48 protein-coding genes, 1 other RNA gene and 3 pseudogenes (2 of these 52 cut by a window edge) are annotated in these 57671 nt (G+C 49.7%); 30 read left to right on the top strand and 22 right to left on the bottom strand.

The window, feature by feature from the left end:
• A protein-coding gene (locus MJO52_RS17325; protein WP_252083210.1) for a dienelactone hydrolase family protein crosses the window boundary here: on the top strand, positions 1-472 show its 3' portion. Its footprint begins 254 nt before the window's first position; 472 of the gene's 726 nt are visible here — the last part of the coding sequence; its start codon lies beyond the left edge, outside the window; its stop codon occupies positions 470-472.
• Between the two features lie 52 nt (positions 473-524).
• Here MJO52_RS17325 and soxR read toward each other — a convergent pair whose 3' ends face one another.
• On the bottom strand, positions 525-1013 hold the full coding sequence (gene soxR / locus MJO52_RS17330; protein WP_286036981.1) for a redox-sensitive transcriptional activator SoxR: 489 nt from the start codon (positions 1011-1013) through the stop codon (positions 525-527).
• A 262-nt stretch (positions 1014-1275) separates the two neighbouring features.
• Here soxR and MJO52_RS17335 point away from each other — a divergent pair, with 262 nt between their 5' ends.
• The 4 genes from MJO52_RS17335 (at position 1276) to MJO52_RS17350 (ending at position 4734) form a co-directional block, all read left to right on the top strand.
• The gene (locus tag MJO52_RS17335) at positions 1276-2505 is read left to right on the top strand and encodes an MFS transporter (RefSeq protein ID WP_252083211.1); all 1230 of its coding nucleotides are present in this window, start codon (positions 1276-1278) and stop codon (positions 2503-2505) included.
• Between the two features lie 62 nt (positions 2506-2567).
• Positions 2568-3530, top strand: coding sequence for an ABC transporter ATP-binding protein (locus MJO52_RS17340; RefSeq protein ID WP_252083212.1), 963 nt, complete (start codon positions 2568-2570; stop codon positions 3528-3530).
• A complete protein-coding gene (locus MJO52_RS17345) occupies positions 3530-4291 on the top strand; it encodes an ABC transporter permease (RefSeq protein ID WP_252083213.1) in 762 nt (253 codons plus the stop codon). The genes MJO52_RS17340 and MJO52_RS17345 overlap by 1 nt, the downstream gene beginning before the upstream one ends.
• 17 nt (positions 4292-4308) lie before the next feature.
• Positions 4309-4734: a GFA family protein gene (locus tag MJO52_RS17350; RefSeq protein ID WP_252083214.1), complete on the top strand. Its 426-nt coding sequence runs from the start codon at positions 4309-4311 to the stop codon at positions 4732-4734.
• Between the two features lie 4 nt (positions 4735-4738).
• Here the strand turns inward: MJO52_RS17350 and MJO52_RS17355 are convergent, their stop codons facing one another.
• Positions 4739-5371 (bottom strand): TetR/AcrR family transcriptional regulator, encoded by a 633-nt coding sequence (locus MJO52_RS17355; RefSeq protein WP_252083215.1) that lies wholly within the window; start codon positions 5369-5371, stop codon positions 4739-4741.
• Between the two features lie 134 nt (positions 5372-5505).
• On the opposite strand from MJO52_RS17355, the gene MJO52_RS17360 reads away from it, so the two are divergent.
• Both MJO52_RS17360 and MJO52_RS17365 read left to right on the top strand, forming a co-directional pair.
• Positions 5506-6624, top strand: a complete 1119-nt coding sequence (locus MJO52_RS17360; protein ID WP_252083216.1) for an efflux RND transporter periplasmic adaptor subunit — start codon at positions 5506-5508, stop codon at positions 6622-6624.
• Between the two features lie 111 nt (positions 6625-6735).
• Entirely contained in the window at positions 6736-9846 is a 3111-nt protein-coding gene (locus tag MJO52_RS17365; protein WP_252083217.1) for an efflux RND transporter permease subunit, read from the top strand.
• Between the two features lie 116 nt (positions 9847-9962).
• Here the strand turns inward: MJO52_RS17365 and MJO52_RS17370 are convergent, their stop codons facing one another.
• From MJO52_RS17370 to MJO52_RS17380, 3 genes are all read right to left on the bottom strand, one after another.
• Complete coding sequence (locus tag MJO52_RS17370) at positions 9963-10874, bottom strand: MBL fold metallo-hydrolase (protein ID WP_252083218.1); 912 nt, start codon at positions 10872-10874, stop codon at positions 9963-9965.
• A 50-nt stretch (positions 10875-10924) separates the two neighbouring features.
• Positions 10925-11728 (bottom strand): glycerophosphodiester phosphodiesterase, encoded by an 804-nt coding sequence (locus MJO52_RS17375; RefSeq protein WP_252083219.1) that lies wholly within the window; start codon positions 11726-11728, stop codon positions 10925-10927.
• 184 nt (positions 11729-11912) lie between these two features.
• A complete protein-coding gene (locus tag MJO52_RS17380; protein WP_252083220.1) occupies positions 11913-13355 on the bottom strand; it encodes a hypothetical protein in 1443 nt (480 codons plus the stop codon).
• 842 nt (positions 13356-14197) lie between these two features.
• Between MJO52_RS17380 and MJO52_RS17385 the strand changes: the two genes are divergently transcribed.
• The 8 genes from MJO52_RS17385 (at position 14198) to MJO52_RS17420 (ending at position 22384) form a co-directional block, all read left to right on the top strand.
• Entirely contained in the window at positions 14198-14791 is a 594-nt protein-coding gene (locus MJO52_RS17385) for a helix-turn-helix transcriptional regulator (RefSeq protein WP_252083221.1), read from the top strand.
• Positions 14788-15216, top strand: coding sequence for a curli production assembly/transport protein CsgE (locus tag MJO52_RS17390; RefSeq protein WP_252083222.1), 429 nt, complete (start codon positions 14788-14790; stop codon positions 15214-15216). The genes MJO52_RS17385 and MJO52_RS17390 overlap by 4 nt, the downstream gene beginning before the upstream one ends.
• On the top strand, positions 15216-15635 hold the full coding sequence (locus MJO52_RS17395) for a curli assembly protein CsgF (RefSeq protein ID WP_252083223.1): 420 nt from the start codon (positions 15216-15218) through the stop codon (positions 15633-15635). The genes MJO52_RS17390 and MJO52_RS17395 overlap by 1 nt, the downstream gene beginning before the upstream one ends.
• 30 nt (positions 15636-15665) lie before the next feature.
• Positions 15666-16538, top strand: coding sequence for a CsgG/HfaB family protein (locus MJO52_RS17400; RefSeq protein WP_252083224.1), 873 nt, complete (start codon positions 15666-15668; stop codon positions 16536-16538).
• Positions 16539-16580: 42 nt separating this feature from the next.
• Positions 16581-17132, top strand: a complete 552-nt coding sequence (locus MJO52_RS17405) for a hypothetical protein (protein ID WP_252083225.1) — start codon at positions 16581-16583, stop codon at positions 17130-17132.
• A 692-nt stretch (positions 17133-17824) separates the two neighbouring features.
• Positions 17825-19237, top strand: a complete 1413-nt coding sequence (locus MJO52_RS17410; protein ID WP_252083226.1) for a beta strand repeat-containing protein — start codon at positions 17825-17827, stop codon at positions 19235-19237.
• Positions 19238-19717: 480 nt separating this feature from the next.
• Positions 19718-19999 carry a hypothetical protein gene (locus MJO52_RS17415; RefSeq protein WP_252083227.1) on the top strand — a complete coding sequence of 94 codons (282 nt, stop codon included), beginning with the start codon at positions 19718-19720 and terminating at the stop codon, positions 19997-19999.
• 1365 nt (positions 20000-21364) lie between these two features.
• Positions 21365-22384, top strand: a complete 1020-nt coding sequence (locus MJO52_RS17420; RefSeq protein ID WP_252083228.1) for a hypothetical protein — start codon at positions 21365-21367, stop codon at positions 22382-22384.
• A 1626-nt stretch (positions 22385-24010) separates the two neighbouring features.
• Here MJO52_RS17420 and MJO52_RS17425 read toward each other — a convergent pair.
• A pseudogene (locus MJO52_RS17425) lies at positions 24011-24442 on the bottom strand (IS5 family transposase); the annotation flags it as partial.
• Positions 24340-24807: a transposase gene (locus tag MJO52_RS21540; protein WP_353505443.1), complete on the bottom strand. Its 468-nt coding sequence runs from the start codon at positions 24805-24807 to the stop codon at positions 24340-24342. The pseudogene MJO52_RS17425 and the gene MJO52_RS21540, both read right to left, overlap by 103 nt.
• 525 nt (positions 24808-25332) lie before the next feature.
• Here MJO52_RS21540 and MJO52_RS17430 point away from each other — a divergent pair.
• Both MJO52_RS17430 and MJO52_RS17435 read left to right on the top strand, forming a co-directional pair.
• Positions 25333-26223: a hypothetical protein gene (locus tag MJO52_RS17430; RefSeq protein WP_252083230.1), complete on the top strand. Its 891-nt coding sequence runs from the start codon at positions 25333-25335 to the stop codon at positions 26221-26223.
• Positions 26224-26724: 501 nt separating this feature from the next.
• On the top strand, positions 26725-27603 hold the full coding sequence (locus tag MJO52_RS17435; RefSeq protein WP_252083231.1) for a hypothetical protein: 879 nt from the start codon (positions 26725-26727) through the stop codon (positions 27601-27603).
• 64 nt (positions 27604-27667) lie between these two features.
• Here the strand turns inward: MJO52_RS17435 and greA are convergent, their stop codons facing one another.
• From greA to dapB, 7 genes and pseudogenes are all read right to left on the bottom strand, one after another.
• Positions 27668-28144: a transcription elongation factor GreA gene (greA, locus tag MJO52_RS17440; RefSeq protein ID WP_252083232.1), complete on the bottom strand. Its 477-nt coding sequence runs from the start codon at positions 28142-28144 to the stop codon at positions 27668-27670.
• Positions 28145-28230: 86 nt separating this feature from the next.
• On the bottom strand, positions 28231-31458 hold the full coding sequence (carB, locus tag MJO52_RS17445) for a carbamoyl-phosphate synthase large subunit (protein WP_252083233.1): 3228 nt from the start codon (positions 31456-31458) through the stop codon (positions 28231-28233).
• 112 nt (positions 31459-31570) lie between these two features.
• Positions 31571-32719 carry a glutamine-hydrolyzing carbamoyl-phosphate synthase small subunit gene (gene carA, locus MJO52_RS17450; protein WP_252083234.1) on the bottom strand — a complete coding sequence of 383 codons (1149 nt, stop codon included), beginning with the start codon at positions 32717-32719 and terminating at the stop codon, positions 31571-31573.
• Between the two features lie 333 nt (positions 32720-33052).
• Positions 33053-33766: a YfiR family protein gene (locus MJO52_RS17455; RefSeq protein ID WP_252083235.1), complete on the bottom strand. Its 714-nt coding sequence runs from the start codon at positions 33764-33766 to the stop codon at positions 33053-33055.
• Positions 33767-33820: 54 nt separating this feature from the next.
• Positions 33821-34759: a 30S ribosomal protein S6--L-glutamate ligase gene (rimK, locus tag MJO52_RS17460; RefSeq protein WP_252086023.1), complete on the bottom strand. Its 939-nt coding sequence runs from the start codon at positions 34757-34759 to the stop codon at positions 33821-33823.
• A gap of 129 nt (positions 34760-34888) precedes the next feature.
• Positions 34889-35173: pseudogene (locus MJO52_RS17465) on the bottom strand (ATP-dependent zinc protease family protein); the annotation flags it as partial.
• A 236-nt stretch (positions 35174-35409) separates the two neighbouring features.
• The gene (gene dapB, locus MJO52_RS17470) at positions 35410-36225 is read right to left on the bottom strand and encodes a 4-hydroxy-tetrahydrodipicolinate reductase (protein WP_252083236.1); all 816 of its coding nucleotides are present in this window, start codon (positions 36223-36225) and stop codon (positions 35410-35412) included.
• 238 nt (positions 36226-36463) lie between these two features.
• Between dapB and MJO52_RS17475 the strand changes: the two genes are divergently transcribed.
• On the top strand, positions 36464-36919 hold the full coding sequence (locus MJO52_RS17475; protein WP_252083237.1) for a hypothetical protein: 456 nt from the start codon (positions 36464-36466) through the stop codon (positions 36917-36919).
• Between the two features lie 133 nt (positions 36920-37052).
• Here the strand turns inward: MJO52_RS17475 and dnaJ are convergent, their stop codons facing one another.
• The 3 genes from dnaJ to grpE all read right to left on the bottom strand — a co-directional run bounded on the left by dnaJ (position 37053) and on the right by grpE (position 41120).
• The gene (gene dnaJ / locus MJO52_RS17480; protein WP_252083238.1) at positions 37053-38177 is read right to left on the bottom strand and encodes a molecular chaperone DnaJ; all 1125 of its coding nucleotides are present in this window, start codon (positions 38175-38177) and stop codon (positions 37053-37055) included.
• Between the two features lie 225 nt (positions 38178-38402).
• Complete coding sequence (gene dnaK / locus MJO52_RS17485) at positions 38403-40355, bottom strand: molecular chaperone DnaK (protein WP_252083239.1); 1953 nt, start codon at positions 40353-40355, stop codon at positions 38403-38405.
• A 123-nt stretch (positions 40356-40478) separates the two neighbouring features.
• On the bottom strand, positions 40479-41120 hold the full coding sequence (grpE, locus tag MJO52_RS17490) for a nucleotide exchange factor GrpE (protein ID WP_252083240.1): 642 nt from the start codon (positions 41118-41120) through the stop codon (positions 40479-40481).
• Positions 41121-41352: 232 nt separating this feature from the next.
• On the opposite strand from grpE, the gene recN reads away from it, so the two are divergent.
• Positions 41353-43023, top strand: a complete 1671-nt coding sequence (recN, locus tag MJO52_RS17495; protein ID WP_252083241.1) for a DNA repair protein RecN — start codon at positions 41353-41355, stop codon at positions 43021-43023.
• 265 nt (positions 43024-43288) lie between these two features.
• Entirely contained in the window at positions 43289-43894 is a 606-nt protein-coding gene (locus MJO52_RS17500) for a 1-acyl-sn-glycerol-3-phosphate acyltransferase (protein ID WP_252083242.1), read from the top strand.
• Between the two features lie 42 nt (positions 43895-43936).
• Here MJO52_RS17500 and fur read toward each other — a convergent pair whose 3' ends face one another.
• Positions 43937-44347, bottom strand: a complete 411-nt coding sequence (gene fur, locus MJO52_RS17505; protein WP_252083243.1) for a ferric iron uptake transcriptional regulator — start codon at positions 44345-44347, stop codon at positions 43937-43939.
• 277 nt (positions 44348-44624) lie between these two features.
• Here fur and MJO52_RS17510 point away from each other — a divergent pair, with 277 nt between their 5' ends.
• Positions 44625-44969, top strand: coding sequence for an outer membrane protein assembly factor BamE (locus MJO52_RS17510; RefSeq protein ID WP_252083244.1), 345 nt, complete (start codon positions 44625-44627; stop codon positions 44967-44969).
• A 2-nt stretch (positions 44970-44971) separates the two neighbouring features.
• Here the strand turns inward: MJO52_RS17510 and MJO52_RS17515 are convergent, their stop codons facing one another.
• Entirely contained in the window at positions 44972-45319 is a 348-nt protein-coding gene (locus MJO52_RS17515) for an RnfH family protein (RefSeq protein WP_252083245.1), read from the bottom strand.
• Positions 45316-45756, bottom strand: a complete 441-nt coding sequence (locus MJO52_RS17520; protein ID WP_252083246.1) for a type II toxin-antitoxin system RatA family toxin — start codon at positions 45754-45756, stop codon at positions 45316-45318. The genes MJO52_RS17515 and MJO52_RS17520 overlap by 4 nt, the downstream gene beginning before the upstream one ends.
• A 192-nt stretch (positions 45757-45948) precedes the next feature.
• Here MJO52_RS17520 and MJO52_RS17525 point away from each other — a divergent pair, with 192 nt between their 5' ends.
• From MJO52_RS17525 to MJO52_RS17545, 5 genes are all read left to right on the top strand, one after another.
• Positions 45949-47367 carry a sodium-dependent transporter gene (locus MJO52_RS17525; protein ID WP_252083247.1) on the top strand — a complete coding sequence of 473 codons (1419 nt, stop codon included), beginning with the start codon at positions 45949-45951 and terminating at the stop codon, positions 47365-47367.
• A 15-nt stretch (positions 47368-47382) separates the two neighbouring features.
• Positions 47383-47862 carry an SsrA-binding protein SmpB gene (gene smpB, locus MJO52_RS17530; protein ID WP_152454820.1) on the top strand — a complete coding sequence of 160 codons (480 nt, stop codon included), beginning with the start codon at positions 47383-47385 and terminating at the stop codon, positions 47860-47862.
• A 39-nt stretch (positions 47863-47901) separates the two neighbouring features.
• Positions 47902-49248: a sodium-dependent transporter gene (locus MJO52_RS17535; RefSeq protein ID WP_252083248.1), complete on the top strand. Its 1347-nt coding sequence runs from the start codon at positions 47902-47904 to the stop codon at positions 49246-49248.
• A gap of 155 nt (positions 49249-49403) precedes the next feature.
• Positions 49404-49793: a transfer-messenger RNA gene (gene ssrA / locus MJO52_RS17540) on the top strand.
• A gap of 601 nt (positions 49794-50394) precedes the next feature.
• Entirely contained in the window at positions 50395-50847 is a 453-nt protein-coding gene (locus MJO52_RS17545; RefSeq protein ID WP_252083249.1) for a nucleoside deaminase, read from the top strand.
• 654 nt (positions 50848-51501) lie between these two features.
• Here the strand turns inward: MJO52_RS17545 and MJO52_RS17550 are convergent.
• Complete coding sequence (locus MJO52_RS17550) at positions 51502-51861, bottom strand: hypothetical protein (RefSeq protein WP_252083250.1); 360 nt, start codon at positions 51859-51861, stop codon at positions 51502-51504.
• A 236-nt stretch (positions 51862-52097) separates the two neighbouring features.
• Between MJO52_RS17550 and MJO52_RS17555 the strand changes: the two genes are divergently transcribed.
• Both MJO52_RS17555 and MJO52_RS17560 read left to right on the top strand, forming a co-directional pair.
• Positions 52098-52664 (top strand): tyrosine-type recombinase/integrase, encoded by a 567-nt coding sequence (locus MJO52_RS17555; protein ID WP_252083251.1) that lies wholly within the window; start codon positions 52098-52100, stop codon positions 52662-52664.
• 105 nt (positions 52665-52769) lie between these two features.
• Positions 52770-53363 carry a hypothetical protein gene (locus tag MJO52_RS17560; RefSeq protein ID WP_252083252.1) on the top strand — a complete coding sequence of 198 codons (594 nt, stop codon included), beginning with the start codon at positions 52770-52772 and terminating at the stop codon, positions 53361-53363.
• A 558-nt stretch (positions 53364-53921) separates the two neighbouring features.
• On the opposite strand, the pseudogene MJO52_RS17565 reads toward MJO52_RS17560, so the two are convergent.
• Positions 53922-54993 (bottom strand): annotated as a pseudogene (locus tag MJO52_RS17565) (IS3 family transposase).
• A 1236-nt stretch (positions 54994-56229) separates the two neighbouring features.
• On the opposite strand from MJO52_RS17565, the gene MJO52_RS17570 reads away from it, so the two are divergent.
• Both MJO52_RS17570 and MJO52_RS17575 read left to right on the top strand, forming a co-directional pair.
• A complete protein-coding gene (locus tag MJO52_RS17570) occupies positions 56230-56412 on the top strand; it encodes a hypothetical protein (protein ID WP_252083253.1) in 183 nt (60 codons plus the stop codon).
• 198 nt (positions 56413-56610) lie between these two features.
• Positions 56611-57671 carry the beginning of a S8 family peptidase gene (locus tag MJO52_RS17575; RefSeq protein WP_252083254.1) on the top strand. It continues 2623 nt past the right edge of the window, so the window shows 1061 of its 3684 coding nt (coding positions 1-1061); it begins with the start codon at positions 56611-56613; the stop codon falls past the right edge of the window.

The raw sequence follows: 57671 nt of genomic DNA on the forward strand, positions 1-57671 counted from the left end.
TGAGAATCCTGTATCCCTCGAGGCATGTTTCCGCACCGCCCTCACCCTGCTTCAACAGCATAAAGTTGTCGAGGAAACTCAAGTCGCTGCTCAGGGCTATTGCTTTGGTGGTGGCGTAGCCTTGACCATGGCACGCCTCGGTGTGGAACTTCGTGGCGTGGTCAGCTACCACGGAGCCCTGGCCAGCGAGGTTCGTACCAAAAAAGGGGGAGTCCAAGCGGAATTATTGGTTTACACCGGTGGTGCCGATAGCATGATCCCACCGCAACAGGTCGGCGCTTTTGTGGCGGAGATGCAGGAGGCCGAGGCCAAATTTACCCTGGTGAGCTACCCCGGCGTATTGCACGGCTTCACCAATCCTGTTGCAACTGAGCGCGGGCAGAAATTTGGCCTGCCGCTGGCCTATAACCAGGAAGCCGCGCAGGACGCATGGCTGGGCACTCTGGATTTTTATCGGAAAATTTTCCAGTAGTTTCAATCAAATATCTCAGGGGCCGAATAGTTCACCCCGTAAAAATACTCCGCTACTTGCCAATATCCAGATAGCGCGCCCCAGCCCCCAACTCTGCAGCTTGGTCCCCTGGATTGCGGAGCGGGCAGCTCACCATGGAAAGACAGCCGCAGCCGATACAGCCTTCCAAACGGTCGCGCAGCTGGGTAAGCTGGCGAATGCGTTGGTCCAATTCCTCACGCCAGCCGGCGGAAAGCTTGGCCCAATCCTTCGCGGTGGGTGTACGCCCATCAGGAAGATTAGACAGGGCCTCACGAATTTCGGCGAGGGGAATACCAGTGCTCTGTGCCACCTTGATAATGGCCACACGTCGCAATACGTCCCGCGAGTAACGCCGCTGATTGCCGCTGGTGCGCCAGCTGCTGATCAGCCCTTTACTTTCATAAAAATGCAGCGCACTCACCGCCACATCACTACGCTCTGCAACCTCACCTACGGTCATCTCACGACGGCATTTCTTGTTTCCACAAACCGACTCTTTCTTTTCACTGGTATCAGACATCAGATGTCTCCGATAACTATTGACCTCAATATTACTTGAGGTTTTACACTGCGCAGCATTCCATTGCAAGCCCAGACAGAATCATGATGAACCGGAACAGCAAACAAACCTACCCAGTCACAGAAGTACCGGCTACAACTGCCACTTCCCTTTTAGTGGCAGCACAAAGTCAAAGTATCAGCCTGGCGGTGCAAGAGGGGCTATGCCAATCAATCACCTCCATGAGCGTAAAGAATAGAGAAACCGATAGCGGAGGGCGCCGGTGATACTTAACAGCGCAGCACCAACCCGCGAAGTGGCGGAATCAGCTATACCGGTGCCGATGCGATTCACATTACTGTGCCTAGCGGCGCTCACAATTATGTCTGGTGCCACCATAGCGCCATCCTTACCGGCGCTGGAGGCACATTTTGCCCAGCATGAAGATATTGCCCTGCTCAGTCGCCTGATTTTGAGCCTACCGGCATTAATGATCGCTCTATTTGCACCTATCGCCGGGTTTATATCCGACCGTTATGGTCGCAGGAAATTGCTGTTACTGGCGGTAACTGTTTACGCCCTGGCCGGCATCTCTGCACTGTTACAGGAAAGCTTGGTGGGACTTTTGGCCAGTCGCATCCTTCTGGGAATTGCAGTGGCGGGCACAATGACTTCAGTCACCGCCCTGGTAGGTGACTATTTCAGCCCCATTCAAAGGCAAACCTATATGAGTCAGCAGGGCGCCTTTATCAGCCTCGGCGGAGTTGTCTTCCTTTTGACCGGTGGACTCTTGGCAGATTTACATTGGCGCGCGCCCTTTGCTATTTACGCAGTGGCACTACTACTAATCCCTGCCGTGTTGCGTTTTCTGCCAGAACCTAAACGCAATAGTATTGAACCACTCCCCAACAATGTCACGAATGGAAATCCCGATTGGCCAGCATTCGCCTTGTTGCTGGGTGCAGCCTTACTAAACAGTCTTATCTTTTTCCTGATTCCCACACAGCTCCCATTCCTGCTAAAAGAGATTGGAGCAGACACCCCCAGCCTCGCGGGCATTGCCATTGCTGCCAGCAATTTAATGGGTGCCCTGGCTTCACTGGTTTTCTACCCTCTGGCACGTAACTACTTGGGAAAAAGTGGCGTTTTTGTGTTAGGTTTTACTGTTATGGCCTGTGGTATGGGGCTGATCGCCGAGGCAGATTCATTTAATGCAATAATAATGGCCACCGCGATTTACGGCTGCGGTATGGGGACATTGATCCCCCATATTTTCGCCACCGGGCTGGAATCTGCCACTCCCAACATTCGTGGGCGAATATCTGGGGCTCTCGCCGCCAGTGTTTTTATCGGACAATTTATCTCACCATTTATCAGCCAGCCCTGGATAGAACGTTTTGGCCTCGCCAGTGGTTTTTCCGCAGCCAGCACTACGCTGCTACTTTTAGCCTCTCTGGCACTGCTCCTGCATTGGTTAAAACCGAAGCCCTCCGCAAAAATGTTTTTGCAGTAGGATCTATACACACTAAAAATATTTTGGCCGAGCCGCCTGCAAGGCCACGCTTAGGAGAGAAAGTGAAACCGATAATTTCTGTTAGAGGTCTCGACAAGACATATAGTGGTGGGTTTAACGCCCTAAAAGGTATTGACTTAGATATTCAACGGGGTGAGATCTTCGCACTGCTCGGCCCCAATGGTGCCGGTAAAACGACTCTGATCAGTATAATCTGTGGCATCGTCAATCCTGGTCAGGGCAACGTTACAGTCAATGGCTACGATATCCAGCGTGATTACCGCCACGCACGGCGCGAAATTGGCTTGGTCCCCCAGGAAATTGCCACAGATTCCTTTGAGAGCGTGCTTGGCGCAATTCAATTTAGCCGCGGCTTGTTTGGCAAGCCGCCCAACCCCGCTTACCTGGAGAAAATCCTTCGACAGCTTTCCCTATGGGAAAAAAGAGACAACAAAATTGTCACCTTGTCCGGCGGTATGAAACGACGCCTGATGATTGCAAAAGCCTTATCCCATGAGCCCAGCGTGCTCTTCCTGGACGAACCCACCGCCGGGGTCGATGTGGAACTGCGCCAAGATATGTGGGGGATGGTGCGCGGCCTGCGCGACTCCGGCGTAACCGTTATTCTCACCACGCACTATATTGAAGAGGCGGAGGAGATGGCCGACCGGGTCGGTGTTATTAATCGCGGTGAATTAGTATTGGTTGAAGATAAAAAAACTTTGATGCAAAAAATGGGGGAAAAAGAGCTCAGCCTACAATTACCCACGCCTCTGGAAACTATTCCTGACAGCCTCTCCGACCTGCCACTGCGCCTCAATGGAGATGGTAGTGAACTCATCTATCGCTTCGATATCAAGAGTGAAAATACCGGTATTACGGAATTCCTTCGCCGCCTCACCTCTGCAAATATTGAATTTCGCGATTTATATACCAGGGAGAGTTCTCTCGAAGAAATATTTGTCAATCTGGTGCACTCTGCACAGCACCAAGGCGAGGAGCAACTCAGTGGGGAGGCACAATAATGAACTGGTATGGTATTGCGGCAATTTACAAATTTGAAATGTCACGGACTTGGCGCACATTGATACAAAGTGTCGCTTCTCCGGTACTCTCCACATCCCTGTACTTTATTGTTTTTGGTGCCGCTATCGGCTCGCGTATGGGAGACATCGAAGGTGTGAGCTACGGGGCCTTTATTATCCCAGGCTTGTTGATGTTGGCGCTTTTGGGAGAAAGTATTGCCAACGCCGCCTTCGGCATCTTTTTCCCGAAATTTTCAGGCACTATTTATGAAGTGCTATCGGCACCGGTATCCCCCTTTGAAATTGTCGCCGGCTATGTCGGCGCTGCGGCCAGCAAGTCAATTCTGCTCGGGCTACTAATCCTTCTCACCGCGCGATTTTTTGTGGACTATGAAATCCTTCATCCATTCTGGATGGTCACATTTCTGGTGCTAACCGCCGTTAGTTTTAGCTTATTCGGCTTTATTATCGGCATCTGGGCCGATGACTTCCAAAAACTGCAAATTATTCCGCTAATGATTATTACCCCCTTAACCTTTCTCGGTGGGGCTTTTTATTCCATCAGTATGCTGCCGGAGTTCTGGCAAAAAGTGACTCTGTTTAACCCGGTGGTTTATCTGATCAGTGGTTTCCGCTGGGCATTCTACGGTGTGGCCGATGTAAACCTGGGCCTCAGCGTGGGAATGACATTACTCTTCCTTTTTCTATGTTTGGTAACAGTCTGGTGGATTTTCCGCACCGGTTACCGCATTAAAACCTGAACGGTGAGAGTTTAGGGGTGGAGGAATTTCACGAAGGTGGCTGTGCCTGTAGTGTTGTACGATTTCGCGCCACTGGCCAGCCGCGCCGAGTGAGCCTCTGTTCCTGTAGCTGGTGTCGGAAACGCACCGGTAGCTTAATAGGCATATCGGTGTATTTCGAAAAAAACAATGTAGAGTTCATGCGAGGCAAGCTGAAAAGTCACCGGTTAATGTCCGATGCAGGCCGTTGGATAGAGTGCCAATTTTGTGGGCAATGCGGCAGCGCCCTCAGCTGGACACTGGAATTTCTCCCAGAGTTTCGCGGCCTAGCTGGGGGCGCCTTCGACGACCCGGTGTTTATCCGACCAGAGCGTTACGTCTACTACCAAAACAAGCCGGGCTGGCTGGAAATAAGCGGCGATATCAACCGTTGCCCAGCGATGCCGGAAAACCCCAACCAGTAGCCTGTCAGCGGTAACCCCGCATAAAAAGCGCCACTGCCTTGCGCACCCGCTCGCGCCGTTCATCCTCGGCCTGTACCTCACAACAACCGATCAATACCCGCATGTGCCGGCAACCCAGCAGTATGCCCATAAAGTCCTCAGCGGCCTCGGCCGGGTCTGCCACCTGCAACTTGCCCATCTCGGTGGCGCGGCGCAGCAACTGCTCAATATCTCGAAGGATGCGCTGGGGGCCCGCATCGAAAAACAACTGAGCAAGTTTTGATTCCTGCGCCGCCAGAGCACATAAAAGCCGTAACAGGCGGATACTATCCTCGCTATCCACCATGCTTAGAAAAGCCTGACCAATACGCTCCAGTACCTCTGCCACCGAATCCCCCTCTTTCAGATCGAAAATGGGCAGGGGCATCATCATCTCGCAGCGGGAGGTAATCGCAGCACTGAACAGCGTCTCTTTATCGGAGAAATGGCTGTATACCGTCAGTTTCGATACGCCCGCAGCAGAGGCCACCGCATCCACACTGGTAGCGGCAAAGCCTTTGGTCAGAAACAGCTCTTTGGCTGCATCGAGAATAGCCTGGCGTTTGGCCAGATCCTTGGGACGCCCGCGCTGGGCGGCCGTCTGAGTCTGTTCAGACATAGCACTCCATATACTGGACTCGCCAGTTTAATAAATTTACTATACTCGCTAGTATAACATTACCGGCCGCCCGGCCATGACTCGTCCACTTCCGGACTTACCTTGTCGCCTCGCCGCCGAGGAAGGGAGCCCCTATGTACCGATCGCTACTCTTCGCTGCCTTGTCGTTCAGCCTGCTGTTGTCCGCCTGCGCGCCATCAGAGTCCACCGAACAATTAGAAAAACCCCGCCCAGCGGTGATGGTCCAGCCACAAGTGGCCAGTGCCCAACAGGATTTTTATCCCGGCGAGGTGCGAGCCCGCTTCGAACCCGCTTTGGCCTTTCGCATCAGTGGCAAATTACAGCGGCGCCTGGTTAATGTAGGCGACCGTGTTGAGCAGGGCCAACCGCTGGCCGAACTGGATACCGAAGACCTGCTCCTACAACTGGATTCCGCACGCGCACGCCTCACCTCCGCCGTGGCAGACCAGCGCCTGGCCAGCAGCGAGCTGGGGCGCCACCGTAAACTATTGGAGCGCCAGTTGGTCAGCCAATCACAGTTCGATGCGGTGGAGACCCGTTTCGAAGCCAGCGATGCGCGCCTGCAACAAGCCAAGGCGCAATTAGACGTAGCGCGTAATCAGGCCGCCTATGCGGAACTGAAAGCCCCAGAGAGCGGCGTTATTGCCCGCCGCATGGCCGAGGCTGGGCAGGTTGTCGCCGCTGGTCAGGGGATTTTCGAACTTGCCGCCGACGGCGAACGCGAAGTGCGCATCGATTTACCGGAGCAGGCAATTAGCCATTTCCGTGTCGGCCAACCCTTGACTGTAGAACTCTGGTCGCAGCCCGGTAAATCCTTCCCCGCCCAGGTGAGAGAACTCTCCCCCGCCGCAGATCCGGTATCCCGCACCTTTGAAGCACGCGTGGCTTTTACCAATAAGACCACCGGCATTGAAATAGGTCAGAGCGCCCGAGTATTCGTGCCCAAAGCAGTGGCCACCGATGTTTTACAAGTACCCATGTCGGCAGTGAGCGCCGATAACGGCAAAGCCTTTGTCTGGGTACTGAACCGCGAACAGCAAACCCTGCATAAAACCGAAGTCACCATAGGTGCCTATGGCCAGGAATTTGTACCGATTTTCTCCGGCCTGCGCGCCGAGGATTGGATCGTTGCCGCTGGTACGCACTTGTTATTGGAGGGACAACAGATTCGCCCCGTGGACCGTATGAATCGCCCGATCGATCCGGACCGCGCGCTTGCCCAGCAGGACTAACTAAGCACCACCCCAAAATAACAAATGGACTGAACGCTAAAACGCGCTCCGATGAAATTGCCGAAGCACTGTTAGTTCGATCAATCCATGCTTCCATACAGAGAAATAACCATGGGCTTTAACCTTTCCGAATGGGCGCTGAAAAACCGCCCGCTGGTACTCTACGCCATGATCGTGCTGGGATTGCTGGGCGCTGCCTCCTACACACAACTTGGGCAAAGCGAAGACCCTCCCTTCACTTTCAAGGTAATGGTGATCAATACCCTTTGGCCCGGCGCCAGTGCCGAGGAGGTGTCCCGTCAAATTACCGAGCGGGTGGAGAAAAAACTGCTGGAGACTGGTGACTACCAGCGTATCTCCTCTTTCTCCCGTCCCGGCCAATCCCAGGTGTTGTTTGTCGCCCGCGACGATATGCACTCGCGCTACATCCCCGATCTCTGGTATCAGGTACGCAAAAAGGTCAGGGATATCCGCCACACCCTACCACCGGATATCCAGGGCCCGTTTTTTAATGACGAATTCGGCACTACTTTCGGCAATATTTATGCGCTAACCGGCAGCGGTTTCGATTACGCCCTAATGAAAGACTATGCCGAGCGCCTGCAGTTGGCACTGCAGCGGGTCAAGAATGTGGGCAAGGTGGAATTACTGGGGCTGCAAGATGAAAAAATCTGGGTGGAAATTTCCAATACCAAGCTCGCCTCTCTGGGGATTCCCCTCAGTGCAGTGCAAAGCGCACTGCAGTCGCAAAATCAGGTTGCCGATGCGGGCTTTGTAGATACGGTGAGCGACCGCGTGCGAATTCGCGTGAGCGGTCAATTTCACTCGGTCGATGAAATTCGCCGCTTCCCCATCACTGCCGGCGGACGCACCCAGAGGCTGGGTGATATTGCCGAAGTACACCGCGGTTTCAGCGATCCTGCACAACCTCGCATGCGCTTTATGGGCGAGGACGCCATCGGCCTGGCCGTTTCCATGAAAGAAGGCGGTGATATCCTCAAGCTGGGCAAACAGCTGGACGCCACCTTTGCCGAGTTGCAGGAAGATCTGCCGATCGGTATGCAGTTACGCAAGGTGTCCGACCAACCCGCGGCGGTGAAACGCGGTGTGGGGGAATTCCTACAAGTATTGGCGGAGGCGCTGGGCATTGTCCTGCTGGTGAGTTTTTTCTCTCTCGGCAGCCGCCCCGGCTTGATCGTGGCGCTATCGATACCATTGGTGCTGGCCATGACTTTCGCACTGATGAATTACTTCAATATCGGCCTGCACAAGATTTCTCTGGGCGCCCTGGTACTCGCCCTTGGCCTGATGGTGGACGATGCCATTATCGCCGTGGAAATGATGGCTATTAAAATGGAGCAGGGGCTCAGTCGCCTGAAAGCCGCCGGCTTCGCCTGGACCAGTACCGCCTTCCCCATGCTCACCGGTACCTTAATCACCGCCGCCGGTTTCCTACCCATCGCCACGGCGGAGTCCGGCACCGGGGAATACACTCGCTCTATCTTCCAGGTGGTCACACTTTCCCTGGTTGTCTCCTGGATTGCCGCAGTCATATTCGTGCCCTACCTGGGGCATTACCTTTTGCCCAATCTGGCTCGCCACAATCACAGTGGCGAGGTTCAAGACCCCTACCAGAAGCCCTTTTACCAGCGCTTCCGCCGCCTGATTACCTGGTGCCTGCGCCACCGCAAAACTGTCATAGTGGCAACCCTGGCGATCTTTATTGGTTCCCTGGCACTTTTCCGCCTGGTGCCCCAGCAGTTCTTCCCCTCTTCCGGGCGTTTGGAGCTGTTAGTCGATCTCAAGCTGGCCGAAGGCGCTTCGCTGAAGTCCACCGAGTACCAGGCCAAGCGACTGGAATCTCTGCTGGATAAAAACGACCTGGTGGAAAACTATGTGGTGTATGTGGGCACCGGTTCGCCGCGTTTCTATCTGCCATTGGACCAGCAGTTACCCGCGGCCAGCTTTGCCCAGTTTGTAGTGATGACACGTAACGTAGAGGAGCGCGAGCAGGTACGCAGCTGGCTGATCGAAACCATGGAGGAGGAGTTCCCCACTCTGCGCAGCCGGGTATCCCGCCTGGAAAATGGCCCACCGGTTGGCTATCCAGTGCAGTTCCGCGTCTCTGGTGAGCATATTGGTGAAGTGCGCAGCCTGGCCCGTCAGGTTGCCGAGCGCGTGCGGGAAAATGCCAAGGTCACCAACGTCCACCTGGATTGGGAGGAACCCAGTAAAACCGTCAACCTGAATATCGATCAGGACCGCGCCCGCGCTATGGGCGTGAACAGCGCCTCGCTCTCCCGCGCCCTGCAAAGCTCACTTACCGGTATTACCGTTAGCCAATACCGCGAAGACAATGAGCTGATTGACGTGCGTGTGCGCGGCGACGAGCAGGAACGCTACGCCCTCAGCCAACTGGGTAACCTGGCGGTGCAAACCGACAGCAGCCGCAGTGTCCCCCTGAACCAAATTGCCACACTGGAGTACGGCTTCGAGGAAGGGATTATCTGGCACCGCGATCGCCTGCCCACCGTCACAGTACGTGCCGATATTTATGGTGAAGAACTGCCCGCAACCGTGGTGAATGAAGTCTGGCCGCGCCTGCAGAACATTCGAGAGCAACTGCCACCGGGCTACCTGCTGGAAGTTGGTGGCAGTGTAGAGGAATCCGAGCGTGGACAAAAATCAGTGAATGCCGGTATGCCGCTATTTATCTTGGTGGTATTCACCCTACTGATGCTGCAGCTGCGCAGCATGTCCCTGTCCACCATGGTCTTCCTCACCGCGCCTTTGGGACTGATCGGGGTTACCTTGTTCCTGCTGCTGTTCGGCAAACCCTTCGGTTTTGTCGCCATGCTCGGCACCATCGCCCTGGCCGGTATGATTATGCGCAACTCCGTCATTCTGGTGGATCAAATACAGCAGGATATCAGCCAGGGCTTGAGTACCTGGGAGGCAATCATTGAGTCCACTGTGCGGCGTTTCCGGCCGATCGTTTTAACCGCTCTGACTGCGGTTTTGGCGATGATTCCACTGTCGCGCAGTGACTTCTTCGGCCCAATGGCTGTTGCCATTATGGGGGGACTGATCGTTGCTACTGGCTTGACCTTGATCTTCCTACCAGCCCTGTATGCAGCTTGGTTCCGAGTGCGAGAGGAGAAAACAGAGATAGCAGTAGAAACTCCAAAGGAGTTAAATGGTGCTGAACCCCAAGCATCCTGATAACTACAGATGCTTTAATAGCCTGGCTCAAGAAAGCCCCTAAACAAAAAGGCCCAGATAGAAATATCCGGGCCTTTTTATTTCAGCAACTTTTAATAATCATCAACAATATAGGATTAGGACTTCTTGGATTTTGCAGCCAGGGAGTCATACACAATACCGGTCCATATATCTGGTGTCATAAAACCCTGTCCATACTGTTCGTCAAAATCTTTGGTGGGTTTGGCAGCAATGACTTGGTCACGGCTTTGGCCATTATCGACCAGCTTCTGGATACGATCCCTCAGGGTCTGCAACATATCCCGTTGCACTTTTAACTCCGCAGGACTACTCAGAGGGCCATGTCCTGGAATGATTTTGGTGTTTTCGTCAGAAAGCACCAATGCGGTGTCCATCGCTTCAATCATGCCATCCACCGAACCACCAGATGAAAGATCGATAAATGGATAAGTGCCATTAAAATAGATGTCGCCCATATGAATCACATCGGCTTTGGCAAAATGCACAATAGAGTCACCATCGGTATGGGCTGGGCCGACATGCTGTACCTTCACCTCATCGCCATTCCAGTGAAAAGTAGTGGCATCGGTAAAGGTGATTACCGGCAGTGCTGCCGGCGGTGAGGGCTCAACCTTACGCTTAAAAGCCTCAATAAACTGTTCGGTACTCACACGTTTACGCACATTCTCATGGGCAACGATCAGGGCACCGCTTTTACCCAGGTTTTCATTGCCGCCAGTATGATCGCCATGCCAATGGGTATTGATCACAAAGCGCAGCGGCTGATCTGCCAAACCCGCCACCGCTTTCTGTATTTTTGCAGTGAGTGGCGCATATTGGTCATCCACCATAAAGGTGCCGTCCTCTCCGACCAGTACTGCAATATTGCCGCCAGCCCCCTGGAGCATATAAACATTTCCTGCCACCGGCTCACTACTAATTTCTACTTTGGCAAAGCGGTCTTCCGCCAATACCGGGGTGCTAATTAGAGACGCTAACAGCACCCCAATACCTGAAATCTGCTTCATAAACATTTCTCTGTTGTTATTGGCATATTGTTTTTGCGATGTTGCTCAATTTAGGAAGCCCGTTCAAGTAGCTTTGGCTCTACCTTCGGCTCCCGACTGGGCAACATACTCATCAATATATCCGGGCGGTCAGTAACAATACCATTCACTCCCATATCGATATAGCGCTGTAGATCGGCACGCCCATTTACAGTCCACACAGAGACGTGCAGGTTAAGCTTACGCGCCGCACGCATAGTGCCCCTGGAAACCACATTGAGCCCCCAAAATTGCATGGGCAATTGCATAGTTTGATAACGGGGGGCTAGCAGGCTTTCCGCACGCAGTAACTGAGCAAAAAATAGAAGGGTCGCCTCCCAGCTTGTAGAACCGGTCGCCGTCTCCGGGCTCAATCGTCGAAATTCCAGTAGAACCTTGTGATTAAATGAGGAGACGATAACCTGACAGTTCTTGCCAGTATGCTCGAGCAAAGCGCTCAACTGTCGTGCGGCCCGTAACTGTTTACTTTTTATATCCAATATTAGTGGCGTCTTACCCACTATCTTTAATGTCTCTTCCAGGGTAATTATTTTCAAAGGTTTATGTCGATAGGGATAAGATTCTTGATCACGACTCCAGTGGTACGCTGCATTTAAGTTACGCAGTTGAGCCAGGGTAAAGTCCTCTATGAACCCACTCCCATTGGTTGAATCTTCCAGATCAGGATCATGGCGTAAAACCAAATGCCCGTCAGCACTAAGCCAAACATCTATTTCAATAGCATCCACCCCCTGCATCACCATATTTTGCAGAAATTCCTGAGTATTCCCCGGGAAAAGCCCATTGCCACAATCATTGCCATGTGCGATAACCATAGGCCCTTTGCATGAGGGTAGCTTTAATGCTGATTTTGGCGCAATGCCCGAGCGGGCATATAAGAACAACACAAGCAAAAGAAAGAAAAAAATAAGTAACATTGACATCTATTTCAAAAACCTAAGATCAATAAAAAGACGCTAAATTGATTTATCTGGGCAGCAATCATTACTTAAACAGCAGTCAGACACTAGTGGCTCCTCCTGTAGACACTTCTTTCTCAATATTTATTTCTGACTTGGATTGGCTTACTGGTAATTTCGACTTATCCGACGCAACATCTAATTCTGAAGCTTTACGAAACTGCCAATAAGTATGCTGCAACCAAAGAGGCAGAAATATTATTAGGTCATAGATACGATTAAGGAGTGTGCCACAATTTATTGCAATAACCGCCAGAAGACGTAAGCCCACTGATAACACATTCAGGAAAAATACTAAGACACTACCAAACACCGTGCGGGCAGAAGATACAAATTGCTCCAAGGGTATTGCGATAAAGGCCAGGACCAAAGAGAGCGTAAAACCCAACATCATTTGTACGAGCCCAAGAGTCCAGTACGCATTTACCTCAGTAACAGCAGAACCGCTCGTATCGGATAACCCCGTAAGAAACTGATCCTGTTGCAATAGTAACTCCCTTGAGAGTGATAGTCCCGCCTCAATAGAGGCCAAACACAAGAGTAGAAGCATCCCAAACCACAGCAAACGCTTCCGTACTGAATCAGTTAATGCGGAGATCGAGGGAAATAATTGCGTAATCCGCAAACACTCCATAACCACAATACCAGTGACAATTTGTACGAAGATTAAAATCAAAGCTGCAATATCCGCTGTCCCATACCCCCCCAGAAAACTGTTACTTCCAATGATTTCCGCCACTGGCCTGGCAATTAATTGGTGATTCAACCAAATCCCTGCCATTATCAAAAGCAATACCAGTGAAGAGATAAAAAAACGACTAAAAAACGAGGTGGATAGAAGGCGTAAACTACGATCACTCTCCTGTAATATTTCCTCGTAGCGTGACATATGCTCATCCAATACTTTGCTACGGTAAATTACAGATTCCACACTCTTATTCATTCTTCCCAGAGTTTTCAATATGGAACGCCAACCAGGCATCATGCGCTTTAGTAGCTGATGACGCTCCCTTATAGACTCCCGATAAGACTCCAGAGCTTTATTTTCAGCCTTGCGCATAGAGTGATTAATAGTCTCCAACACATCTGCCACAACTGTATCGTCTGGAGTAGGAATTTCCGCCACAGAGCGGATTGCCCGGGCCCAGCTTGATGGCTCTGGAGGAACCTCTGCGCTACGCACATAATCATCATCTATGGTTGTCATCTGCTCACACAAATGACGATGCAACGTAGGATATTGTGCCATATCCCGCTTTAAACTACTTTCTATTCGCTCAAACTCCCTTTCAATTTGCCACTCTGTTACCTCACGACCTCTAGCCAGCAGTACCTCTCGATTGCGTTCACGGAGGCCCTGCCCGGCAAGCTCAACAGCGTTTGCAGAAAACAATAATGAGCGATGAAATAGTCTTGCCAGGGAATAAATACTTCTATGAATAGGCCCTCTAGCTAAGAAAGATGTAATAACTGCCAAACTCACCCATAGCCAGGATGGTAGTGTCTCAAATAGGTGACTCATGACGTTACTTTTCCCTGTGGAACCAAGCGATATCACATCCTAACAGCTGAAGCTTTGACAATCGCCCAAAATGTCACACTTTGTGTTGCTATATTGCGTCACTTGCTAGCAGGCATGATTCACTATCTATTTATTGCTTCCTAATGGTAAAAATTGGACCACAGTCATCCCAGTATCACTACTCACAATATCCCTCCTGGAAACACCATAATCCAGAGCTCATACCAGCACTTTCCCGCCCGTCAAAAACCCCCAACCTCATCTAAAGACTACATCAGTGACATATTCCACAGGTCACTTAAAAAACAATCACTAAGTAACTACCCTCATACGTATATTTTAACTTCAGAGTTAAACTTGCCATATATTCACAAGCAAGCCTTAGAAAGAAAGAATCTTAGAAATCAACGCTAGCACCCAACTGACTATCCCTAACCAACAACCCCCAGCCAACTTTCCCATTCAAAATAGAGACAAACTCAAAAACAAAAAATCAAAACTTAATCAATCACATAAAATTCAACCAATAAAAATTATTGACGACATCATTCACTGCTCCCTTACCGTGAAATAAAAACAGGCATCATATTTTCCAGAATACCTTACACCCACGACTACACTCCAAACTAAATTCTCACGAAATGAGTTATTTTCCCTAAACAAAGAGGTACTTAGCGTTAACAGCAATATTTTTTTGAGGTCTTCAAAGATCAACCAGGAAACTTAAACGACAGGAGTCGACAACGGATTCCGCTCTTCGAATTGAGAGGATTCCATTTGTTTCAAGGAGAGGTACGAGGTATATGCCGGTTCTTTTTTTTAGCAATTCCGGCCTTCAGGGCGATCTTTTATTTTCACTGTTTTCTCAGTCTATTCCCATGCCATGGGAAAAAGCCTGTATAGGAAAACAAAGGCACTGTTTACAACACTACGAGGCGATAATTATTGATTGCTGGCAGATTGGAACAAACAGCTACTCTAAGGATTTTCTTTCTGACTTAAAGAAAATCAGACACTCAAAAGCAATTCTTATTAACTTTCCTGCCGACTTACCAACCCACATCTCAGAAAAACTGCGGCAAAGTGGTTTTTATTTGTTGTGTGACAATAACATCAGCCAGGAAAAACTTATTCAAAGACTCAGTACAGCCATTCACAGCTGTGAAAGCAGTCACGCTGATAATTCGCAATCCCCTCTTCCTCTCACTCGTAGAGAACAGGAAATCCTAGGGCAACTAACAACGGGAGAACCCAATAGCGTCATCGCTACGAAACTACACCTGAGCGAACACACCGTTAAAAATCACATGTATAACATTTTTCGGAAAATCGGCGTGAAGAATCGCTTACAAGCTAGCAACTGGGCAAAACTCAATCTCCAGGAAGAGAGAATATGAGATTAACCCCGCTGATTTTCATTCTTCTCACAACTGTAGGCTTTGCTCAGGATGACACCAGAGTTCCTCCTGCAGACACTGACTCAGGAAGACTTGAGGATGAAATCAGCGGGTTTAATATCGACAGAACAATTACCCGAACAGGCCACGACTTTGCCAGATACCTTAGTGAATATAGAAATCTGAATTATCCAGATGCCAATTACAATTTAACAGTTTACGAGCGACCCTCAGCTCGTTGGGGAAACTTAATATGGGTTACCTACAACGACAAAATTGTATTTCGAAGATTTATCAGCCCAAGTACCAACAATATTCATCGCCTTGCAGATGAAGCAGCCCAATACATTCATCAAACGGTCTTAAAAGATCGGGTGAGCAGTGCCCTAATAGATAATTTTGATTTGGGAAAGGACGAATTCTAATGAACAAAGATTACCTTATTTATCCAGCTAGCCTGGTAGCCACCCTATTCTCGTGTGGCTCTGTGATCGCGACTGAATTAATTTATGAGCCAGTAAACCCAAATTTTGGCGGCAATCCTCTTAATGGAACCTACTTGCTGCAAAGTGCGCAATCTCAGGATAGCCACGAAGACCCCGACAAGCATGACAGTCTCTACGAACAACCAAGTGCCCTGGATCGCTTTACTGACTCATTGGAAACAAGACTACTCAATCAACTGCTAACGGATGTCGGCGACGGCAATAGTGGTGAGTTAATTACCGACGATTTTATCGTACAGATCGTCGATAACGATGGCGTTCTTACGGTACTAATCACCGACAGAAGTACTGGGGACAAAAGTGAGATCGTTGTCAGTGGTCTCAATCCCACAAATTAGATAAGAATCAACACTGAAGGAAAACTGGCAATGCGCAATGCAATAACAAAAGCCCTAGCCTTGCCCGCACTGGCGTTTACTCTCACACTAAGCGGATGCTCAGCATTTAAAAGCCTTGGTGATGCCCTATTTGGCCCTGGGCGGACTGATGCCATGCTAACTCCACGAATGAATACCTATCGGGATTTGGTGAATCTTCCTGAACCTAAAGGAAAGATATTGGCTGCTGTATATAGTTTCCGTGATCAAACCGGACAATACAAGCCAGCACCAAACAGCAGCTTCTCCACTGCGGTTACTCAGGGTGGAGCCGCTATGTTGACCGATGTACTCAATGAATCCGGTTGGTTTATCGCATTGGAGCGTGAAGGCTTACAAAACCTTTTAACCGAGCGAAAAATTATACGTGCCGGGCTCAGTAAACCCGATGCTCCAGCCAATAATAATATTCCTCTACCAACTCTAATTGCAGCTAACGTACTGCTTGAAGGCGGAATTGTCGCCTACGATCAAAATATTCAAACCGGTGGTGCCGGAGCAAGATACTTTGGCATCGGTGCCAATGAGCAATACCGCGTCGATCAGGTGACGGTCAATCTAAGAGCAATCGATATACGCTCGGGCAGAATATTGCACTCTGTATTGACATCAAAAACTGTTTACTCCAAAGCAATCAGTGCCGATGTATTTCGTTATGTTAAATTCCGACGCTTACTAGAGTTGGAAGCCGGGGTAACATATAACGAACCTGCACAACTTGCTATGCTTTCAGCTATGGAATCTGCGGTGATTCACTTGATCAGTGAGGGGATTGTGCATAATTCTTGGGCCTTAGCGAATCCCGATGAAATTAACAATCCCATACTGCAATACTATTTAAACGACAGCACCGTTATTATGTGACGGTGAACTGGGATCAGGCAGTACAACGAAGTAGAGTAAATTATGTTTGGCAGTCAGAAAAATCACCTCTTATTCCTTCCAATAGTCATCGGATTGTGTACCGGGGGATATACAAAAAGTTGTACTGCGTCTGATTTGGATGCCAGCAGTGAACTCGCCTTAAGCAGCGAATTGAGCACAGCTAACCTTCTATCAGTCTCCAATCTCACAGTAATCAACCAAGAAGGTGGCGTGAACAATGTTAACGTACGGCAATCGGGCCGAACCAATTATACTTCTGCTCACCAAGATGGTAATAGAAACAGTCTTTCGGTAACACAGGCAGGAGAGAATAATATTGTACTTTCACGTCAAATAGGTGAACAAAACCTGAGCGGATTAATCCAGGTGGGCTATGAAAATCTGATTAATATAGAGCAATATGGTACAGCTAACTCCGCAGGTATATCCCAATTCGGCACACAAAACAGTGCTCAAGTGGAAGAAATTGGCATGCTACACAAAGTTAATATCTATCAAAGTGGCCATGGCCTACATACTTCTGTAACTGTAATAGGCACCGCGACCACTACCTCTATCCGCCAATTTGACTGAAATTACGCAACTCTGAGCCCCCTTAAACCTAACATCTCAAATATCTGTCAGAATTAGCAGCCTGACAGATTCCCATAAAAACATCTTAACAACAAAAGTAATGCTAAAGAATAACAACCTATTTTTCTTATTAAATTCTTCAACCTTGTGATCCAGAGCAATCTAGCTGCGTAAAAACATAAGTAGTGGCCATTTGAGCAGAAAATCCCTTTATGAAAACTGATGTTATTTGAGAGCCAAATCACACATTAAAAATCAAGCCACAACAAAAGAACTATATTCCTATCTATTAGTGACTTATGTCCTATAGCGTACCTTCGCTTTAGAGACAAAAATCAATACATATCTGATCAAATGTTGTTTTACACCTCTTGGACATTTTGTCATGCAGACTTTAGGTTGTTTAGAGATCAATTTCTCAAAGCCAAACTGGCCCTCTCTCAAGAGTGGTCCCCAATGCAGTATCTGGGAGACAACACGCCTCCACAGTGACAGAAAATCTGTTAAGCAAACCTAGTAAATTAGTAAATTGAAGTACTAATTTCTGATTTATTGTTTCAGCCAGAATTCTACGATGCAGCTATTCCAGGAGTTTAGGAAACCTGTATTGTGAATCCATGACATCTGGAAGATGTCAGTAATTCCAGTACTGTGTGTGCTGGATCAAAACGTCAAGAGTAAAGGAGTATCGCATGAAGGCGTTAACCCCCATCGCAGCCGCTATTCTACTCAGCGCCAGTGGTGCTGTTTTAGCATCAGGTAATATCACTCATCAATCTCAAACTGGCATTGGCAATAGCGCCACATCAACGCAAATAGGACCGGGCAACGATAACAATTATGTAAATCAAACTCAAAACGGATTCTTTAACGACTCTGATGCAACGCAGACTGGTGGCAGCCAAAGTAATAATATCCACCACAATCAAACTGGAACTGGCAACAGTGCATCATCCACTCAAACCGGTGGGCTTCTAAATAAGGCCTCAGTTGTTCAGCAAGGCAGTGGAAACGTCGGTATTACCTCACAAGCCGCTCCAGCACTTATGTCTGAAGCATCTATTAATCAGGCTGGTGAAACAAACTTTGGCTTTATATCGCAAACCGCTTCAGCTGGTGATAAAGCAGCAATTAACCAAGTAGGTGATGCGAACTTTGCCACAGTCACTCAATTTCTGAGTTCTAATAATCATGCTACAGCAAACCAGTTTGGCACGGCAAATATTGCAACAATGACCCAATTTCTCGGGGATCACAATACTGCTGTTGCGAATCAAGTTGGCACCGTGAACATTGCCACCCATACCCAAACCGGTTCATCAAATAACTCAACATCTACGCAAGTAGGCACTTTAAATGGTGCTTTGCATCTCCAAGGCGGTGATAATAATTCTATATTCACATCACAATTCGGCACCCTAAATGGTACGGCAGTTGCTCAGAGTGGCTCTCACAATGGTGTATTGACTACACAAGTAGGTACACTAAATGGTTCCGCTGTTTTTCAGGATGGCACCTTCAATGGTGTAGCAAATACGCAATTAGGCTTGCTTAATGGCGCTGCCGTTCTTCAGGATGGTGCTTTCAATTTGGTGTCAAACGTGCAAGCAGGCATACTAAATGGCTCCGCCGTTCTTCAGGATGGCGCTTTCAACGCCGTATCAACCATACAAACCGGCATTTTAAATGGCTCTGCTGTTCTTCAAGATGGCGCTTTAAACGCCGTATCAACTATACAAACCGGTATTTTAAATGGTTCTGCTGTTCTTCAGGATGGCGCTTTCAACGCCGTATCAACTGTGCAATCAGGCATACTAAATGGTTCCGCCGTTTTTCAGGATGGCGCTCTCAACTTAGTATCAACCGTGCAAACCGGTATTTTGAATGGCTCCGCCGTTCTTCAAGATGGCATTGGTCATACCTCACTGACTGACCAAAACGGTTTATTGAACGCCTCTCTGCAGGCACAATTTGGTTCCGGCCATCATGCGTCAACCACGCAAACTGGTATCGCCAACTTCCACTCCACAGCTCAATTTGGCTCTAATGAAATGGCTTTAGCTATTCAAAATGGAGTAGGAAACGTCGGCACCATTTTGCAGTAGTAACTACTGTAGTTCCTTAGAGAGAAAATATCATTTGGCGGTCATTATTTGATCGCCTTTTTTATTAAAGAAAAGTAACAAAGAATATTCTTAAATATCTATAAGATAACAGCCTTAACAAGAATATTTAAAAGATAAAAAACGATTGTAGCACTACAAGCACGGAACTCCAAATAAACTGACTCCCATTAATTTACTGATGAAAATAACATACTTTCTTCTCAGCTTATCAATACTTACAACCTATGGCAGCTTCTTTTTTTTCTACAAAACTTTAACTAAGGCAAAGTTGATATTCACGAGGCCGCCATGCCCTAACAAAGAAATTTACAACTTCCCCCCCTAATAATCACTTCAATTTAATGCCTCAGGAGTTTTCCATTTAAGGAAAAGGTTAATCCTCAATAATTTTAATTTCTCCTAAACATTTCATCCGACAAATCGTTTTTAGCCAAACCTGATTCCCCAAAGGAGTAACAGATGAACAGGCACATCTCAATCGCTGCTGGCGTAATTATTGCCATCACTAACAGTGGAGCCATAGCTGACACCTACATCCTTTTCCAGAAGGGTACTGGAAATATGTCAACAGCTATCGATAGAAATCCCCCAGAAGCAGACGGCCATGTTAGACAAGTTCAAATTGGTGACAATAACTCCGCATATACCTTACAAGATAAAAATATGGACAACTTATCGATCAAACAGACACAACATGGCAACAATAATACTGATAGATCAATTCATAATTCCCTTTTTTGATTCTGTTATTACCCAGACTGGTGATAACAATTACTCTGAAAGCGTACAACGATAAAGCGCCAACTCATCCACTGAAATTACTCAAAGTTGTTTTGGAACTCAAGATATATTTATTTTTCAATTTGGAGCTTCAAAAAGTACTAAAGTAGCACCCCAAAAAGGTGGCCCCAACCAAGCTACGGTTAACCAATTAGGTTTTAATGCAAACTCTATTACCATCAGCCAAGAAGGATTGGGTTTTGGGAATAATGTTATAGCCGCATTTCAGTCAGCAGTTAACTTTAACTAACTCTATAGAAGCAATTCAAAGAGGCAGCTCTAATCTAACTGCGGCCTCTCAGATATTTTCGTCTGGCGACAAATCTATCTCCCACCAGAAAGGCAGAAATAATGATGCTAAAGTTTCACATGTGGGAGGTAAAATTAACTTTAACGAAATAATACAACTATCGGAGGGCAATAAAGTAGGTTAAATCGCTCATAACAGGGCCACCTCTAACTGGACTGGCCTTCCAAATTCTAATTAAGAAGAATAAAGGAATACTCATAAATTCTAAATAATTTCATTTTTCACAGACAGACCTGGCAGCTAATCACTAAAAAAGATAAGCAAGCTCAAAATAAATACAACCCACCAAGAGAACAAGATCTCCCTATTGGATATACCAAAAAATACTTCCGATTTAACTCTCGACAAAGAAACTTTTTCCTGCCCATCTCTGGATTTTCCAGACAACACCAGAGCTATAAAACTATAGCAGCAAAATAATTACCTAACACCTAAGATCATAAATCATGATGAAAAATTAAATTACAATCAAAACATAGCAGTAGTCTGATCTTATTTTTTTGTCACTTTAATTTATTCTGATTCACGATTAAACATGTCACGATTAAACACGTAAAGAGTGAGCAATCACCCAAGCTTAAACACTTACTGAGAATAATCCCTTACATTCCCCATAGATCATAATTTAAAATGTGCCATGCAGGTAAATTACAGATAATTTTTGAAATAAAGAAAACTCTGACCATAGACCTACGATAATGGCAGTTGAACCCTCCTATCTATTAGAAACACACTTTCTTCCCAATCTATAGAGAATTTTATCCTATAGCAGTTTTTCTTATTCACTACAAAACTCTACTCAGCATCAAGCTGATATTCATATTTAAGAGGTAGAAATGCTTCACCGGAGGATCCAAGGAGGCCTGGCGTCTCTTTTAATTTTTTGGGGTGAATATCTTGAAGAACTTCTCCTACACCAGGAAAAACAATGTTCACTTGCTTTCGATGCTGTTTAGATATTTTCTTTAGTAAAAAATTGCTTTCTAGCAGAACTTGATATCTCTAAGGAGTAACCAATGAAAAAGTACACCCCAATTGCCACAGGAATTTTCTTGGCAATTGCCGCCGGTGGGGCCTTATCCCAGACAGTTATCGTCAATCAAATGGGTAATGGAAATAGCGCACTTCCGGCTGTAGATGCCACTGTTACTGGTAGCGTTATTCTTATTAATCAGAATGGCGACTTTAATTCCTCTGTCCCTCAACAGGTGAACAACACCAGTAATAGCTTGATTAGTCACACTCAAGTCGGTGACTCAAATAGTGCCGTATCTTTACAAGATGACGCCTCAGGTTCATTCGCCTTCATCACCCAGACTTCTGACAGTAACGATGCCACTACGAATCAATGGTCAGCAAACGGCTCATCCGCAGCAATTTCGCAGAGTGGATGGGGAGGCCAAATGGCATGGATCAATCAGCAAACCGTCAACTCAAACTTTGCCACAGTAAACCAAACTAAAAACTCAAATACTGCTACAGTTTGGCAGTTTAACGGAACAGGAAACGTTACTACTGTTAACCAGGAAGGGCATTTCATAGGGAACAATGAAATGCAAACAACACAAGGGAGTGGCCATTTTAACACTATTGATGCCACTCAAGTTGGCAATGCCCAAACTGGATTCGTTTCCCAGATAGGGGGATCAGGAAATTACTCCTTCTCTTACCAGTTCGGTAAATATAATGAACTAAATGTTGCACAGTCGGGTGATGGCAACGACAGCCATGTCGAGCAATACTGGGAGTCTAACCTAGCTGTACATTTTCAGTCTGGCGACGACAACTACGCTTTTACTGAGCAATTAACTCAAAACAATATTGCTCAAACAGTTCAAACTGGTGACATGAATGTGTCCAGCATATCTCAGTTTGGCGGCAATATGAATCAATACTATATCACTCAGACTGGAGACTCTAACGAATTCATTGCAACACAAAACGGAAACTCAAACTTTATTTCTGTAGTGCAAAACGGCGGCTTGGTAATGGGAATAAACCAAATTGGTGACGGTAATTCCTTTATCTTCCCTTAGAATTCTTCTTCAAAGCCTTAAACAAGCTGGCCCATATTGGGCCAGCTTTCAATTTACTAAAAAATTTATAACGTGAAATACTAGCCTTTTTGCAAGCCAAGTATCAAGCATTAAGAACTGCAATCTTCCATATAAAGGACTATACATCACTAATTACAACTTACAATAAAATAAAGTCAGGAGCTAAACATAAACATTCACTATTAACACAAAAATTTATGCTTTCATTTAAGCCTTATTACACCAATCAACCTGCTCACAACAAAAAATTTAATAACCAATCTAACAGTTACATATAACTTTACAGAGCAAAAAAATATTTAAAATTCTTTCCGCCAACTAAAAATCGCTTCGCGGTATTCTGCATCTTGCACACTTTCCAATCATACTTCCGCTGTGTCAACCCGCTAATCTTTAATGAAACCAACGAAATTATACCTAGATTAAGCGCCAATTGCCCTGCCCCCTCATAAGCATGATTAATTATGACTTTAGTGGTATCCCAATCCCAGTTTTAGATTTAGCAAGGCGCTTGGCTAAAGGCTTGATGAAAGCTCGATCAAAGATCCCTGCTTAACTGAGAAGAAGACTTTCAGAAAGAAATTATAGAATTCCTGGATTGACATCCCTCATTGATCATTCTAAAAATGTATGCCGAGCGATCTGAGATAGAATATGACCTTTTTATGGGACTGCAAGATAATCTACTTACAGCATAAAGAAATTTCAGTTATAACTTGAAGTTGAGAAATTAATCTTGCTCTAAAGCTAATACAACTTATTTTTCATTATAAAGATAATAATTTCGCTGTATTTTTATGATCATATTGCAAGTCACCCTCCACAACTTGGATTCGATGCCTCTAAGGAGTAATCCATCAAGAAATATGTCTCGATTAAAGCTGGAGTATTAATAGCCTTTGCTTAAAGTGACCTACTGGCATCTAATAATGTCTTTCTCGCTCAGAATGGTGATTTTAATTAATCTTCTTCTCAACAGATAAATAACAGTAACAATAGCGTTATCATTCATAGACAGACAATGTGAATAAGGTAGAGCCCTTACAGGATAATACTCTCAATTCTTTTGGCGTGATTCGCCAAATAGACAACATGAATGAAATAGCCACAAGCCAAACATCTGTCAACAATTCCGCAGCTGAATTTTTTTCAGAGTGGCTTTGCGCCGCAGTTAGCAACGATAAATCAAACTAACACCAACTTAAGCTTTGCAACCATAACTCAAAGTAAAGGTTCCAATATTTCTCGCATAAATCAGACTGATGGAAACACAAACTAAGCAACTATCACTCATACAGGAGGTACTCTTGGAGGAAATATCTTAGCCTCTGTGCAGATTATCAGTAATTTAAATACTATCAACGCCACCCAATACGGCGACACGAGCAGCGTATTAATTTCTCAAATTGTAGATTCAAGCTATACCTCTCACTCCGATCAAAAACGCTGTAAAACATAATTCACGTTATTCAAGCTCGAAACAATAATGTAAGTGACAACATATTAACCGGAGAAAAATATTATGACTATCAATAAAATAGGAAATATCAACCAATCCGCAGACAATAGATAATTATGCTGCAACTGATAAATCTAGAAGCTGTTTCATAACTTCTTTAGCGTAATTAACATGCAGGCAATATAGAAAAAAGCTCTGTATGAAGATAAGTAGCGATCCCACCTGACGACTAAACGGCGGTAGTTCCCTAGCCATGCAAAAGTTCGCTCAACTTTCCAACGTCGCACATATCTCCTAAGCTTTCTGCCATCTTGTTTCGAAGGTTTTCTTCTATTCCTGCGGTGAGGGCAAATTAGGTCAATTTCACGGCGGGCCAAACTATGGCGTAGTGGATCAGAATCTGCAGCCTTGTCGTACACCAATCGTCGAATTTTTGTATTTTCATAGGTAACATCGAGTAGTGGATGTAATAAATTTACTTCTGCTGGTGAGGCCGAAGTAACGGTGCCTCCCAATGGAATACCTTCGCCATCGACCACCACCATCCACTTTGTACCCTTGCCTCGCTTAGTTTTTCCGACTTCTGCTCCCCTTTTTTTGCTGAAGCAAAGCTACCATCCGAAAAGACTTCTTCCCAATTGAGCAGGGATCTTTGATCGAGCTGTCCGAGAAATTTTCTCCAAGCCTCCAACCAAGCGCCTTGCTCTTCCCAAAACTGGAGCCTTCTCCAGCAAGTACTCGGCGAAGGGTAAGATGGGGGGAGATCCTTCCATCGTGCTCCTGAGCGCAAAATCCACAAGATACCTTCAAAACATGCACGGTTATCAATGGGTTTGGGACCTCCTTTTCCACGTTTTAGCTGGGGAAGGCAAGGCTCAATCAATTTCCACTGAGCGTCGGTTAATTCTGACTTAAATCTACTCACACTTACTGGTCTTATCATTCCATGAGGTCGCAAGAATAACTGATTTCAAGTTATGAAACAGCTTCTAGCAATATTAATGTGTCAACTACATCCCAGTCCGGTGGTAACATGGATACGGCGTTTGTAACTCAAATCGGCAGCACTACTACAATTGATGCGACACAGATTATGTAGTTTCAAACTTATTTTTACAGTACAACAAACTAACGATAATAACATAGCCTCCTCTCAAATTGATGACGTCAATGTCTTTATGCTTGCTCTATAGAACAAGCTAAAAAACTAAAATTTAGCCTCAGGTGATCCAGCCTTAAAGGTGACATCAAACTCATTTCACTCTGCTTTTTTTGAAAAATTTAAACCCAGCCCTTCCTTCATTAAAGTAATACTCACAAATCAAAGCTCCCTACGCCAACAGCCATTTTTCCATACCAGCTAGGCTAAAGTTAAAACAACAAGCTATTAACTTCAAAATGGTGAATGTATAGCTAGTCCAGAAATACACTGAGCCAAAATGGATAAAGAAGTAAACAGGAGTTGAAAGTGAGCAAGCTTCCTATTACATCGCTCGCATTACTGATATCTTACAGCGGACTGACATATGCAGCAGAGAATTCATCCACTCTCGATCAAATTGGTAATATCAATCATGCCTTAATTGATCAATCCGATAATAGCGCCATCGATAGCCATGTGAAAATCTCCCAGAATGGTAGCCTAAATAATGCAAAGTCTGTCCAAACTGATGTAATCGACAGCTTAATACACCAAGTTCAAGAAGGTAAATTAAATCACGCCTACAGCCTACAGATGGGTGGATCTGGAAATGAAACTCTGATCTACCAGTCAGGCATGGACAACCGCTCTAACACTTATCAAATTGCCACTAAAAATAACCAAGCTACTATCCGTCAAAATGGCGCTGGGAACGAAGCCGAAATTCAACAACATCTTGGAAGTGACAACATTTCTGTTATAGAGCAAATCGGTACTGTTCACGGCGCCATGGTTGGGCAGTACGCCAGCTTCAACTCAGAGGCGCACATATTCCAAGATGGCTCTTATCACGAAGCAATTATCAAACAAGAAGGTACTGGGCACTACGCCGGCATTTCTCAATCAGGAATATCTCACTATGCTGAAATAACTCAAACCGATATGCATAATGAGGCCGATATCATCCAAAGGGGTGAAACTAATAACACTACAATTGTTCAGGTTTCCTGGTATAACAGTGCATACGTCCATCAAGATGGCTATATGAATCAGGCGACAATTATGCAGTCTGGAGGTGGCGCTATGGGTGGAGGACACTTGGCTATTGTCAATCAATCAGGCGGCATGAATGAGGCCACAGTTATCCAAAGCGGATTCTCTGGGTCAGTAAATATTACCCAAACCGGTTACGGCAATACCGCCGTAGTAAGCCAGTAGATATTATTCCCCCCATTATACCAAAGACTTTTATCGGTCTTTGGTATTTTTGAACCCATGCTCGCTGCAGAGTATTCTTTTTACTAGCCTCTACAGGCTTTATTCTTTAAATTAAATACCTTACTCAGGAAAGTCTTTTTATTTTATCGCTTTCCTGGCTAAAACTAACCTCCTAAACAATTAATACTTATATCCTATGGTTTTTCTAAGCTACTGAAGCAACAATAATAAAGACGGAACGAACTTATGGACTCCTAAGCAGTAACAGGGATGCCAACCGGAATGAAACAGCTATTTCCTATCTTTGATTTCCCTTCGATTCTACCTTTTTGTACAGGCACTTAAAGCGAGTGTATATCTGAGTAATTTATAGTATTGCCGCTAATCACAGCCTAGCGGCTTACTGCAAAATACTCGGGTGAATTATTCTGTGCGCCCGCTCAGCCGGTAAATGCTGAACCCAAAACGCGATGCTCTTTTCAAGTAGTAATGGAGATACTCATGAAGACTTTAACCCCAATCGCTGCCGCTATTGCTTTCGTGATCAGTGGTGCAGCCATGGCCGATGACAATACCGCTTACCAGGATCAACATGGTATGGGTCACCTGGGTTATATCGATCAAGCCGGCCCAGGTAGTCATCACAATTATGTTAAACAGGAGCAACACGGGGGATACAATACGGCCGTTAGTATTCAGGAGCATGAACATCACAGTACGGTTCTTCAGCATCAGGAGGGCTACAGCAATTACGCCAATGCCTACCAAAAAGGGGGGGCAGGCAATACAGCTATGAGCGAGCAAATGGGCATCGACAATAGCAGCCTAACCTTCCAGTTTGATGAATACGACAGCTTCTCCTACCATTTCCAGGATGGCCATGGAAATAAAGCAAGAACTTACCAACTTTCTGGCAGCGGTAACCATGCCACCATTCTACAAAATAGCGACTATAGCTATGCTTCTGTAACTCAGGTAAATAGCTATGGCAGTGAAGCCATGGTCTCACAGGCTGGCGAAATGAATCGTGCTGATACCTTCCAAACAGGTGAATCTCACAGGACTCACCTTATTCAGGCAGAGGGCGGTCACAACGATCTTGATTCTCGTCAAATCGGCTATGGCCATGAAGCCCATATGTACCAAGATGGTTGGAACAACGAAGGGGATATTTCTCAAGCCGGCAGCCACCACTTCGGTAAAACCATCCAAGTAGGCTACAACAATGATGTCTACGTGGGGCAAATAGGTGAAAAGCACCACGCCGAAGTCGCCCAGTACGGTACTAGTAACAACAGCCTTGTTGCTCAATTTGGCCACAATGAAACCGCCAAGGTTCTTCAGTATGGCCAAAACAACAACAGTTTCGTTCGCCAGTAAAACTGCTCCTGCCCCAAAGAAAAAAGGCGGCCTCTGGCCGCCCTTTTTCTTACTAAGAGATCTTTTATAGATGCTCTACAGTATCAATTTCATATTCCACTGTACCGGAAGGGGTGTGCACAACAACGACTTCCCCCACTTCCTTACCAATCAGTGCGCGGGCAATCGGCGAGTTCACTGAGATTTTTTGTTTTTTCACATCCGCTTCATCGTCACCCACGATTTTATAGGTCACTTCAGCATCGTCATCCAGGTGAATAATCGTTACCGTGGTGCCAAAAATTACCTTATCACTGGGCTCAATCGACTTCACATCGATCACTTGGGCGTGAGACAGCTTAGCTTCAATCTCTTGAATACGCCCCTCAATAAAGCCCTGCTTTTCCCGCGCCGCATGGTATTCGGCATTCTCCTTCAAATCACCGTGTTCGCGTGCTTCGGCAATGGCCTCTACTACCGCAGGGCGCTCGACTTTTTTCAGATTATCCAGTTCTGAACGCAGCGCTTCCGCGCCTTCAACGGTCATTGGTACCCGGTTCACTGTGGGACCTCCATTATTGTTACTACGCAACCGGGCCCTGTGTTGCCACAAGGCCCGGTCGGAAATGACGGATTGTTTTTAGATGATTAAGACAGCTTTACCACACGCTGGTGAAGATCTTGCAGGCGGCGAACCTGCAGCGGCTGCTCCTGACGCATGGCCATCGCCATGGCCTGGGCCGCCGCCAGGGTGGTGGTGTAACACACCTGGTGGTTTTCGGCACTGCGACGGATATCCGCAGAGTCGCGAATCGCCTGGCGCCCTTCGGTGGTATTCACCACCAGTGCAATCTCGTCGTTCTTAATCATATCGACGATATGCGGGCGACCTTCACTCATCTTGTTGACGGTTGTAACGGGAATATCGTTTTCTTGCAAGACCTTGGCGGTGCCGCGGCTGGCAATGACTTCGAAGCCAAGCTCCACCAGATCGCGAGCTACGCCCACTGCGTCGGCCTTGTCGAAGTCACGCACAGAGATAAATGCGCGTCCGGACTCCGGCAGGCGGTCGCCAGCGGCAACCAGGCCCTTGTCGAAGGCCTCTGCGAAGGTAGCGCCTACGCCCATCACTTCGCCGGTGGATTTCATCTCTGGGCCGAGAATCGGGTCCACTTTCGGGAACTTGTTGAACGGGAATACAGACTCTTTAACCGAGTAGTAGTCCGGTACGATCTCTTCGGTAAAGCCCTGCTCCTGCAGGCTGATACCCGCCTGACAGCGTGCAGCCACTTTCGCCAGTGAAGTGCCGATACACTTGGAGACGAAAGGTACGGTACGGGAAGCGCGCGGGTTCACTTCGATCACGTAGATCTCGCCGTCCTGGTAGGCCAGCTGGGTGTTCATCAAGCCAACTACGCCCAGCTCGCGGGCCATGGCTTTGACTTCTTCGCGCATACGGTCCTGCACATCAGCCGGCAGGCTGTAAGGCGGCAGGGAGCAGGCGGAGTCACCGGAGTGAACGCCACACTGTTCGATATGCTGCATGATGGCGCCGATCACTACATCCTGGCCATCGGATACCGCATCGATATCCACTTCAATGGCAGCGTTGAGGAAGTGATCCAGCAGTACCGGCGCTTCGTCGGAAACCTGTACCGCTTCTTTCATATAAGTGAGCAGCTCGTCTTCTTTGTAGACGATCTCCATGGCGCGGCCGCCCAGTACGTAAGACGGGCGCACAACCAGCGGGTAGCCCACGTCTTTCGCCGCCTGGATGGCTTCGGAGACAGAGCGCACGATGGCGTTCTTCGGCTGCTTGAGGCCGAGACGCATAATCATCTGCTGGAAGCGCTCGCGGTCTTCGGCGCGGTCGATCTGCTCTGGGGTGGTACCGATAATCGGCACACCTTCGTTGGCCAGGTAGCGTGCCAGGTTCAGCGGGGTCTGGCCGCCGAACTGCACGATCACGCCTTCCGGCTTCTCTTTGGCAACGATTTCCAGCACGTCTTCCAGGGTTACCGGCTCGAAGTAGAGGCGGTCGGAAGTGTCGTAGTCGGTGGAAACAGTCTCCGGGTTACAGTTGACCATGATGGTTTCGTAACCGTCTTCGCGCATCGCCAGGGCGGCGTGTACACAGCAGTAGTCGAACTCGATGCCCTGGCCGATACGGTTGGGGCCACCGCCAAGTACCATGATTTTCTTTTTGTCGGACGGCTGCGCTTCGCACTCCTCATCGTAGGTAGAGTACATGTAAGCGGTAGAGGTGCTGAACTCAGCGGCACAGGTATCCACGCGCTTGTAAGACGGGAATACACCCAGCTTGTGGCGGAACTCGCGCACAGTCTTCTGGCTCACCCCCAGCAGGTCTGCCAGGCGGCGATCGGAGAAGCCTTTGCGCTTGAGGAAGCGCATTTGCTCAGTAGTCAGCGCCGAGGTGGGCAGTGACTTGAGCGGCTCTTCAATTTTGATCAGCTCTTCGATCTGAACCAGGAACCAGGGGTCGATACCGGACAGATCGTAAACTTCGCCGACGCTCATGCCCATACGGAAGGCGTCGCCCACGTACCAGATGCGCTCGGCACCCGGAACGGAGAGTTCGCTGCGCAGGCGGGTCTCAGCGCCGTCTTTGCTCGGGTCAATCTTGCTTTCCAGGCCGAAGCTGCCCACTTCCAGACCGCGCAGGGCTTTCTGCATGGACTCCTGGAATGTGCGGCCGATCGCCATCACTTCACCCACAGACTTCATTTGGGTGGTCAGGCGCGCATCAGCTTCACCGAATTTCTCAAAGGTGAAGCGCGGGATCTTAGTGACAACGTAATCGATAGACGGCTCGAAGGACGCCGGGGTAGCACCGCCGGTGATATCGTTCTGCAACTCGTCCAGGGTGTAACCCACTGCCAGCTTGGCCGCGACCTTGGCGATCGGGAAGCCGGTGGCCTTGGAGGCCAGTGCGGAGGAGCGGGATACGCGGGGGTTCATCTCGATCACAACTACGCGGCCAGTCTTCGGGCAAACGCCGAACTGTACGTTGGAGCCGCCGGTCTCAACGCCGATCTCGCGCAGTACCGCGATAGAAGCGTTGCGCATCAGCTGGTACTCCTTGTCGGTCAGCGTCTGCGCCGGGGCAACGGTGATGGAGTCACCGGTGTGTACGCCCATCGGGTCGAAGTTCTCGATGGAACATACGATGATGCAGTTGTCGTTCTTATCGCGAACCACTTCCATCTCGTACTCTTTCCAGCCGAGCAGGGATTCGTCGATCAGCAATTCGTTGGTGGGGGAGAGGTCGAGACCGCGCTTACAGATCTCTTCAAACTCCGGCCAGTTGTAGGCCACACCGCCACCGGAACCACCCATGGTGAAGGACGGGCGGATAATTACCGGGAAGCCGAACTCTTCCGGCACCTTCTTCGCCTCTTCCATGGAGTGGACGATCTTGGCGCGCGGAGTTTCCAGGCCGATGGCCTTCATCGCCTTGTCGAACAGGTCGCGGTCTTCCGCTTTCTCGATAGCGTCTTTGTCCGCACCGATCAGCTCAACATTGAATTCCTTCAGGACACCGTGCTTGTCCAGGTCCAGGGCACAGTTCAGTGCTGTCTGGCCGCCCATGGTGGGCAGGATGGCGTCGGGGCGCTCCTGCTCAATAATCTTGGCAACGGTGCGCCACTCCACCGGCTCGATGTAGGTGGCATCAGCCATGGCCGGGTCGGTCATGATGGTGGCCGGGTTGGAGTTCACCAGGATCACCCGGTAACCCTCTTCGCGCAGCGCCTTACAGGCCTGGGCGCCGGAGTAGTCAAATTCGCACGCCTGGCCGATCACGATGGGGCCTGCGCCGATAATCAGAATGCTTTGGATATCTGTGCGTTTTGGCATCTTTCTTCCGTTCTACTACCGGCAAAGGCCGGCTGCGCTAAATTTCATTCGTTTCTTGTTAAAACCGCCGCAAAAGCGGCGGTTAATTGCCCTACCCTGGGCGGCTACGCCCTTAGGCGCGCTCTTTCATCAAATCGATAAAGTGGTCGAACAACGGCGCCACATCGTGTGGGCCCGGGCTCGCTTCCGGGTGTCCCTGGAAGCTGAAGGCCGGCTTGTCCTTCAGGTGAATACCCTGCAAGGTACCGTCGAACAGGGACTTGTGGGTAACTTCCACATTGTCCGGCAGGCTGTCGGCGTCCACTTCGAAACCGTGGTTCTGCGCGGTGATCATCACCTTGGTGCTGTTCAGGTCTTGTACCGGGTGGTTACCACCGTGGTGACCGAACTTCATCTTGGCAGTTTTACCGCCCACCGCCAGGCCCAACAACTGGTGGCCCAGGCAGATGCCGTAGGTGGGGATGCCCGCGTCGAGGATTTCGCGAATAGCGATGATCGCGTATTCACAGGGCTCGGGGTCACCGGGGCCATTGGACAGGAATACACCGTTGGGATTCATCGCCAGTACTTCGGAAGCCGGGGTCTCCGCCGGTACTACGGTGATGTCACAGCCGCGATCCACCAGCATGCGCAGGATATTGCGCTTCACACCGAAGTCGTAAGCCACCACTTTGAAGGGCTGCTCCGGCGCGGCCTTGTGGCCTTCCCCCAGCTCCCAGGTACCTTCGCTAAAGGGATAGGCTTCCTTGGTGCTCACTACCTTGGCCAGGTCCATCCCTTTCAGACCGGCAAATTCCTTGGCCTTGGCCAGGGCTTCTTCGCGGTCGATATTGTCACCGGCAACGATGCAACCGCTCTGTGCGCCCTTGTCACGCAGCAGGCGGGTCAGGCGACGAGTGTCGATATCGGCGATACCAACGATATTGCGCTCGCGCAGGTAGTCCTCCAGGGACTGCTCGTTGCGGAAGCTGCTGGCCAGCAGCGGCAGGTCGCGGATTACCAGGCCGGCGGCCCAGATATCAGCGCACTCTTCGTCTTCCTGGTTGGTGCCAGTGTTGCCGATGTGCGGGTAGGTCAGAGTCACAATCTGGCGGGCGTAGGAGGGATCGGTGAGGATCTCCTGGTAGCCGGTCATGGATGTGTTGAACACTACCTCGCCAACAGAACTGCCATGGGCACCGATTGCGCGTCCTTCAAAGACGCTACCATCAGCGAGCACCAGCAGCGCGGGAGTTGTACTCTGCATAAAGTTGTGGGGCATGAAGGCCTCCGACGTAGGGACAGCTTTAGTCAAATTGAACTCCAATCTTCAGAACTGCTTCCGGGCGGGGTTTGTGGGCTTCGGAGCACGCGGCTCCTGACTGGTGCGCGCATAAAAAAGCGAGATGAAACATCGCAGCTTCATCTCGCTTTAAAAATCTGTTCACGCGCGGCTCTCACATATTGGCCGATGCTTGCCACCGGCTTTTTTTGGTGGGCTCGCGCTGCGCGATTCAGCTTCGCAACACCGGCCCAAATTCGGGCGCAGATTCTACGCGAATTCGCTTCTAGACGCTAGTGCAAAAATACGCCAAACCTGACGAAAAACTTCTCTTTACTCCAGCTTCTGCCCGAGGCGAAAGAGGCTATTGCCCATTTTTAGCTCGGCCTTTTCCAGCATGGTTTTGTTCATGCGCAGCGCCACTTCGCCGCCTTTATCGGCAAATTCAATCATGCCGCCAGTTGCCGCAAAGCGCTCGGCATCGCTCACCGTAAGAACGGGGAAGAACTCCACTGTAACCAGCGTCTTTAGCAGGCTCGAGCGATCCATAGAGCCAAGAACCACAATCTGGCATTTGCGCGCGCGCAGTATATCTTTGAAGCCAATTTTCTCCAGTGCCACCCGGCGCCCATCAATACGCTGATTCTTGAAGCGCAGAGCCAGCTGCTCGCCGAGGGAATCCCCCCCCATCAAACACACCTTAAAGGGGGCACTGTAATTATCAAATGCGTTGACCGGCCACTGCAGGTTGTAGGCGAAGTGCACGATGTAATCCACCATGACACGCCGCCCCAGGGGGGTATCCGAAAGGTGTACTGCGGCCTGTACCAAGGGAGCAAGCAACAGGCTCAATATCAGGGAAATCGTCAGGAATGGGCGGGTGATAGAAAGTCTGGCAAAGAGTGTCTTCACGGTCATTGATACCCTGGAGTTCACACCTTCTGCCGGCGGAAGGCGCGGTTCCGGCAGAAAGTGTCTATCGGCGGATACCTGGGCAATCAACCACTGCCGAGGCTCGAACGGCGCGCCAGCGAAAAGCCCGGCCACCTTTGAAGGTTAGCCCACCGAGCTTTGCACCGTCGGCGCCCCGTTCACCGTCGATTACTCGGGTACACTGCTATCCAAGTCGGCACTACCCTCCTGAGTTTTTGTTGCGGGGCGCCATTTGAGCGCCTTCTCGATCGACATAATCATCGCACCGGCCACATCCTTGCGCGTGGCACTCTCAATACCCTCGAGACCGGGGGAGGAGTTCACCTCAAGCAACAGCGGCCCTTTACGCGAACGAATAATATCCACACCAGCCACTTTCAACCCGAGCGCTTTAGCTGCTTTAATGGCTATACGCTTTTCATCTGCTGTGACTTTAACCACCGAAGCGGTGCCGCCCTGGTGAATATTGGCGCGGAACTCTCCCGGCGCCGCCTCTCGCTGGATCGAGGCCACCACGCGGCCATCAATCACAAACAGGCGCAGGTCCTTGCCCTGGGCCTCACGGATAAACTCCTGCACTAGCAAATTGGCTTTAAGTGACTTAAACGCATTAATCACCGATTCGCCAGCTTTGCGGGTTTCTGCCAACACCACTCCGCGCCCCTGAGTTCCCTCCAGCAACTTCACAATCAATGGTGCCCCACCCACCATGTCAATCAACTCATTGGTATCTACCGGCGAGTTGGCAAAGCCTGAAGTGGGAATACTCAAACCACTCTGCTGTAACAACTGCAGGGAAAATAGCTTATCCCGCGACTGGCTGATCGCGGCGGAGCCATTCAGGGCAAAAATATCCAGACTCTCAAAGTGCCGCGTCAGTGCACAACCGTAAAAAGTCTGGCTGGGGCGAATACGGGGAATAACCGCATCTAGGCTATTGAGTATTCGGCCATCCCGGTAGTGCACTTCCGGCTCGTCAGGATCGAGCTTCATGTAGCACTGGCGGATATCGAGAAAACTCATGCGATGTCCGCGCTCGGCCCCCGCTTCCATAATGCGCCGGTTGCTATAGAGATCCGGGTTCGATGCCAGCAGTCCGATGCGCAGGCCGGTACCGGCAATATGGTGCTCATCCCGATAATATTCATCCAACTGGCTTTTCGGGATATCGCCAATACAGAAGCTCTCTGCCGGGTCCACCAGCATTCGCCCAATCATGGCTTCGCGTCCCAGCAACATGCGATAGCCCATGCTGTCCCGATTGGTCAGGGTCAGTTCGATATCCCATACACTGCCACCAATAGAAATGGAGGTACGGATTACTGGGCGCTTTTCACTCTCTCCAGAGGAGCTACGCACCAGCCTCTTATCCAAAAGCCGCGCCTCACAACGCACTGATGGGCGGCGCTGGTGCTGTAATGGATGCGCCTCAAAACTCACCCAGGGTTCGCCATCGCGCTTAAAGGTATGGATGTTGTATGCGTGTAGGCAGGAAGTTTTAGCTCCGGAGTCCACACGCACCTTAATCGCCGGGACGCTGAGTGCGGGAAGCCCGCACCACTCTTCGCTGCCGACAATCAGCTTTTTTTCCAAACAAAAAATCCTCAAAAAATATTTGGTTTACCTAAAGGGTCGAAAACCCGAAGTATTGACTTTCACTATAAAAATAAGGCTCGCCTATCGATCAACCGTATAACTACTGCCTTAGAACTATTGAATAAAGGCCGCCCTTTACCGATTTTTTTTGTGTGATCCGATTAATTTAACCCCAGCACATCGCGCATATCGTAGTGGCCCGGCGCACGCACCGATTGCTTATTTCCCATCAACCATATCGCTGCGCGTACCGCACCGCGGGCAAAAGAAAGACGACTGCTGGCACGGTGACTGATTTCTACGCGCTCCCCTTCGGCCAGGAACATCACAGAGTGCTCACCGACCACATCGCCACCGCGCACAGTGGCAAAACCGATGGTGTCGCGCTCACGGGCACCTGTCTGGCCCTCGCGCCCATAAATCGCCACTTTCTCTAGATCCCGCCCCAGGGTCTCGGCGACGACTTCTCCCATGCTTAACGCAGTGCCAGAAGGCGCATCCACTTTGTGGCGGTGATGTGCTTCAACAATTTCTATGTCGGCATCTTCACCCATTACCCGTGCAGCGATCTCCAATAACTTGAAGCACAGATTTACACCGGTGGAAAAGTTACTGGCCAGGCACAACGCTACCTTACCCGCATTAGTCAGCACCTGATTTTTCTGCTCGGAGTCAAAGCCAGTAGTGCCAATAACAATGGGGTGTCCATGGGCTGCACAATAAGCAGAGTTATCCACAGTTGCCTGTGGTGCGGTAAAGTCGATCAGTACATCGAAGTCGGCTTTATCCAGGCTATCAACAATGGCGATGCCGTTGCGCCCGAGGCCCGCAACTTCACCGGCATCGGCCCCCACCAAGCTGGAGCCCGGCCGTACAACTGCCGCGCTGAGCTCAGCCTCATCACTTAAAAGCAGTGCCTCCGCCAAGGCCCTTCCCATACGCCCGCCAAACCCGGTGATCGCAACTCTTACTGCCAAAACAACACTCCTGTCTACGCCCAATATTGCTGCGAATCTTACCTCGCCCTACCAGAAAGCAGCTACAAAAACTCAATCTTAAAAAGTGATCATTTTTGGGGACCAAACTGACCATAAAACTTCCAGCCATAGAGGAAATAACAAAACATATTTTTATTACCAACTAACTGAAATTGAGTGAAAGCAATGACAAATCACGATGCTAGGCTTAAGCCAGAGGGGTAAATGGAGCGCCAACATGCGACTAATGATTCGATCAAACCACCTGCCACATTTATTGGTGGTGGTTATTTCTTTAACCCTGGCCTTTGGCAGTGCGCCCGTATCCGCACAACAGCAAACCACAAACCCAGACTTCTGGGAGAAATATGACGACATTACAGATTGGGTGACGCTGCGTCTGCAGCTCACCCCTGGCCAGGAAAAAGTAGTACTGCCCATCTTGCAAAAGAGCCTTGCAGAGAAAAAAGCCGTACTGGATCGCTATGGCATTTTGGACAACCCTAAACTGACTTTAACGCCTAAGCAGCGCGGGGAAATCGGTGCGCAATTGGCCACGATCAGCGCGCAGGTAAACAAAGAACTGGAAGGGATACTAAAAAAACAACAGATGAGGGAGTTAGGTAAGATTCAACACGAATTATTGATGGCACTGGCTGCCCGTCTGAGGGCCCGCTCTGCCCAGGGCAACTAACCCGGCAGAGATACCGGGCCAGTTTTCGCTATTCTTCCTACTTTTAACCTTTTCAAAGAGCTCATCAGTTAAGCAACTATATAAACCCTAAATTACCGATGGTCGAATAGCGATTGAGGACGCTCGCTTAGCGTTAAAGCTTCATATCCCCAAAGAAGTTTTTCACCCCTTCAAACCAACCGGTCTGGCGTGGTGCATTTTTCTTTTCGCTGAGGGTATTGGCAAATTCCTGCAGTAACTCTTTCTGTTTACCAGAAAGGTTTACCGGTGTTTCCACGACAACCCGACACAGCAAATCGCCGGTAGCGCCGCCACGCACCGGAGTGACACCTTTACCACGCAGGCGGAACAGCTTGCCAGTTTGACTCTCTGCGGGAATCTTTAGCTTCACCTTACCATCGAGGGTCGGCACTTCCAGTTCGCCCCCCAGTGCTGCAGCAGCAAAACTGATGGGCACCTCGCAATACAAGTTCTTGCCATCGCGCTGGAACAGCTCGTGTTCCTTCACCACCACCTGTACATACAAATCACCAGCGGGACCGCCATCGGGGCCAGCTTCACCCTCTCCGGACAGGCGGATACGATCGCCAGTATCCACACCTGGCGGAACCTTAACGGACAGAGTCTTGGTCTCTTCAACCCGACCGCGACCGTGGCAGCTGCCACAGGGATCGGAGATAGTGGTACCGCGACCGCGACAGTTGGGGCAGGTTTGCTGAACAGAGAAGAAGCCCTGTTGCATACGCACCTGACCGGCACCACCACAGGTGCTACAGGTCTGCGGAGAGGAACCTGGCTTAGCGCCTGAACCGTGGCAGGTATTACAGGAAGCGAGCGTTGGCACACGGATCTTGACCGTGGTACCGCGCACTGCGTCTTCCAGGTCCAGTTCCAAGTCGTAACGCAGGTCTGAACCGCGCGCGGGGCCACCCCGACGGCCGCCACCGCCCCCACCGAAGATATCGCCAAATACATCGCCGAAGATATCGGAGAAACCGCCGAAGCCACCGGCGCCGCCACCACCCATTTGCCCTTCTACACCGGCGTGACCAAATTGATCATAAGCCGCGCGTTTCTGCGAATCGGACAGTATTTCGTAGGCCTCGTTGGCTTCTTTGAATTTGTTTTCTGCTTCCGCATCATCGGGATTGCGGTCCGGGTGAAACTTCATCGCCACCCGGCGGTAGGCTTTCTTCAGCTCTGCATCCGAAGCGCCGCGCTCGACGCCGAGGACTTCGTAATAATCGCGTTTCGACATAAAACTATGTTCTCTGGTCCGGCATCAAGAACGGCCAAACTCTTTCTACTTCTCGGTTTCTAACCAAGCCCCGCATTGCGGAGCACCACCAAACTGCGAACTCTGTACAAACTTTGATGGATACCTGAAACAACACAGGGCGCGGGGCCTAAAAAGAAGGCGCCGCGCCCCTGAAGTTCTCCGGTGGCCACTTTAAAAGCTGCCACCGGAAATGCAAGCGAACGCTTACTTACCTTCTTTCTTGTCGTCCTTTACTTCTTCGAACTCTGCATCTACCGCATCGTCGCCAGCGGAAGATTGCTGCTGCTCGCCCTGTTGAGCGCCTGCACCAGCGGCACCTTCAGCGCCAGCGGCCTGGGCCTGCTCGGCGTACATCTTCTGTGCAACCGGGCCAGAAGCTTCGGTCAGCTTGGTGGTGGCAGCTTCCATAGCAGCCTTGTCGTTGCCTTTCACCGCTTCTTCCGCTTCTTTGATAGCCGCTTCGATTGCAGACTTTTCTTCAGCGGTGGCTTTGTCGCCAGCTTCTTCCAAGGTCTTCTTGGTAGCAGAGATCAGGCCGTCGAGGGTATTGCGGGTTTGCACCAACTCCTCGAACTGCTTATCCGCTTCGGCATTCGCCTCTGCGTCTTGAACCATCTTATCGATCTCGTCCTCGGACAGACCGGAGGAAGCTTTGATCACGATGGACTGCTCTTTACCAGTCGCCTTGTCTTTCGCGTGTACGTGCAGGATACCGTTGGCATCGATATCGAAGGTCACTTCGATCTGCGGTACACCGCGGGGGGACGGCGGGATATCGGCCAGGTCAAAACGACCAAGGGATTTGTTCTGGGAAGCCTGCTTGCGCTCACCCTGTACCACGTGAATGGTTACCGCAGTCTGGTTATCTTCCGCAGTGGAGAACACCTGGGACTTCTTAGTGGGGATAGTGGTGTTTTTGTCGATCAGCGGAGTTGCAACGCCACCCATGGTTTCGATACCCAGGGTCAGCGGGGTTACGTCTAGCAGCAGTACGTCTTTAACGTCTCCGGACAGAACAGCTCCCTGGATAGCGGCACCCATGGCAACGGCTTCGTCGGGGTTAACGTCTTTGCGCGGCTCTTTACCGAAGAACTCGGTAACTTTCTGCTGTACCAGCGGCATGCGGGTCTGACCACCAACCAGGATCACTTCGTCTACGCCAGAAGCGGACAGGTCGGCATCTTGCAGAGCAATTTTTACCGGCTCCAAGGAACGAGTAACCAGATCTTCTACCAGGCTTTCCAGCTTGGCGCGGGTCAGCTTAACCACCAAGTGCTTGGGACCGGTGGCATCTGCAGTGATATACGGCAGGTTGACTTCAGTCTGCTGGCTGGAGGACAGCTCGATCTTGGCTTTTTCTGCAGCTTCTTTCAGGCGCTGCATCGCCAGGGGATCGCCTTTCAGGTCGATGCCTTGGTCTTTCTTAAACTCGTCTGCGAGATATTCGATCAGACGCAGGTCGAAGTCCTCACCGCCGAGGAAAGTGTCACCGTTGGTGGACAGTACTTCGAACTGCTTCTCACCATCTACATCGGCAATTTCGATAATGGAGATATCGAAGGTACCACCACCCAGGTCGTATACCGCTACAGTGCGGTCACCGCCCTGCTTGTCCAGGCCGTAGGCCAGAGCAGCAGCAGTCGGCTCGTTGATAATACGTTTAACGTCCAGGCCCGCGATACGGCCGGCGTCTTTAGTGGCCTGGCGCTGCGAGTCGTTGAAGTAAGCCGGTACAGTAATTACTGCAGCGTCAACTTTCTCGCCGAGGAAGTCTTCTGCAGTCTTTTTCATTTTCTTCAGAACTTCGGCAGAGATCTGCGGCGGAGCTTTTTTATCGCCTTTCACTTCTACCCAAGCGTCGCCGTTGTCGGCTTCAGTGATGGTGTAAGGCACCATCTTGATATCTTTCTGTACAACGTCGTCTTTGAATTTACGGCCGATCAAACGCTTAACCGCAAACAGAGTATTCTGGGGATTGGTCACCGCCTGACGTTTGGCAGACTGGCCTACCAGGATTTCGTTGTCGTCAGTGAAGGCAACAATAGAAGGTGTAGTACGATCGCCTTCGGCGTTCTCGATTACACGCGCTTTGTCACCATCCAGTACCGCCACACAGCTGTTGGTGGTACCCAGGTCGATGCCGATAATTTTTCCCATCTGTAAAATCCTCATTTGTTACGCGCTGCCAGCTCTGTTCTGTATGCAGCGCGCGAATAATTCTTGATGTCAGCTATATTGGTGCCGGCCAGCGAAATTCAAGGCCGTTTCACGCATTTGCCGTTACGGGGCCTTACTAACCACAACCATGGCCGGGCGAACCAGGCGACCATTGAGGCGATAGCCTTTTTGAAATACCTCTAGAACCGTGTTCGGCTCCACCTCCCCATTCGGCACCTGGGTCATGGCCTGGTGCAGCTCTGGGTCGAAGGGCTCACCAGCTGGATCGACAACTTCCACAGAATTTTTCGTCAGGGTGTCGACGAAAGATTTATGAGTAAGCTCGATACCTTCCACCAATGCTTTATTGCTTTCATCAGCGCTATCAATGGTGGCGAGGGCGCGCTCCAGGTTGTCCACAACCGGCAACAAATCCTGCAGCAGTTTTTCCACTGCAAATTTGCGTGCGCGATCCACATCCTGCTGGGCGCGACGACGGGCATTCTGCTCTTCAGCCTGGGCGCGCAGAGCGAGGTCTTTCTGCACCACTAACTGCTCTTGCAGCTTGATAATTTCATCGTGCAGCGCATCGGCACTCTCGGCTTCTTCGTGCAATGCTTGCTCAGCCTGCTCGCGCTCGGTCGCGGTGGGATCTTCAATCTCCGCGGAAGCCGCCTCGTCTGTCGCTGTCAGGTGCTCATCAGCCAGTGCTTCCGGCTGCACCCCCTCTGTAATCTGATCTTCTTCGCTGCGCTCTCTGGCCACTGCTTTCTCCGTCGCGTCGACTCTGTCAGTAATGAGTTGGGCCCGTCCTGCGGGCTCTGGGGGCTATATGGGGCCATCCCCGCACAGTTCAAGTGGTTTTTTGCGCTAGCGCGCAATAGCTGGAGAATCTGCGCTTGACGCTATAGCTAACCAGAAAGGAATACTGTATAAATAACCACTGATTGGGTATTCAGACCCACCCATAAGAAAAGGACACAGAAGCGATCTCTATATGTTGCTGCACCTGTCTATCAGCCAATTCACCCTGGTGGACCAACTGGAGTTGGAGTTCGGCCCAGGTACCAGCACCCTCACCGGCGAGACCGGCGCGGGCAAATCCATCACCCTAGATGCACTCGGGCTCGCCCTGGGTGGTCGCGGCAGTGCCGAACTGGTACGCGCTGGAGCCAACCGCGCCGATATCAGTGCCACCTTCGATATCTCCGGCTACCCCAACGCCAGCGATTGGCTTAATTCCCAGGAGCTAGATAGCGGGCAGGAAGTGATACTGCGCCGCACCATCGGCGCCGATGGCCGCTCACGGGCCTATATCAACGGCCAGCCGGTGACGCTGCTGCAGCAGCGCGCCCTGGGTGAGCAACTGATTGATATCCACAGCCAGCACGAGCACCAGTCCCTGCTGAAGAAGGAAACCCACCGCCGCCTGCTCGATGAGTACGCCCAAGCCCAGGAACTGGCCGCCGAAACCCGCAGTCGCTACAAGACCTGGCAGGACCAATACCGCCGCTACCGCAATCTGGCCGACAGCGTTGAGGAGGCCGAGGCGCGCCGCAACCTACTGCAGTACCAGCTGCGCGAGCTGGAACAACTGGATTTGAGCGAAGGTGAGATAGAGGCCCTGGAGAGCGAGCAGCGTCAGCTGGCCAATGCCGGCGATATTCTTAACGGCAGCTATCAGCTGGCCGCGCTGCTGTCCGGCGGTGAGGGCGATATCGCCGAACAACTGCACCGCGCCCTGCAACTGCTTTCCGCCATGCCCGAACAGGCGCCGGCCCTGGTCGAGGTGGCGCAGATGCTCGATAGTGCGCGAATTCAGATCGACGAAGCGGCCGGTACTTTGTCGCGACATATCGATCGCTTCGAGATGGACCCTGAGCGGCTCAGTGAAGTTGAGGAGCGCCTCAGTGCTATTTACCAGGCGGCGCGCAGACACCGTGTACAACCCAGTGAGCTACCGGCCCTGCAGCGACAGCTGCAAGAGGAACTGGAAGATATCGGCACGGAAGATACCTTGGAGCGCCTCGCCGAAACCTGCAGCAAACTGGAAAAAGAGTTTCGGGCAGTCGCAGCAAAATTAAGCGAGCTACGGCGTGGGGCAGCGATCACACTCGCCGAATCGGTCAATCGGCAACTGGTGGATTTGGCCATGCCGCACGCCAAGGTCGAACTTGCCTTACAAGCTCTCGACAAGCCTTGCAGCCACGGCCTGGAGGAAGTGGAAATTTTAATTTCCACCAACCCCGGCCAGCCACCGCGCCCACTGGGCAGGATCGCCTCCGGCGGTGAGCTTTCTCGGGTAAGCCTCGCCGTACAGGTGGTCACGGCACAGACTTCACGCACCCCCACCCTGGTCTTTGATGAAGTGGACGTCGGTATCGGCGGCGCCACTGGAGACGTGGTAGGCCGCCTGCTGCGCCAGCTGGGAGAGACCCGCAATGGCTGTAGCGGCCAAGTGATCTGCGTCACCCACCTGGCCCAGGTGGCTGCGCGAGCCCACCGCCAATATCTGGTGGAGAAGCACAGTGATGGTGAGCAGGCGTTTGTGGCTTTGCGTGAATTGAAAAACGGCGAGCGCCGTGAAGAGATCGCACGCATGCTCGGAGGGCAACCCAGCCCGCAGTCACTGGCCCATGCGGAAGAGATGTTGACCAGGACCCTTTGAGCTGCCCCCAGGGCAATCTCAGAACAGCCCTTCAGCCGAGTTTCAAAGCTGACCAACAGGACAGCCCATCACTTTCAATGGAGCGGTGGGCAATCATATCTCGCAGATCAATAAATAACCGCCAACAATCCGGCAAAATAGCCGGCCTGCCGGTGATATATGCCGTTTTAGGACAAATAGACCAAATATGACTGGGTCTGGCGGCAGAAGTCACCATATACTGAGCCGCTTGTTTAACTTTGTTTGAGTAGTATCGGCCGAGTTTATGCAGAGAACGATTTTTAATACCCCGATTATCACGCCGCTGCTGCGCCAAGTTGCCAAGCTGCTGCTGAAGTTTCACGGCTGGCGCGTTAACGGCGATCAGCAATCATTAAAACTGAAAAAATATGTATTGATCGGGGCTCCCCACACCACTAACTGGGACGGCTACTACTTTATTCTCGCCGCACTCAAATTAAAGATGACTCCGCAGTGGATGGGCAAAGACAAACTGTTCCAGTTCCCCCTGGGCGGCCCCATGCGCTGGTTCGGCGGTATCGCCGTAGACCGCAGCAAGGCTAACAACTTGGTAGATGCCACCGTGCGCCAGTTTAAGCTGCGTAAAGAGCTGGTTATTGCCATCCCACCGGAGGGCACCCGCGGTTTGGGTGAGCGCTGGAAGTCCGGTTTCTACCATATTGCACGCAGTGCCAAGGTGCCTCTGGTATTGGGCTTTATCAATTTCTCCAAGAAAGAAGTGGGAATTGGCCCTATCGCCCAACTGGGGGAAAACCTGGAGGCAGAACTGAACAAATTAAGGGAGTTTTACGCGGATAAGGTCGGTAAATTCCCAGAGCTGTACACGCCGCCCTGCCAGCCACAACAGTAAGCGGGCATAAGATGGGTGCGGCGGACGCCGCACCCGACTGGATTACTTCTCTTTTTCCTTCACGTACAGCACTAAGCTGTGGCCTGTCAGCTCGTAGCCGTGCTCATCGGCGATCTGGCGCTGCAGTTCCTCAATTTCCTCATTGTGAAACTCGATCACCTTGCCGGTATCGGTACACACCATGTGGTCGTGATGATCACCACGATCCAGCTCGAATACGGAGTGGCCGCCATCGAAGTTGTGGCGAACAACCAAACCCGCGCTCTCAAACTGGGTCAGTACCCGGTAGACGGTAGCCAGACCGACATCTTCCCCCGCTTCCAGCAGTAGCTTATACACATCTTCAGCACTCAAGTGCTGCTCGCTGGTGCTTTCAAGCAATTGCAAAATCTTAACCCGCGGCAGGGTGACCTTCAGGCCAGCCTTGCGCAATTCCTGGTTTTCGTTCGACATGAATAAATATTTCCCGACAGGATTTTATGAATTGTCTTTACTTGCATCAGCTCACTGAAAAGGTCTATACCCGAATAAGACCACAGATTCCCGCCTGTCAGCGAGCCGGCTCTTCGGGTATTATCCCATGCCGAACGGAGTCAGCGGAACCCCAGGCACCATGAGAGAGGGAAATCGCAGAGGAAGGGAACTTTCCCTACGCATAGGGTCCTATTCCGGGCAACCGTTTAAAATTTGTACGAGAGGTGCCGTGTGAAAGAACATAATGGAGCAATGAATGCCGCCTAGCCTGAAATTTATCGCCATCGCCAGCCTCTGCGCCTTTCTCGGCGCCTGTACGCTGGTTAAGTTTCCCGGTGTGCACCGCATTGAGGTACAGCAGGGCAATATCATTACCCAAGAGATGATCGACCAGCTGAAGCCCGGTATGACCCGCCGCCAGGTACAGTTTGTTCTCGGCACCCCGCTGCTGGAAGACACTTACAATCCCAACCGCTGGGACTACGTCAACCGCATTCGCGACAAGAAGGGTGATATCAGCCAGGAGCGCTTTAGCGTTTATTTTGACGAAGACTCCCTGGTATCCACCAGCGGTGACTTGCAGCCGGCTGACTGGCCCTAAGCCTAAGCGTCTTCGGCACCTTTCTTTTTCTCGGCCATACGCTTGGCCTTCTCGGCGCGTTGTTTGCGCGCCTCTTTCGGGTCGGCGATCAACGGGCGGTAAACCTCCACCCGATCGCCCGGCTGCAACTCGTAGCTCTCTGCCGGCGCCAATCCTTTGCTCCCCAGAACCTGGCCAAAGATACCCATCTTGGCACTATCCGGGTCCACTTCCGGATACTCTTTTGGAATACCCGAACGAATCAGAGCCTCCCTTGCCGTAGTGCCCGGTTTTACCAGTAGCCGCATCAACCGCTGTTCATGGGGCAGTGCGTAAACCACCTCTACCGAAATCATTTTTTCTTCTGTCATTGCGGCTTCCCGTAAATGTCCTCGGCACGCTCACACATTACCGCCACCATTTGATTGGCCAGATCACTAAAAAGCTTACCTGCGGCGGCGGCGATCAAACGGCTCTTCATGGAGAACGACAGTGAAAAAGTCACCTTACAGGCGCTCTCAGCCAGGGGAGTAAACATCCAATGCCCGGTAAAATTTTCGAAGGGACCGTCTACCAGAGTCAGGGTCATGCTGGTCGGGCGCACCAGTTGATTGCGCGTGGTAAAACTTTGACGAATACCCGCGCGCGATAAATCCAACCGTGCCTCCAGGGTTTCTTCGTCCCGGTGCAGAATTTCAGCCCCGCGACACCCCGGTAAAAATTGTGGGTAGCTGGCCACATCATTGACCAGATCAAACATTTGTTCCGCGCTGTACATCACCAGCGCGCTGCGCTCTATTTCAGTCATTCCTGTTGTCAAATCCAGTCCGCCAGGCGAAATCGCCTGGGATTGTCGTTCGGCCGCTAATTTTGCCAGTCGGCGCTACTCAAGCAAGAGAATTCCTGCAACAATCGCATTTTTTGCCGGCGGGACATACCCGGCCCCGCTGGAAAACAAAAACGAAAGCTGTATCTGATAAAAAATAATAGCGAGAGTACTATGACCGCAGTGAGAGAGCATTTTGGGTCAAGGCTGGGCTTTATCCTGGCCGCAGCTGGTTCCGCAGTTGGTATTGGCAATCTGGTGGCATTCCCGGTAGCGGCCACCAAGAGCGGAGGCGGTGCTTTCCTACTGGTCTATGCCCTCTTTGTTTTTCTGATCTGCCTGCCCGTTATGATGGCGGAATTGGCTCTGGGACGCCGCTCCGATAAAGACCCGGTAGGTGCCTATCGTCAACTCTCCAACGGTTCACACCTGTGGCGTATCCCCGGCTGGCTAGCCTTGATCACGCCTTTTATGATCGCGGTATTTTATTTAGTGGTTACTGTGTGGGTACTCGGGTACCTGATTGAAACCGTCACCGGTAATCTCAACCTGCTCGCCACCCAGGATTTCTTTATCCACTTTATCAATACACCCAAGGTATTTATTTACCTGGTGGTACTGATGCTGATTATTAACGCCATTCTCGCTATGGGGGTTAAAGACGGTATTGAGCGTGCGGCAAAAACCCTGATGCCGATGCTGTTTGTAATGCTGCTGGGCCTGGTGATTTTTGTCCTGACCCTGGATAACGCCATCCTCGGTGTGAAGTATTACCTGGTGCCAGACTTCAGCAAAATTGATGGCAACGTGGTGAGCAAAGCCATGGCCCAGGCCTTCTTCTCGTTGTCTCTGGGTATGGGCATCATGATCACCTACGGCTCTTATATGAAGAAGCGAGACTCTATCCCCGGTTCCTCCCGCGCCGTTGCCATTACCGATACCATGGTGGCCTTTACTGCGGGCCTGCTGATTCTGCCGAGTATTTTCCACTTCAACCCGCAGATTGATCCCTCCGAATTAAGCGAGTCCTCTGCCGGAATGATCTTCCTGTTCCTGCCGAAGATCTTCCTTGCCTTGCAGGACAGCATCGGCTATGCCGGCGCAAGTGCCGTGGCTGCGATCTTCTTCTTCCTGGTTCTGGTAGCAGCGATCACTTCCCTGGTTTCCATTATTGAAGTACCTATCGCCACCCTGCGCGACGAGCGCGATATGGAGCGTAAAACAGCCATTTACTGGGTTGCCGGAGTACAGTTTGTACTGGCCATCGCTTGCGCCGTCTCCTTTGGCATGGTCAACTGGTTCACTGAATTTGTACAGTTGGCCGGCGTTAACAAGTCCTTCTTCGATTTAGTTGAGATCATTTTCTACGACACCATCCTGCCCTTAAACGGCCTGCTGGTGTGCCTGTTTGTGATCTACAAATGGAAGAAAGCCAACTTTGACAAGGAGCTGCAAGAGGGCGACTCCGCCTTTGCCGGCTCTTTCTCACAAAAATACGTAAACTTCTCCCTGGGCACCTTTATCCCTCTGATACTGCTGTTGATCTTTATCAACACCGTGGCCCTGAAGTTTTTTGGACACAGTTTTATCTAGTCACTAGAAGTTTTCATGGCCAAGAAAAAGAAAGCGCAAACATCCAATACCATCGCCCTCAACAAGAAGGCCCGTCACGACTACTTCATAGAGGAGAAGTTTGAGGCGGGCGTTGAGATGCAGGGCTGGGAAGTGAAAAGCTGTCGTGAGGGCAAGGCCCAGCTCACCGACAGCTATGTCATTTTTAAAAATGGCGAAGCCTGGCTGCTGGGTTCCAATATCCAGCCGCTTGCCAGCGCCTCCACCCATTATGTGACCGAGCCCGACCGCACCCGCCGCCTGCTGCTCACCAAGCGCGAGCTGTCCAAGCTGATCGCCGCCGTGGAGCAAAAGGGGCACACCGTGGTTGCCACCGCGCTGTATTGGAAAGGCCATTTGGTCAAATGCGAAATCTGCCTGGCCAAGGGTAAGGCTATGCACGACAAACGCGAAACCGAGAAAAAACGGGATTGGAACCGTGAAAAGCAGCGCCTGATGCGCGCCACGCACAAGTAGTGCACAGAGACAACTAGAAGAATAATTACGGGATTTACTATGAGTGCACCGCGAGGACAGTTCAGCTCGAATATTGGCTTTTTAATGGCCGCCGCCGGGTCCGCCGTTGGTCTCGGCAACATTTGGGGCTTCCCCACCAAGGCCGCCAGCAACGGCGGCGCCGCCTTTGTAGTGGCCTATCTGTTTTTGGCCTTCGCCCTCGCCTACCCGGCGCTGATGGCCGAACTTACCATTGGCCGTTATGCGCGGCGCAATATGGTACAGGCACTGCGGGCTATTTCTATTGGCCCCGTGAGCCGCTTCTTCGGTGGCCTCACCGGCTTTGGCGGCATCCTGGTAGCCTCTTTGATTCTGAGTTTTTACGCTATTGTGGCCGGCTGGATGGTGGCCCACCTGGCCGAGCCTTTCGCCGCCCTGTTTGGCGCCCAGGAAGCCGTCCAATGGCTCACTGAAAACAGTACCCAGCGCAACCTGATCTTTACCGCAATCTTCAGTGGTCTCACTATGCTGATTATTGCCAGCGGTGTGGAGAAGGGCATTGAGCGCTGGTCCACCCTGTTGATGCCCTCTCTGATTATCCTGCTGCTGCTTTTGATCGCCTATGTACTCACCCAGCCCGGTGCCTTTACCGGCCTGGAGGTGTACCTGATGCCAGACTTCAGTCACTTCACTCCGAAGCTACTGATCTCTGCCATGGGCCAGGCCTTCTTCTCCCTGTCTCTAGGGGTGGGTACCATGCTGATCTACGGCTCTTACCTGAGCCAGCAGGAGAGCTTGCCGCGCCTCGGCGCCCTGGTCACACTGATCGACGTGGGGATCGCCTTCACCGCCGGCTTATTGATCTTGCCCGCCATGTATGTGGCCCAGGAAGCCGGCACCCAGATCTTCGCTGCTGACGGCGCCCTGATTGCCGGGCCCAACCTGATCCTGCAGGTGCTGCCAGCGCTGTTCGATACCATGGGCGAAGCCGGTGTATTCGTCGCCATTGCCTTCTTTGCCCTGATGGTGATCGCCTCCCTCACCTCCTCTATCTCTATGCTGGAAGTACCGGTGGCTTTTTCTATTGAGAACCTGGGCATCCCCCGCCGCATTGCCACCCCAGCTGTGGGCCTGGTGATCTTTGCCATCAGCAGCACCATTATTTACAACTTTGACAGCCTGTTTGGACTGGCAGTCAGCATCAGTACTGAATACGGCCAGCCCCTGCTGGGTATTGCGCTGTGTATCTTTGCCGGCTGGATCTGGCGCCGCGACCAGCTGCTGAGCGAGCTGAAGAAAGGCCACGAAGATATTGAGCACACCCTGTTCTGGAAGATCTGGCCCTGGTATGTGCGCATCGTGTGCCCACTGCTGATTCTGGTAGCCTTCGCCCAATCGATACTGTAAGCCCTTTCTAACTCCCCCGGCGGCCACCGCTGCCGGGGCACTCCGCTCTCTCCCTGCCCCTGATCAAAGTTCCCAAAAATCCCTGGCGCATAAAAATTTATTGCAATGCCCGAGTTTGAGGTATACTTAGATGACACACGAGAGTGTTTCTTATCGGGGATGACTTGGATTCGACGCCGGTGACGAAACCTTGGGTGCATGCCGTGATGGCAGCGAATCACGTAAATCCAAAGCTGTATTTTATTAGTTGCCAACGACGACAACTACGGTGCCCAACTCGCTGCGTAAGCAGCTTGTGAAGCACTAACTAAGGGTTCGTCCCTTAGCAGTCTTCAGCAAGGTTCCAGTATCGCGCTGTAGACTGTTATACAGAACTGGATCGCCGCAAGCCATACTCGTGGGCAAGCGGTTAAACACTTTACGGGATCGCCCTATACGTCCTGACCGCCGGGCTGTAATGGGTTAAATCAATAGACGGAGCTAAGCATGTAGAGCCTCTGGCAGAGTGCTGACGGACGCGGGTTCGACTCCCGCCATCTCCACCAAATCGAAAAAGGCCAACCGCAAGGTTGGCCTTTTTTATTGCTTGGTCGACTCCCTACTCAATCTTCCTCCGACGAAAATTTTTGGCATAGCTTATTGATGGCGAACATTAACGGTCTCAAAAAGCTCACCATTAGCGTTTGTTCAGGTTACTAACAATTCAAGAATCCCGTTAGATAGCACTAAACAAACCAATTAAAAACCACTGGGTTACCGGCCAGCTCACAAATCTAGGACGATCACTCCAGTCACTTTAATGATACGTAAATTTACCGACCTATCTTTCTACAGCCTCTAAAATCAGCCCCTAAAATCCAAACATCTGTTTGAAAAGAAGTTATTTAAATCATCTGCAAAAAGGCGTGATCATTAGCAGCAAGGAAGACATATGCTAGCAACTCACAGCGATGAAGAATCAAGTTATGAAACATATCGCCAATTAACTGAGTCCCCTTTCAGCCCCCCAAATATCGCCGACATAGCTCAACTTAGCGCCTGTTTACACTGATTCTAGTCGGTAGCTCACTAATGCAATGATGTATTAATAATATGCTCTACATTCTTTGATTAAAATATTCTTAATACCTAAAACAGAGAGCTGTAATGAGTGAAGCTAACCATGACGCTTACATGCAAGAAGCCATTAATGAGGCACGAAAAGGTTTAGCAACGGGAGGAATTCCTGTCGGTTGTGTAATAGTACTGAATGGTGAAATTATCGGCAGAGGTTACAATCAGCACGTCCAGCAAAACAGTGTTATCAAGCATGCTGAAATGAGCGCACTGGAAAATATGGGAAAATTATGTTCTACAGATTACCAAAAGTGCACCGTTTACACGACTTTATCACCCTGCCCAATGTGCAGTGGGGCCATACGTCTATTCGGAATTAAGAATATTGTTATCGGTGAAAATAAAACATTCCTAGGTGATGAATCATTACTCAAATCTGAAGGTGTAAGCTTGGTTGTTCTTAATAATCTTGAATGTATTGGTCTGATGAATCAATTCATTCAGCAACATCCTGAAATCTGGCATGAAGATATTGGCCAGTAGCAACAATTAACTACAAAGTATATTTGTAATGGCCCACCAATAGACCAAATTACTAGAATAGACTGAGATTTTATTGATACTTTTGATGTTTACACTGTGGCTTTCAAGAATTCAATTCTGCTTGAGAAGCTCCACGGCCCTCTACTCAGCACCAATCTGACACACTACCAGTCAACCTGATAATTGCTAAGTAGGCCCAATCGGTGAAGGTTGCAACAGCCACCAAATCTGAACCCTAATCTGAGGTACACAACTAGCCTAGGCCGAAATTTCAGCTCAATTTATAGACTAAAAAGCTAGCCCCCATAAACTATTAATGAAATTTGTTATACACCCCATCAATGACGAATACCATCATCTTTGCAAAGACAAACCTGGAGCCGAGCTCTACTTCTTATATTTTTAACTCTGGGTGCCCGATTCCCCCACCCAAAAAAATACTTGATTTATTACCGCCTGTTTGACTTAGATCTACAGTTAGCTTACTTGCATGACTATATTTATTGAATATTTTTTTCGACTTTTCCAAAAACTTTAGAAATTCATCATCCCCCCCAAGAGCTGTTTGGTTTTTTCTATGAGGGGTGCGAACTGATAGGGTTTCTGGTACTGCTTATCTGCTTTAAAGATATCTTTAAAATAGAAGTCATCAAGCTAGTTTGAGTTAGGTGTAAGTTTTCCTTGATGAGAGAGCAGTATAGATAGACAAGCAGCTTCTATCGCCTGCCTATACATATTGCCGGAAGGTATTATGTGCTCAATTATTAAGAGCTGCATAGATGAAAAAAGATTGTTAATAGCAAGGTCAAGAAATGCTACTGATAATTTTTCTTGCTCCACTTTATTGCCATGAGCTGAGAATTTATCACCTCTCTTGTAACATTCAGCTATTAGTTCGCTGAATTGCTCTACGGTATCTGAGTATTCCGAAGAAAAACTCTCAACCTCGACCGAGTAATTTTTGCAAAGAGAGCGGGCTACTTCCGAAGCTTTTGTTGGGTCTACAGTTTCCATCTGACCTCCTTTTTGGGGCTCAGGTGCACTTTCTGCACCAGAATCCCGAAGTTTTAAAGTTGCCAATGAACTTATCTGAGCGCTTAGTTATTGTCACCTAATTTCAAAAAATGGGACAAACTTAGTTCAAGGCCATTCGAAGTTATTCATAAAGGTTTAGGTTATTGGAGCGCATCTGAAAAACCATAAGAAGCCAATTTACCTGACAGCATAAAGGACACCGTGTTACGAGGGCATTGTTACTGGCATGTCTGGAAGAGGAACTGACAGCTGCATCTTGTACCATCGTACATAATGATTCTACAAATACCGGAAGGGCCGACTGTGGTTCCACCACAGACTTGGCCGGCGCACTCACCGCCACCAAGAAAAAGCACCTGACAGCAATCACAAACCCTGCTGAAATTGGGCGCCTACTAACTGCCATAAACGAATACCAGGGCACCCCAGTAGTAAGAGCGGCCCTAAAACTATCCCCTCTCCTATTCCGCCGCCCTGGAGAGTTGCGAAAACTTGAGTGGACGGTAATCAATTGGGATGCCAAGCACATAGAACTGCCCAGCGAAAAGATGAAAATGGGCCAACCATACATTATTCCTCTTGCTGAACTGAAAGAACTGGAGTTGCTAACTGGTCATGGCAAATATGTTTTCCCATCAGCTCGAGGCCAGAGCCGTCCACTGTCTGATAAAGGTGTGAGGACTGCACTCAGGTCACTGGGCGATGACAATCAAACCATGACCGCCCACGGCTTCCGTGCAATGGCTCGTACTCTATTCGACCACGACACTCGGCAGATTTGATTTAGAATTCGCAGATTCAACAAGGAAAAAATTGAATGTGGCACATGCATCTCAAATCAGAGAGGCGGAACACATTCTTCAATGGATTTACGAGGATAAAAGAGTATGTCTATCAACGAACATGCAACCAAGATACAGGTGAGTCGACTGGTTAATACCGCTCTGGCAGCGATTAAGGATAAAGATCCGAGACTTGATCAGACTCTGGTCCACACCTTGGATCAACTCAGCTTAATCAGCCGGAACCTGAATACTGCCAAACATAACGTACAGCACTTTGGTGGAATTATGGCGAGCGGCGCTCATGGACAAAACGCCTACCGAGCCAATCAATCCATGAACTCGAAGCTTAGGACCCTCTCATCACTTGAAGCCTTCCTCGCAGAAGAATGGAACAAGCTTGGTAAAGCAGTTGACGCATATAGGAAACAGCTACCATGGGACGGCAAGACCGAATTGGAACTCCTGGATATGCTTGCGGGAGAAATCGAGTCGTTCGATAAATTACTTAAGAAAAACGTCATTCAGGTTCCAAAACACCAGTCCAATCCACATCAAACGATGACCCTTCAAAGAGAAATCACGCAATTAAAGGCAATGCCCGCTCATACAGCGCCAAGTATGCTTGTCTTAATTTCTATCGGCCTTCGGTTATTTGCAATGTACGTCGGTTCTAAAAGAGTGACTAGCAATAGATAGTCTCGATTTCCCTATTAGCTGCTTGCTAGGCGCTGAACGCTTTTCACCCGGCAGGCTCAATGCCTGTCGGAGTCTTCTAAATAAGTGGGAGCAGATAAATATTGTGTTAGGAGTGCATACATTTATGGTAAAGCCATACGCGGGCGGCCCAGCAGCATTACCGTCACTCGTCGGGCAAACTGTTCCTCGATAGATTGAACCAGACAGGATTTGCAGCGCCCCTATCACTCCCAATCTTCACTTTATTTTTGCCCACTAAGTCAATAGTGTTCACAATATCATTGTGGAGTTTTACCAGCGAAAGGAAAGTGTTCTCTAAATCCTCCTTATTTGGGTATTCTGAATACTTCCTTAAATCTTCAGTAAAATTTTTTAGCTCTTCCTGAGCATATCTTAGCACTTTATTGGAGTTTCTTAATTCTTTAACCTACAAACGAATAGTAAAAGGAAGAACCATAAGACCAACATAAGCAAGTAGGGGATTAAGCCCCCCTATGTAGTCACCAAAAGCCCCCAGCCACTATTATCACCAGAAAGTCCGCCATCAAACTTACCTATTTAATGCATTGGCCAACTATTTCCGGATAGTAAGTTAAGTTTTTCTTCCGCTTTTGCAGGCGGTAATCCGTCATTGTGCTAGTGGGGACGCTCCCAGTTGTAGTAAGTCATCTAGTAATGACTGATGTCTCGGATTACTTCTGTGATAGAGGTGTAACCGAGAGAGGGTATCCATTCACTTTTCAGACTCCGAAACAGTCTTTCCAGTGGTGTACTATCCCAGCAATTTCCACGTCGACTCATGCTCTGGGTCATTCGGCAGCGCCACAGCCGTTGGCGGAGCTGATGACTGATATACTGACTGCCTTGGTCCGAGTGGAACATAACTCGATTAGGCTTTCCTCGCTGCTCCCAGGCCATTTCCAGTGCCTTTATCGTTAGTGCGGCATCTGGTTTCCCTCAGAGGGCCCATCCAACGATACGGCGAGCGTGTAAATCTATAACGGTTTCCAAATAACACCAGCTTTAACTAGCCCAGATATAGGTAATGTCGCCACACCAAACTTGATTGGATTTCTCAACATTAAACTGGCAATCAAGTTCATTCGGTATATCTAAGCGCTCGAGTATTGCTCTCTTATACTTATGAGGACCAGGTTGTTTACACGCTAAGCCGACCTCACACATTAGTCTTCAGACTTTAAAGCATCCGATTGATGTCCCTTGCTCATAAAGCAAACCTACGACTGTACGACTTCCTGTAGAGCTACGGCTGCGCTCAAAGACTTCAATGACTTCAATGACTTTGGAATGGAGCTGCATTCTGGGTACATCAACAGAGCTCTTCTTTATCCTGTATTCGTAGTAGCATGGTCGAGGTATTCCAAACGCTCTGCAGGCGATTGACACGGGCTTCAAGCGCCTGAATTTTCTGCTGCTCAGTGGTAAGCGCTTTACTTGCAGGCGTCCCTCCACTCAGCTCTGCCTCTAGTTGCTTCACCCATCGGCGGATAGCCGTTGTACCAATATCCAGCGACCGGGCTGCTTCAGCAATTGAATAGCCCTGATCTACCACCAAGCGGGCAGCTTCTAATTTAAAATCAGAAGAAAAGGACCGGCGTTGTCTACTCATTGATCACCTCTATTTTCGATGGCAACTTTACCACCTAAATTGGTGTCCGGGTTTAGTAGACCACTAAATACCTGAGGGATATCATCGGCCGCCCCCCCGATTCCCACCCTTTTTATAGACTCAAAAAACGCCCACAATGCAATGTGTATTTTTTCCAGACTAACTATTACAGCAAAGTTAACTAGTCCGACCTGAAAAAGCCGTTAAGCTTATAGACACTAAGGCTACGTAGATGTACGGCTTAGTCATTTCGACAATTTTTCGCGACTCTGAGTCAAATTTCTGGTTGAAATATTCAAGGATGATTATGCTCACAGACACCGATCTGTACCAACAAACCAGTTTTCTTGGCACCGATCTCCTTTATCAATTTGATTTATCAGATTCACTGTTATTGCTCTCAAAAGAAATTCTCTGGACAGATTTTAAACGCACTTTTGGACGCTGCTATTCTGATAGGAGCGGTCGCCACAGTATCCCCATTAATCTTCTCGTCGGCCTACCAATTCTCAAATAATTGGGAAGTTTGAGTGAAAAAAATGTTGTACTCCAATAGAATCGCCCCCTACCATCAAGCCTTCTGCGGTTTAAGATTTTTCCAGAATAAAGCCTACTGCCACCTCATAGAATTGGTACATTTTCGCACCCACATTGGTGAACTCGGTGTTGAAAAAAAATTTTGATATGTCGATACAATTTCATGCCACCCTACCTGAAGCTAAAGCTGTAAATATCGAAACTACAGTACAAGAGAAATTTATTTATTACCTACCCAACGAATGGTAAGCTCGCGATAAAAATTTTTAACGGCTTAATAAAATCGCTATACATAACAGCATCCAGCAGCGCCAAACCTATACCAAGAGAGAAAAGAAATACGAATTAATCTGCGCTTCTATCGCTATATCAAGAGTGATTTAAGGGAAAAATCGGTAAAACTTGTTCGTACAATAGCTGGCATTCTTTTGCAGAAAGTGAGAAAAAATCACCTAAGGGTCTTTTAGATACCTGTCAAGATGATTTTGCACTGTATGAGTGTGTATTGAAACAACAGAAAAATGATAGAAACAAAATCTATAGCCTGAACGAATCACAAGTGTATTGTGTTGCCAGGAGTAAGGATCAGTATGGCAACTAAGCTTCTATTGCCTCCATAGCGAAAAACGGCATTATTCTAATTGCTGTGAATCACCAGAAAAAATTCGCGATAGCAAGGCTTTAGATGAAGTGATTAGCATGGACAGCGAAGTTAGAGAGCCCAAGATTGAACAGGCCACATCTGATCGAGGCAATCAGGGAAAGAAGGTGGCCGAAGGTGCGAAAATAGTTTTACCCAAGCCTATGAAAAAAAAGATAATCCCTACCAGTGAGAAAAGAAACGGAAAAAGAGTTGGCGTCGAGCGGCAATTAAGCCGTTAATCGAACACCTAAAATTTGATTTTCTACTGTCAAAAAACTTCCTTAAAGGCCCCGCAGCTGGTGCGATCAAGCTTTTCATGGCCGTATACGCCTGAAAAGCTGAAGTGGCAAGAATTATCTCATAAGCCCACGCTGCCCGGTAGTGGAGGTGGGTATTTGTTTTTTGTCAGGGTCGACTACTTAAATAGGAGGTTTACTATGCGTGTAAAACCGATTCCGCAGTATCTGGCAGCGACCGTCTTGGTTGCATTACTGCAACCCGCGGCAGCCAATCCGGGGGAAAAAGCTTCAGAGTCTCGTTCTCTGCAGTTGAGCGTGTCCCGCGAAGACGCGTCTCAGCCCGAGCGCTACAGGCAAGCCTGGCCGGAGGCGATCAGATATCGTCCAGATGAAGAGGTGAGCATTATTATCGAACTGCACGGGGCTTCTGCTGCGGAGCAGGCAGGCTTGCGTGCATCGGACACTATTGGCCCACAGTGGGATATGCGCGCTTTCGTCGCCCGGCAGCAGGAGTTGGGCCTGCGCCAACGGCAAATGGTCACCAAACTTCAACAGCGCAAACTAATCGCGAGCCATAGCCACCGCTTTACTCGTGCAGTCAACGCCATCAGTGCAACCGCCAGAGTGGATCAGCTACCCGCTATCGCCGCCATGCCGGAGGTGCGCGCGGTAACCCGGGACCGGCAGGTGCGCGCTTTTCAGGCCGGCAGTCCACAGCAGGTACGCGCGCCCGAGGTGTGGGCAATGCGCGATGCGCAGGACAGGGCCGTCGAGGGACAAGGGACCAGCATCGCTATTATCGATTCCGGTATCGATTACACCCACGAAGACCTGGGCGGCTGCTTGGGCAGCGGATGCCGCGTGGTCGGTGGCTACGATTTCGTAAATGATGATAGTGATCCCATGGACGACCACTTCCACGGCACCATGGTGGCCGGCGTGACCGCGGCGGTAGCGCCCGCTGCCAAGCTCTACGCCTACAAAGTGCTGAATAGCGATGGCTTTGGCAGCGAAAGCGACATCATCGCCGCCATTGAAGCCGCTCTGGACCCGGACGGAAATCCGCAAACGGACGATGCGGTGGACGTGATCAATCTGAGCCTGGGCGGCGCGGGAGGAAACAACTCGGTTCTGTCCGTCGCCGCCAACAATGCCATGCGCGCCGGTGTCGTGGTGGTCGCTGCCGCCGGCAACGACGGTCCCTTTCTCAACTCCATTGGCAGTCCCGGTTCCGCGGAAGAAATAGTCACCGTGGGCGC

The organism is Microbulbifer variabilis (assembly GCF_023716485.1).
GTDB classification, from domain to species: domain Bacteria; phylum Pseudomonadota; class Gammaproteobacteria; order Pseudomonadales; family Cellvibrionaceae; genus Microbulbifer; species Microbulbifer variabilis_B.

Coding starts and splice junctions, on each gene's coding strand:
- soxR (WP_286036981.1), bottom strand. CDS start 1,013: ATGTCTGATACCAGTGAAAAGAAAGAGTCGGTTTGTGGAAACAAGAAA.
- MJO52_RS17345 (WP_252083213.1), top strand. CDS start 3,530: ATGAACTGGTATGGTATTGCGGCAATTTACAAATTTGAAATGTCACGG.
- MJO52_RS17355 (WP_252083215.1), bottom strand. CDS start 5,371: ATGTCTGAACAGACTCAGACGGCCGCCCAGCGCGGGCGTCCCAAGGAT.
- MJO52_RS17360 (WP_252083216.1), top strand. CDS start 5,506: ATGTACCGATCGCTACTCTTCGCTGCCTTGTCGTTCAGCCTGCTGTTG.
- MJO52_RS17365 (WP_252083217.1), top strand. CDS start 6,736: ATGGGCTTTAACCTTTCCGAATGGGCGCTGAAAAACCGCCCGCTGGTA.
- MJO52_RS17370 (WP_252083218.1), bottom strand. CDS start 10,874: ATGAAGCAGATTTCAGGTATTGGGGTGCTGTTAGCGTCTCTAATTAGC.
- MJO52_RS17375 (WP_252083219.1), bottom strand. CDS start 11,728: ATGGTTATCGCACATGGCAATGATTGTGGCAATGGGCTTTTCCCGGGG.
- MJO52_RS17385 (WP_252083221.1), top strand. CDS start 14,198: ATGCCGGTTCTTTTTTTTAGCAATTCCGGCCTTCAGGGCGATCTTTTA.
- MJO52_RS17390 (WP_252083222.1), top strand. CDS start 14,788: ATGAGATTAACCCCGCTGATTTTCATTCTTCTCACAACTGTAGGCTTT.
- MJO52_RS17395 (WP_252083223.1), top strand. CDS start 15,216: ATGAACAAAGATTACCTTATTTATCCAGCTAGCCTGGTAGCCACCCTA.
- MJO52_RS17400 (WP_252083224.1), top strand. CDS start 15,666: ATGCGCAATGCAATAACAAAAGCCCTAGCCTTGCCCGCACTGGCGTTT.
- MJO52_RS17405 (WP_252083225.1), top strand. CDS start 16,581: ATGTTTGGCAGTCAGAAAAATCACCTCTTATTCCTTCCAATAGTCATC.
- MJO52_RS17410 (WP_252083226.1), top strand. CDS start 17,825: ATGAAGGCGTTAACCCCCATCGCAGCCGCTATTCTACTCAGCGCCAGT.
- MJO52_RS17415 (WP_252083227.1), top strand. CDS start 19,718: ATGAACAGGCACATCTCAATCGCTGCTGGCGTAATTATTGCCATCACT.
- MJO52_RS17420 (WP_252083228.1), top strand. CDS start 21,365: ATGAAAAAGTACACCCCAATTGCCACAGGAATTTTCTTGGCAATTGCC.
- MJO52_RS21540 (WP_353505443.1), bottom strand. CDS start 24,807: ATGATAAGACCAGTAAGTGTGAGTAGATTTAAGTCAGAATTAACCGAC.
- MJO52_RS17435 (WP_252083231.1), top strand. CDS start 26,725: ATGAAGACTTTAACCCCAATCGCTGCCGCTATTGCTTTCGTGATCAGT.
- carB (WP_252083233.1), bottom strand. CDS start 31,458: ATGCCAAAACGCACAGATATCCAAAGCATTCTGATTATCGGCGCAGGC.
- carA (WP_252083234.1), bottom strand. CDS start 32,719: ATGCCCCACAACTTTATGCAGAGTACAACTCCCGCGCTGCTGGTGCTC.
- MJO52_RS17475 (WP_252083237.1), top strand. CDS start 36,464: ATGCGACTAATGATTCGATCAAACCACCTGCCACATTTATTGGTGGTG.
- dnaJ (WP_252083238.1), bottom strand. CDS start 38,177: ATGTCGAAACGCGATTATTACGAAGTCCTCGGCGTCGAGCGCGGCGCT.
- dnaK (WP_252083239.1), bottom strand. CDS start 40,355: ATGGGAAAAATTATCGGCATCGACCTGGGTACCACCAACAGCTGTGTG.
- recN (WP_252083241.1), top strand. CDS start 41,353: ATGTTGCTGCACCTGTCTATCAGCCAATTCACCCTGGTGGACCAACTG.
- MJO52_RS17500 (WP_252083242.1), top strand. CDS start 43,289: ATGCAGAGAACGATTTTTAATACCCCGATTATCACGCCGCTGCTGCGC.
- fur (WP_252083243.1), bottom strand. CDS start 44,347: ATGTCGAACGAAAACCAGGAATTGCGCAAGGCTGGCCTGAAGGTCACC.
- MJO52_RS17510 (WP_252083244.1), top strand. CDS start 44,625: ATGCCGCCTAGCCTGAAATTTATCGCCATCGCCAGCCTCTGCGCCTTT.
- MJO52_RS17515 (WP_252083245.1), bottom strand. CDS start 45,319: ATGACAGAAGAAAAAATGATTTCGGTAGAGGTGGTTTACGCACTGCCC.
- MJO52_RS17520 (WP_252083246.1), bottom strand. CDS start 45,756: ATGACTGAAATAGAGCGCAGCGCGCTGGTGATGTACAGCGCGGAACAA.
- MJO52_RS17525 (WP_252083247.1), top strand. CDS start 45,949: ATGACCGCAGTGAGAGAGCATTTTGGGTCAAGGCTGGGCTTTATCCTG.
- smpB (WP_152454820.1), top strand. CDS start 47,383: ATGGCCAAGAAAAAGAAAGCGCAAACATCCAATACCATCGCCCTCAAC.
- MJO52_RS17535 (WP_252083248.1), top strand. CDS start 47,902: ATGAGTGCACCGCGAGGACAGTTCAGCTCGAATATTGGCTTTTTAATG.
- MJO52_RS17545 (WP_252083249.1), top strand. CDS start 50,395: ATGAGTGAAGCTAACCATGACGCTTACATGCAAGAAGCCATTAATGAG.
- MJO52_RS17550 (WP_252083250.1), bottom strand. CDS start 51,861: ATGGAAACTGTAGACCCAACAAAAGCTTCGGAAGTAGCCCGCTCTCTT.
- MJO52_RS17560 (WP_252083252.1), top strand. CDS start 52,770: ATGTCTATCAACGAACATGCAACCAAGATACAGGTGAGTCGACTGGTT.
- MJO52_RS17570 (WP_252083253.1), top strand. CDS start 56,230: ATGGACAGCGAAGTTAGAGAGCCCAAGATTGAACAGGCCACATCTGAT.